This window comes from Nocardia thraciensis (genome assembly GCF_054782435.1).
In genome coordinates, this window is record NZ_BAAGSM010000030.1 from 57,672 (window position 1) to 115,342 (window position 57,671).

48 protein-coding genes and 1 pseudogene (2 of these 49 cut by a window edge) are annotated in these 57,671 nt (G+C 64.6%); 15 read left to right on the forward strand and 34 right to left on the reverse strand.

The genetic code is table 11. The annotated features are described in order from the left end of the window. A protein-coding gene (locus ACYVLQ_RS20320; protein WP_460699088.1) for a tryptophanase crosses the window boundary here: on the forward strand, positions 1-639 show its 3' end. 744 nt of this gene lie to the left of the window's left edge; the window shows 639 of its 1,383 coding nt (coding positions 745-1,383); its start codon lies off the left edge, out of view; the stop codon is at positions 637-639. Positions 640-790: 151 nt separating this feature from the next. Here ACYVLQ_RS20320 and ACYVLQ_RS20325 read toward each other — a convergent pair whose 3' ends face one another. Then, positions 791-1,423: a TetR/AcrR family transcriptional regulator gene (locus tag ACYVLQ_RS20325; protein WP_460699089.1), complete on the reverse strand. Its 633-nt coding sequence runs from the start codon at positions 1,421-1,423 to the stop codon at positions 791-793. Between the two features lie 75 nt (positions 1,424-1,498). Here ACYVLQ_RS20325 and ACYVLQ_RS20330 point away from each other — a divergent pair, with 75 nt between their 5' ends. Then, positions 1,499-1,879 carry a DUF1761 family protein gene (locus ACYVLQ_RS20330; RefSeq protein ID WP_460699090.1) on the forward strand — a complete coding sequence of 127 codons (381 nt, stop codon included), beginning with the start codon at positions 1,499-1,501 and terminating at the stop codon, positions 1,877-1,879. 25 nt (positions 1,880-1,904) lie between these two features. Further along, entirely contained in the window at positions 1,905-2,189 is a 285-nt protein-coding gene (locus tag ACYVLQ_RS20335; protein ID WP_460699091.1) for a DUF1905 domain-containing protein, read from the forward strand. A 61-nt stretch (positions 2,190-2,250) separates the two neighbouring features. Here the strand turns inward: ACYVLQ_RS20335 and ACYVLQ_RS20340 are convergent, their stop codons facing one another. Together ACYVLQ_RS20340 and ACYVLQ_RS20345 are read right to left on the reverse strand one after the other, a co-directional pair. Continuing rightward, positions 2,251-3,660: a cytochrome P450 gene (locus tag ACYVLQ_RS20340; protein ID WP_460699092.1), complete on the reverse strand. Its 1,410-nt coding sequence runs from the start codon at positions 3,658-3,660 to the stop codon at positions 2,251-2,253. After that, positions 3,657-4,730 (reverse strand): terpene synthase family protein, encoded by a 1,074-nt coding sequence (locus ACYVLQ_RS20345; protein ID WP_460699093.1) that lies wholly within the window; start codon positions 4,728-4,730, stop codon positions 3,657-3,659. The genes ACYVLQ_RS20340 and ACYVLQ_RS20345 overlap by 4 nt, the downstream gene beginning before the upstream one ends. Positions 4,731-5,130: 400 nt before the next feature. Here ACYVLQ_RS20345 and ACYVLQ_RS20350 point away from each other — a divergent pair, with 400 nt between their 5' ends. From ACYVLQ_RS20350 to ACYVLQ_RS20360, 3 genes are all read left to right on the forward strand, one after another. After that, entirely contained in the window at positions 5,131-6,531 is a 1,401-nt protein-coding gene (locus ACYVLQ_RS20350; protein ID WP_460699094.1) for a cytochrome P450, read from the forward strand. Next, on the forward strand, positions 6,506-7,570 hold the full coding sequence (locus tag ACYVLQ_RS20355) for a terpene synthase family protein (RefSeq protein WP_460699132.1): 1,065 nt from the start codon (positions 6,506-6,508) through the stop codon (positions 7,568-7,570). Before ACYVLQ_RS20350 ends, ACYVLQ_RS20355 begins: the two co-directional genes overlap by 26 nt. Before the next feature lie 385 nt (positions 7,571-7,955). After that, positions 7,956-8,408, forward strand: a complete 453-nt coding sequence (locus tag ACYVLQ_RS20360; protein ID WP_460699095.1) for an RlpA-like double-psi beta-barrel domain-containing protein — start codon at positions 7,956-7,958, stop codon at positions 8,406-8,408. A gap of 240 nt (positions 8,409-8,648) precedes the next feature. On the opposite strand, the gene ACYVLQ_RS20365 is transcribed toward ACYVLQ_RS20360, so the two are convergent. Together ACYVLQ_RS20365 and ACYVLQ_RS20370 are read right to left on the reverse strand one after the other, a co-directional pair. Beyond that, positions 8,649-9,905 carry a SufS family cysteine desulfurase gene (locus tag ACYVLQ_RS20365; RefSeq protein ID WP_460699096.1) on the reverse strand — a complete coding sequence of 419 codons (1,257 nt, stop codon included), beginning with the start codon at positions 9,903-9,905 and terminating at the stop codon, positions 8,649-8,651. After that, positions 9,902-11,305: a family 2B encapsulin nanocompartment shell protein gene (locus ACYVLQ_RS20370; RefSeq protein WP_460699097.1), complete on the reverse strand. Its 1,404-nt coding sequence runs from the start codon at positions 11,303-11,305 to the stop codon at positions 9,902-9,904. The genes ACYVLQ_RS20365 and ACYVLQ_RS20370 overlap by 4 nt, the downstream gene beginning before the upstream one ends. Before the next feature lie 655 nt (positions 11,306-11,960). Here ACYVLQ_RS20370 and ACYVLQ_RS20375 point away from each other — a divergent pair. Both ACYVLQ_RS20375 and ACYVLQ_RS20380 read left to right on the forward strand, forming a co-directional pair. Further along, a complete protein-coding gene (locus tag ACYVLQ_RS20375; RefSeq protein WP_460699098.1) occupies positions 11,961-12,341 on the forward strand; it encodes a tyrosine-type recombinase/integrase in 381 nt (126 codons plus the stop codon). Between the two features lie 191 nt (positions 12,342-12,532). Continuing rightward, complete coding sequence (locus tag ACYVLQ_RS20380) at positions 12,533-13,108, forward strand: terpene synthase family protein (protein ID WP_460699133.1); 576 nt, start codon at positions 12,533-12,535, stop codon at positions 13,106-13,108. A gap of 284 nt (positions 13,109-13,392) precedes the next feature. Here ACYVLQ_RS20380 and ACYVLQ_RS20385 read toward each other — a convergent pair whose 3' ends face one another. Together ACYVLQ_RS20385 and ACYVLQ_RS20390 are read right to left on the reverse strand one after the other, a co-directional pair. After that, positions 13,393-14,391, reverse strand: a complete 999-nt coding sequence (locus ACYVLQ_RS20385; protein ID WP_460699099.1) for a terpene synthase family protein — start codon at positions 14,389-14,391, stop codon at positions 13,393-13,395. A 73-nt stretch (positions 14,392-14,464) separates the two neighbouring features. Further along, positions 14,465-15,784, reverse strand: a complete 1,320-nt coding sequence (locus tag ACYVLQ_RS20390; protein WP_460699100.1) for a helix-turn-helix domain-containing protein — start codon at positions 15,782-15,784, stop codon at positions 14,465-14,467. Positions 15,785-16,159: 375 nt separating this feature from the next. On the opposite strand from ACYVLQ_RS20390, the gene ACYVLQ_RS20395 reads away from it, so the two are divergent. After that, a complete protein-coding gene (locus ACYVLQ_RS20395) occupies positions 16,160-16,867 on the forward strand; it encodes a creatininase family protein (RefSeq protein ID WP_460699134.1) in 708 nt (235 codons plus the stop codon). Positions 16,868-16,888: 21 nt separating this feature from the next. Here the strand turns inward: ACYVLQ_RS20395 and ribA are convergent, their stop codons facing one another. Then, a complete protein-coding gene (gene ribA, locus ACYVLQ_RS20400; RefSeq protein ID WP_460699101.1) occupies positions 16,889-17,479 on the reverse strand; it encodes a GTP cyclohydrolase II RibA in 591 nt (196 codons plus the stop codon). An 850-nt stretch (positions 17,480-18,329) separates the two neighbouring features. On the opposite strand from ribA, the gene ACYVLQ_RS20405 reads away from it, so the two are divergent. Then, complete coding sequence (locus ACYVLQ_RS20405; protein ID WP_460699102.1) at positions 18,330-20,240, forward strand: glycosyltransferase family 2 protein; 1,911 nt, start codon at positions 18,330-18,332, stop codon at positions 20,238-20,240. Positions 20,241-20,286: 46 nt separating this feature from the next. Here ACYVLQ_RS20405 and ACYVLQ_RS20410 read toward each other — a convergent pair whose 3' ends face one another. The 4 genes from ACYVLQ_RS20410 to ACYVLQ_RS20425 all read right to left on the reverse strand — a co-directional run bounded on the left by ACYVLQ_RS20410 (position 20,287) and on the right by ACYVLQ_RS20425 (position 25,657). Continuing rightward, positions 20,287-21,246, reverse strand: a complete 960-nt coding sequence (locus tag ACYVLQ_RS20410) for a UbiA family prenyltransferase (protein WP_460699103.1) — start codon at positions 21,244-21,246, stop codon at positions 20,287-20,289. Continuing rightward, a complete protein-coding gene (locus tag ACYVLQ_RS20415; protein ID WP_460699135.1) occupies positions 21,246-22,346 on the reverse strand; it encodes a Rieske 2Fe-2S domain-containing protein in 1,101 nt (366 codons plus the stop codon). Before ACYVLQ_RS20415 ends, ACYVLQ_RS20410 begins: the two co-directional genes overlap by 1 nt. A gap of 1,525 nt (positions 22,347-23,871) precedes the next feature. Beyond that, positions 23,872-24,228, reverse strand: coding sequence for a hypothetical protein (locus tag ACYVLQ_RS20420; RefSeq protein WP_460699104.1), 357 nt, complete (start codon positions 24,226-24,228; stop codon positions 23,872-23,874). A 415-nt stretch (positions 24,229-24,643) separates the two neighbouring features. Further along, positions 24,644-25,657 (reverse strand): DUF6615 family protein, encoded by a 1,014-nt coding sequence (locus ACYVLQ_RS20425; RefSeq protein ID WP_460699105.1) that lies wholly within the window; start codon positions 25,655-25,657, stop codon positions 24,644-24,646. A gap of 785 nt (positions 25,658-26,442) precedes the next feature. Here ACYVLQ_RS20425 and ACYVLQ_RS20430 point away from each other — a divergent pair. Next, positions 26,443-26,814, forward strand: a complete 372-nt coding sequence (locus tag ACYVLQ_RS20430; RefSeq protein ID WP_460699106.1) for a DUF6283 family protein — start codon at positions 26,443-26,445, stop codon at positions 26,812-26,814. 82 nt (positions 26,815-26,896) lie between these two features. Here the strand turns inward: ACYVLQ_RS20430 and ACYVLQ_RS20435 are convergent, their stop codons facing one another. After that, positions 26,897-27,556: a transposase gene (locus tag ACYVLQ_RS20435; RefSeq protein ID WP_460699107.1), complete on the reverse strand. Its 660-nt coding sequence runs from the start codon at positions 27,554-27,556 to the stop codon at positions 26,897-26,899. After that, entirely contained in the window at positions 27,553-28,002 is a 450-nt protein-coding gene (locus ACYVLQ_RS20440; RefSeq protein WP_460699108.1) for a transposase, read from the reverse strand. The genes ACYVLQ_RS20435 and ACYVLQ_RS20440 overlap by 4 nt, the downstream gene beginning before the upstream one ends. Before the next feature lie 587 nt (positions 28,003-28,589). Here ACYVLQ_RS20440 and ACYVLQ_RS20445 point away from each other — a divergent pair. After that, entirely contained in the window at positions 28,590-29,303 is a 714-nt protein-coding gene (locus ACYVLQ_RS20445) for a hypothetical protein (protein WP_460699109.1), read from the forward strand. A gap of 402 nt (positions 29,304-29,705) precedes the next feature. Here ACYVLQ_RS20445 and ACYVLQ_RS20450 read toward each other — a convergent pair whose 3' ends face one another. The 6 genes and pseudogenes from ACYVLQ_RS20450 to ACYVLQ_RS20475 form a co-directional block, all read right to left on the reverse strand. After that, positions 29,706-30,695 carry a terpene synthase family protein gene (locus ACYVLQ_RS20450; RefSeq protein ID WP_460699110.1) on the reverse strand — a complete coding sequence of 330 codons (990 nt, stop codon included), beginning with the start codon at positions 30,693-30,695 and terminating at the stop codon, positions 29,706-29,708. Between the two features lie 929 nt (positions 30,696-31,624). Continuing rightward, the gene (locus ACYVLQ_RS20455; RefSeq protein ID WP_460699111.1) at positions 31,625-31,765 is read right to left on the reverse strand and encodes a hypothetical protein; all 141 of its coding nucleotides are present in this window, start codon (positions 31,763-31,765) and stop codon (positions 31,625-31,627) included. Next, positions 31,762-32,112: a hypothetical protein gene (locus ACYVLQ_RS20460; protein WP_460699112.1), complete on the reverse strand. Its 351-nt coding sequence runs from the start codon at positions 32,110-32,112 to the stop codon at positions 31,762-31,764. The genes ACYVLQ_RS20455 and ACYVLQ_RS20460 overlap by 4 nt, the downstream gene beginning before the upstream one ends. Before the next feature lie 299 nt (positions 32,113-32,411). After that, a complete protein-coding gene (locus tag ACYVLQ_RS20465) occupies positions 32,412-33,491 on the reverse strand; it encodes a terpene synthase family protein (protein WP_460699113.1) in 1,080 nt (359 codons plus the stop codon). Between the two features lie 585 nt (positions 33,492-34,076). Continuing rightward, entirely contained in the window at positions 34,077-35,111 is a 1,035-nt protein-coding gene (locus ACYVLQ_RS20470) for a terpene synthase family protein (protein WP_460699114.1), read from the reverse strand. A gap of 5 nt (positions 35,112-35,116) precedes the next feature. Continuing rightward, a pseudogene (locus ACYVLQ_RS20475) lies at positions 35,117-36,486 on the reverse strand (cytochrome P450). A 923-nt stretch (positions 36,487-37,409) separates the two neighbouring features. Between ACYVLQ_RS20475 and ACYVLQ_RS20480 the strand changes: the two are divergent. Next, a complete protein-coding gene (locus ACYVLQ_RS20480) occupies positions 37,410-39,755 on the forward strand; it encodes a TOTE conflict system archaeo-eukaryotic primase domain-containing protein (protein ID WP_460699115.1) in 2,346 nt (781 codons plus the stop codon). Positions 39,756-40,006: 251 nt separating this feature from the next. Here ACYVLQ_RS20480 and ACYVLQ_RS20485 read toward each other — a convergent pair whose 3' ends face one another. The 14 genes from ACYVLQ_RS20485 to ACYVLQ_RS20550 all read right to left on the reverse strand — a co-directional run bounded on the left by ACYVLQ_RS20485 (position 40,007) and on the right by ACYVLQ_RS20550 (position 55,743). After that, positions 40,007-40,942 (reverse strand): terpene synthase family protein, encoded by a 936-nt coding sequence (locus tag ACYVLQ_RS20485; protein ID WP_460699116.1) that lies wholly within the window; start codon positions 40,940-40,942, stop codon positions 40,007-40,009. A 964-nt stretch (positions 40,943-41,906) separates the two neighbouring features. Continuing rightward, positions 41,907-43,328 carry a hypothetical protein gene (locus ACYVLQ_RS20490; RefSeq protein WP_460699117.1) on the reverse strand — a complete coding sequence of 474 codons (1,422 nt, stop codon included), beginning with the start codon at positions 43,326-43,328 and terminating at the stop codon, positions 41,907-41,909. A gap of 703 nt (positions 43,329-44,031) precedes the next feature. Continuing rightward, positions 44,032-44,844, reverse strand: a complete 813-nt coding sequence (locus tag ACYVLQ_RS20495; RefSeq protein WP_460699118.1) for a terpene synthase family protein — start codon at positions 44,842-44,844, stop codon at positions 44,032-44,034. A 2-nt stretch (positions 44,845-44,846) separates the two neighbouring features. After that, positions 44,847-45,170: a hypothetical protein gene (locus ACYVLQ_RS20500; RefSeq protein WP_460699119.1), complete on the reverse strand. Its 324-nt coding sequence runs from the start codon at positions 45,168-45,170 to the stop codon at positions 44,847-44,849. Between the two features lie 66 nt (positions 45,171-45,236). Then, positions 45,237-45,467 (reverse strand): acyl carrier protein, encoded by a 231-nt coding sequence (locus ACYVLQ_RS20505; RefSeq protein WP_460699120.1) that lies wholly within the window; start codon positions 45,465-45,467, stop codon positions 45,237-45,239. Beyond that, positions 45,464-46,447: a ketoacyl-ACP synthase III gene (locus ACYVLQ_RS20510; protein WP_460699121.1), complete on the reverse strand. Its 984-nt coding sequence runs from the start codon at positions 46,445-46,447 to the stop codon at positions 45,464-45,466. The genes ACYVLQ_RS20505 and ACYVLQ_RS20510 overlap by 4 nt, the downstream gene beginning before the upstream one ends. 66 nt (positions 46,448-46,513) lie before the next feature. Continuing rightward, positions 46,514-47,446, reverse strand: coding sequence for a hypothetical protein (locus ACYVLQ_RS20515; protein WP_460699122.1), 933 nt, complete (start codon positions 47,444-47,446; stop codon positions 46,514-46,516). Positions 47,447-47,448: 2 nt separating this feature from the next. Continuing rightward, positions 47,449-48,672: a hydroxymethylglutaryl-CoA synthase gene (locus ACYVLQ_RS20520; protein ID WP_460699123.1), complete on the reverse strand. Its 1,224-nt coding sequence runs from the start codon at positions 48,670-48,672 to the stop codon at positions 47,449-47,451. A 25-nt stretch (positions 48,673-48,697) separates the two neighbouring features. Beyond that, on the reverse strand, positions 48,698-49,738 hold the full coding sequence (locus ACYVLQ_RS20525; RefSeq protein WP_460699124.1) for a hydroxymethylglutaryl-CoA reductase: 1,041 nt from the start codon (positions 49,736-49,738) through the stop codon (positions 48,698-48,700). After that, the gene (fni, locus tag ACYVLQ_RS20530; protein WP_460699125.1) at positions 49,735-50,922 is read right to left on the reverse strand and encodes a type 2 isopentenyl-diphosphate Delta-isomerase; all 1,188 of its coding nucleotides are present in this window, start codon (positions 50,920-50,922) and stop codon (positions 49,735-49,737) included. Before fni ends, ACYVLQ_RS20525 begins: the two co-directional genes overlap by 4 nt. Continuing rightward, on the reverse strand, positions 50,919-52,016 hold the full coding sequence (locus ACYVLQ_RS20535) for a phosphomevalonate kinase (protein ID WP_460699126.1): 1,098 nt from the start codon (positions 52,014-52,016) through the stop codon (positions 50,919-50,921). Before ACYVLQ_RS20535 ends, fni begins: the two co-directional genes overlap by 4 nt. Continuing rightward, positions 52,016-53,053: a diphosphomevalonate decarboxylase gene (gene mvaD / locus ACYVLQ_RS20540; protein WP_460699136.1), complete on the reverse strand. Its 1,038-nt coding sequence runs from the start codon at positions 53,051-53,053 to the stop codon at positions 52,016-52,018. Before mvaD ends, ACYVLQ_RS20535 begins: the two co-directional genes overlap by 1 nt. Positions 53,054-53,055: 2 nt before the next feature. After that, on the reverse strand, positions 53,056-54,048 hold the full coding sequence (gene mvk / locus ACYVLQ_RS20545; RefSeq protein ID WP_460699127.1) for a mevalonate kinase: 993 nt from the start codon (positions 54,046-54,048) through the stop codon (positions 53,056-53,058). Positions 54,049-54,735: 687 nt separating this feature from the next. Continuing rightward, positions 54,736-55,743, reverse strand: coding sequence for a terpene synthase family protein (locus ACYVLQ_RS20550; protein ID WP_460699128.1), 1,008 nt, complete (start codon positions 55,741-55,743; stop codon positions 54,736-54,738). A 530-nt stretch (positions 55,744-56,273) separates the two neighbouring features. Between ACYVLQ_RS20550 and ACYVLQ_RS20555 the strand changes: the two genes are divergently transcribed. Together ACYVLQ_RS20555 and ACYVLQ_RS20560 are read left to right on the forward strand one after the other, a co-directional pair. Continuing rightward, a complete protein-coding gene (locus ACYVLQ_RS20555) occupies positions 56,274-57,290 on the forward strand; it encodes a terpene synthase family protein (protein WP_460699129.1) in 1,017 nt (338 codons plus the stop codon). A gap of 108 nt (positions 57,291-57,398) precedes the next feature. After that, positions 57,399-57,671 carry the 5' portion of an IS256 family transposase gene (locus ACYVLQ_RS20560; RefSeq protein ID WP_460699130.1) on the forward strand. The gene runs 999 nt beyond the window's last position, so 273 of the gene's 1,272 nt are visible here — the first part of the coding sequence; its start codon is at positions 57,399-57,401; its stop codon lies beyond the right edge, outside the window.

Consider the following 57,671-nt stretch of genomic DNA (forward strand, 5'->3'; position numbering starts at 1 on the left):
TACGCCGACGGGTGCATCGTTTCGGCGAAGAAGGACGGGCTGGCCAATATCGGTGGTTTTCTGGCTACCAACTCCGAAGCCGTAGCCGATACGAGCCGACGGCTCGGCATAATCACCGAAGGTTTCACCACCTACGGCGGCATGTCGGGACGTGATATGGACACGATAGCCGTCGGGCTGCGCGAGGGGTGCGACGCGCACTACCTGCGACACCGCATCGAATCGACCCGTTACCTCGCTTCGGCCTTGCGCGACAACGGCATTCCTGTGGTGTGGCCGCCCGGCGGGCACGCCGTCTACGTCGACGCCGGCGCCTTCCTCCCGCATATCCCATGGCATCAATATCCCGGTCAGACACTCTGCACGCAGTTGTACCTCGAAGGAGGCGTGCGCAGCGTGGAGCTGGGCACGGCAGCCTTCGGCTACGATGCGCTCACCGGCACCGAAACGGCAGCGCGCTGGGAACTGTGCCGCCTCGCGTTACCTCGCCGGGTATATACACGCAGCCACCTCGACTACGTCGTCGACTGTTTCGCCGCACTCGCTCACCGTCGCGACAGCCTGTCAGGACTGGCGATGACCAGCCCGAACGCCATCCTGCGGCATTTCACCGCACACTACCGTCCGATGACGGTCTGACCAGCAGCGCTTGATCGGGTGGACAGACTCGATCAAGCAGAACGGCGTTGCCGGCGCGTATCAGCTTTCGATACGCCCACGATATTCACCGGCTCTTACCGTTCTCGGTGTGCAGGTGTCGGCCGTCGAAGGTGGAGCCCGCCCGGCTGGCTCACGGGTGCGGTCGACCCCGGTCGTACGCGGCGAGGAACACATCGATCGCCGCGTCGACCGTGTCGCCGGGCGTCGCTGTGGCATCGAGCATCCGGGCGTTCAGTGGTGCGCCCACGACGAGCCAGGTGAGTTGTTCGGCGGCGGTTTCGGGGTCGGGGATGCGCAGCATGCCGCGGGCGTCGAGCGTCCGGAGCGTCGCCGCGAGGTCGCCGACGTTCCTGACCCAGCTCTGGCGCAGATAGGCCGCCCCGACCTCCGGCCGGCGAGCAGCCTCGGCGGTGACCAGTCGGCGCATCTCCACTACGGGTGGCGCGAGAACCCCCGCACGGAGGGCCCGTGCCCAGGCCAGCAGCCCCGCGCGGATGTCCTCTGCGACCTCCAGCTTCGCGAGTGCGGGACCCATGGCGTGGCGCCCGGCGCTCGTCCAGTGCTCCACTACCGCGGTGAACAGCTCGGTCTTCGACGGGTGTTCGCGATAGAGCGAGGCTTTGGAAATCCCTGCGCGCGAAGCGATCTCGTCCATCGTCGAGCCCGCGAACCCGCGCTCCAGAAACACCTCGCGGGCGACGGCCAGCAGTTCGTCACCGGACTTCCCGGGCGGTCGGCCGCGACGTCCACCTACAGAGTTCATGCCACCACTTTAGTACTTGACAGTACTCAGCCGGGTGCTAAATTAAGTACTACATCGTACTTAAGGAGTAAGGCCATGGTTGTTGCAGGTATCGCCGTCGCGGCGGTCGCATCGTTCGTCGTCAGCGCGGTGCTCTACGCCTCGCCCCCGGTCGCCGCGCTCGTGTCGCGGACCAGCACTCCGCGTCCCGGGATCGGGCTGCCGGTGCAGATGGTGTTCGTGCTGCTGCGCGGCCTGGCGGCGGCCGCGGTGCTGGCGATACTGCTGCTCGCCGGTGATCGGCACGGCGTCGGCGCCGGCGCGGCGCTGGGCGCGATCGTGGCGCTGCTTCCGGTCACCATCCTCGCCGGTGCCATCGTCCACGAAAACGTTCCGATCCCGACCGCCCTGGTGCACATGACCGACTGGGTCCTCAAGCTGGTCATCAGCGGCGTCGTGCTCGGACTGTTCATCTGACCCCAACCCCCGACAGGAGCCTCCCATGACCACCGCATCTGGACCTATCGACATCACCTTCACCGCCGTCCTCGGAAAAGTCAGGGAGGGCGACACGTGGACTTGTGTCCAACTCCCCGACTCGGCACGAATCTTCGGCACGCGGGGCCTGGTCAAGGTGAAAGGAACGGTGGACGGCATGCCGTTCACCTCCTCCTTCATGGCGCTCGGCGACGGCACCCACAAGCTCCCCGTCGCCGCCGCGATCCGTCGCCGCATCGGAAAGTCCGACGGCGACGAGGTCACCGTCCGACTGACCGAGCGGTTGTGACAGAGGAATCGGCCCCACGGGTCGCGGACGCAAGTCTATGCCTTGGGCAGGTTCGAGAAAACTATGAGGGACATGGCCGTTCACCTCTACGTGCGGACTCGCGGCGCATCCTGGGAGGTGTGGTCGGAGCCGATCGCGGATGTTGTGATGCGGTGCGCAGCAACGGTTTCGCGGGGTGCAGGGTGATGCCCATCCGCAGCGAGGGGTCGGTCTCCGCGACCGGTTGCAGTTCCCATCGGCCCATGATGGTGGCGGTGAACAGCGCGGCCTCGGTCAACGAGTACAGCTCGCCGGGGCATTTCCGGCTGCCGATCCCATGTGGAGCCATCGCGTATTTCGGTGCGGCCCGGGCGTTCTCGGGCAGCCACCGGTCCGGATCGAAAACATCCGGTGCAGGGAAGATCCGTGGGTCGTGCTGGATGGCGTAGGGGCTGAACACGATATCGGCCCCTTCGGGGAATGTGTACCCGCCGAGGGTGAATGCGCGGGTGGCCCTGCGGGTCATGATCCAGTGGGTGGGGCGTATCCGGATGGACTCGGTGACGACGTTGCGGGTCAGCGGCAGCCGTGGCAGGTCGTCGACCCGAACCGGCCGACCGGCGGTCACACGGTTGACCTCGGCGCGCAGGTGCGCCGCTGTGTCGGGGTGCTCGCACAATAGGTGCAGTGTGGACGCGACGGTTCCGGACACGTTGCCGGTTCCCGCGACGAAGAACGCCACAATGGTGTCGCGCACATCGGCATACGGGAGCGGCGCGCCGCCGTCCGCGGGATGCAGGAGCGAGCCCAAGAGGTCGTCGCGCCGTTCACCCGACGTCCGGCGTTCCTCGATCGCCGTATCGATGGCGGTGCGCCAGGTTCGCAGCGCCTGCCGGAACCGGCGATCCCGCCGGACCTGCAACCGATGCGCGATGTCGATAGGCACGATCATCCGGCGGAACAACTCACCGAAGATCTCCTGCAGAGCTGCGGCCAGGTCGTCGGCTTGGGCGACGACGCTGTCGGCTTGGATCAGGGAACGGCACATGATCCGTGTGATCGCCCGGAACACGGCCGCGTCGACATCGATGACCTGCCCCGGACGCCAGCTGTCGGCCATGGCGTGGGTTTCGGTTTCCATCACCTCCGCGTACGCGGTCAACCGTCGCGGGGTGAACGCGGGCTGGATGAGGCGCCGCTGCCGCTGATGCTTCACCCCGTTGCTGGTGGCCACACCGTCGCCCAGCAGCACCCGCAGTGTGTCCCACAGGCGTCCGCCCACGTCGAGGCAGTGCCCTCGGTGGATCAGCAACTCGCCCACCAGTTCCGGGGTGCACACCGCGTACAGGTGTTTCGGGCCGAGGCGAATCGTCAGCACGTCGCCGTTGTCGCGCAGGCCGCAGAGAAAGCCGAGCGGATCGCGGAGCAGGGGCGGGATGTGGCCTATGACCGGCAGCGCGCCACCGGCGCGTGGCGGAGTGCGAGGGCTCATCGGGCGCCTCCGGTGTCGATGTAGGGCGGCCACGCCGGATCCGCCCACTTCTGCATCCGGTACCGGCCGGATTCGTGGTGAAACCAGTAGGTCGACGAAATCCAATTACGCATATTGGATACGCACGACTCCACCGCGGCCAGCACTGTCAGCGGCCAGTCCGCGGGCCCCCACAGCGATCGGAGCTCCGTCTCCGCCGCCACGAACCTGTGGACACAGTCGATGACGTGATCGCGGACCGCGCGTTGCGCCGCGGCGACCGAGCGCCCGTCATGGTGCATCAGGCAGATCCCGAGATTGTGGATGTCCCCGGCGCTGAGTTCCTTGGGCAGCGAACACAAGTCGTTGTACGACGAAGCGAATTCCTGACTCGCGTGCGCCGCCCGCTGATACACCCGATGCGACCGGACCGCAGACGGCAGCTCACGCCCGGCCGTCAGCTCCAGCAGATCGATCCACACGTCGTGGCCGAACGTCCACCGGCGCAGCTGAAGATACTCGGTGACCGTGGGAACCACGCCACCGGCGAGGTTGCGGTATTCACGGTCGTAGGCGTCGAATACTCCGGCCATGTGGCCGGCGAACCGTGCGTCCCACCTTGGTCCGAGCCGCCCGTACAGACGTCCGACCGACTCCGCGAACGCCGCGGACAACGGCTCGGTATGAGATACATACCGTGCCGGCTGCTCCACCGCCCGCCGCAGCGTCGCGCTGAGCTCCCACCACGCGTCATCGGTGCGGTGCCGCGCATACACGCTGTGCCGGTCGTCCCAGCAGAAGAACCACACCGAGAAATCGGCGATTGCCTGCACCACGTCCGCGGATGCGCCGACGTAGTAGCCGGACACCAGATCGGTGTATCCAAGCAGATCGTCGGCGTAGGAGTCGGCGACGGACGCCGACAGCAGTCCCTGCTCGGCCATCCACTGCTTGCACGTCCGGCGCACATCCCACCGGCCCCGGTGCCACCGACGGACGAAACCGTCCTCGATCATCGGTATCCGCACCGCAGTCGGCACCCCCGGGGTAGCCGTGCTGTGCGCGCCCAGTTCGTCGTTGATGTTGGTCATCGCCGCCCATTCCCGGGCCGGTCGAAGTTCTTCCGCTACAGGAGATCGGAGACTTTCAGGCCCACGTTCGATCCCAGAGTGGATCGGCTGCACCCGCAATGGAAAGGCAGCGGACGCATCGCGTCGATGCGCCCGCCGCATACTTACTCGGCACCCTCCCTTGCGGTCGGTCGGAATATGGGGCGCTGCCCGCATATGCGATGGGACGCATTGCCGATATGCGGGGATGAGATTCCCGTTTGCGGGAACGGAAACCACACTGACACTGCACAGTTTTCGGTCAGGGAAAAGGACAACGTCATCACCTCGACGCTCGCGGAAGGCGGATTCTCTGGGTGGTCCTCGGTCGCCGCGACAGTTCCCTGCCGACCGCATGCGTCCTATCCGAGGTTGATTTGAGATGATAGACATCGACAGTGCCGCAACGGTTTCCGAACCGATTCCCACCGCGCCGGGAGCATGGCCGCTGCTTGGGCATCTGCCGTATCTGGTCCGTCGGCCCCTCGGGTTCTTCACTGCTCTGCCCACCTACGGAGACCTCGTGACCGTCCGGGTCGGCAGGGCCACCGTCATCGTGGTGTGCGAGCCGGCGCTGGTCCGCCACGTTCTGCGGCACGACGAGATCTTCGACAAGGGCGGCTTCTTCTTCGACAGGCTCCGAGAGGTCATGGGCGAGGGTTTGGCCTCGGTCACGCGCAGCAGCGGCCACCGGGCGCAGCGGCGCCTGTGCCAGCCCGCGTTCCACGCTGCCCGCATGCCCGGGTACGGACACGCGATGACGGCTTGTGCCGTCGCGGTAATCGACACCTGGCACGACGGACAGATTCTGAATGTATTCGACGAAACAGCGGCGATATCCTCGCGCATCCTCGCTGTCACGATGTTTTCCGACACCCTGACCTCGACCGTGCGGCGCCAGGCCATCGATGACGTGGCCGCCACCATCGCGGGGCTGTATCGGCGCATGCTGACACCACCGTCGCTGGACTGGTTACCGACGCCCGGCAATCACCGTTACCGCCGCGCCAACGCACGCCTGCACCGGACCATGTCGAACCTCATAGCCGATCGGCGCAATAGTGACGTCTATCGGGAGGATCTGTTGTCGGCACTGCTGGCGGCACGTGACACCGAAAACGATGGCCGTGGCCTGTCGGACACCGAGATCATCGATCTGGTCAGGACATTCTTCTTCGCGGGGACCGAAACCACCGCGAAAACGTTGGCGTGGGCGCTGGGTCTGCTCGCCCATCACCCGGAGGTCGAACAGCGTCTGCACGGCGAGGTCGACACCGTCCTCGCGGGCCGCCCGGCCGAGCACGCCGACCTACCTCGGCTGGAGTTGACTCGTCGGGTCGTCGCCGAAACTCTGCGGCTGTGGCCGCCGGGCTGGATACTGACTCGTCGCGTCACAGCCGATACGCGCCTGGGTGGATATCCGGTCGCCGAGGGCACCACCGTCGTCTACAGCCCCTATCTCATCCACCGCCGCCCCGACCTGTATGACAACCCGGAACGTTTCGACCCCGATCGCTGGCTACCCGGACGGACGACACCGAAGGACGGATACATTCCGTTCGGTGGCGGTGCCCGCACCTGCATCGGTGAACAGTTCGGGACCATCGAGGCCGTTCTCGCGTTGGCCACCATCGTTTCTCGCTGGCGGTTGCAAGCCCTTCCCGGTCACAGTCTGAAGCCCGCACCAGCCGGCACTCTGGGCCCGCGAGGGCTTCGGCTGTCCGCAACCCACCGCACGCCGAAGGCAGGTGATCGCCATGATCCCGACGTTCGCGACTCCTGATCCGCCGGCGGTCAGCCCCTACCTCGACGAGGTCGAGGCTCATCTCCACGCTTTCGGTCGGAGAATTGGACTCGGCAAGACCGAGGACGGCATTCGACGACTGCAGGCCGGGTACGGGGAGTTCGTTGCCTGGACGTATCCAGCGGCGTCGTACGAGGATCTGTGTCTGTGCGCCGAGTGGCTGTTCATCACGTTCCTGCTGGACGATCTGCACACGCTGAGCAGATATGACTCGCCTGGGGCCTGGAAGCCGGTACACCGGCGGTTGCGACAGCTCATCGTGTCAGGACAGGACACGGACTCGGATACCGCGTTCACCCGCGCCATCGCCGAGGTGGCATACCGCACCCGGCAGCGAGTGTCGGCGGACTTCTACCGTCGATTCACCCGCCATCTGGACCTGTTCTTCACCGGGTTCGAACGCGAATCTCAGGATCGATCCCACGGTGACATCCCTGCGGTAGATGATTTCACGCAAACCCGTCGACTGTCGGTGGGGATGGAATTCGGATTCGATCTGGTCGAATTGAGTCACCGCATCGAGATTTCGGACCTCGTCTACTCATTACCCGCCTATCAAGCCCTGGTTGCCAGTGCCAGCGATATCGTGGCCTGGCAAAACGATATGCACTCGGTCCACCTGGACATCCAACGCGGCGACGTTCACAATCTGGTGCTGGTCCTGCGCGCGGACCGAAATATCGACCTCGACCGTGCCCGAACTCTGACCGCCGACAAGATCGCCCAGCGGATCGCAGACTTCGGTGCCGGTGAAACTGCCCTGCGAGACGTCTTGCGGCAGTTGGACATTGGGGCCGACGAGTGCGACGAGATCCTGGGGGCCGTTGCCGGGATGCGGCAATGGACCAACGGCTGCTTGCGGTGGTATCGGAGCACAACCCGGTACACCATGCCCGATCCCGCCGAGCACCCCGACAGCCAGCATTCGTACCTGCAGGAGTTGATCTGGTCTCCGAACAAGCCAGGATCATTCCGCCCGCGTGACCCGAACAGCGCAGCTGTTGGCGGCACTCAGTGAGGTCAGATTCACGCCATTCGTCTGGCCTGGGCAAAGGCGGCCGACCGGCAGCGAAACACGAGGCGCTGATGTGAAAGGTCATGACGGTGACGGAGGTTTGATCTGGTAGGCCGGTTACATTGGTACCACCGTACCGACACGCTGACGACCGGCGCTTCCGTCATCGACCCCCTGGCGCAGGTTTGAATTGGATCATCCGTTGTTAGTCTTCCCGGATCGCAGTACGTGATCACCGTCGTAGATGTGTTGCAAGACAACAGATCATGCCGAATTGCCTGGATAGTCGCGAAATGATCACCGGTCCCGGATCTGGATGCTCCGGCCTCGCGGCTTCGGCAACTCGGCGAAGTCGCGTGTTCCCGATGGTCGCAAGGAGGAACGTAATATGCACAGCACCTCTCGCATGCTGGTGGCGCTTTGCGCTGTCGGGTCCCTCATAATGCTCACACCTGCCTCGGCGCATGCACAACAGGCCAGCAATGTGCGTGCCACCTACCATCTCTACAATCCGGCGGAGAATGGCTGGGATCTGCACAGGGTCTCCGCGTCGTGCGCCGACACTATCGGATCCATGCCGTTCTCATGGCGTTCCAGGTACGGGTGGACAGGCTTCGGCGGCCCTGTAGGCCCCCGCGGCTCCGAAGCCTGCGGCAAGGTGCTCAAAGTGACGAATAGGGCTACAGGGGCTCAAGTCGTCGTACGAATCGTCGACATTGTCAGCAACGGCGGTCTCGATCTCGACTTTGACACTGCATTCAAGCGACTCGATACCGACGGGCAGGGATATCAATCCGGTCATCTCAATGTCGATTACGAATTTGTTCCCGAAACCGCCTGACGGGAGCAGTCCGTCAGCCACACCAGGTTCTGCTGCGCGGGTGGATTACGGAACACTTTGCGCCCACGGCGACGCAGCATCTATGGCACTGTCGAGGTAAATGCCTCGGTGCCGGCCACGACCCTCGCAGCGGGACGCCGTCGTGCAGGCGTGCCTTTCGTCGGCGGTCGGTGCATTCGCGGATACCGGCCAGTCGAGCGAATTTCGATAAACGGGCGCACATGTGTGCAGCTGGGATGCTTATCTTGCTGTCGCCAGTGTGTCGAGGAGGCGGTCGATGTCGGTGTGGGTGTTGTAGAGGGCGAGGGAGGGGCGCACGGCGGAGGTCAGCCCGAAGTGGGCGAGGGCGGGTTGGGCGCAGTGGTGGCCGGCGCGGACCATGATGCCGGCGGTGTCGAGTGTGGCGGCGATGTGTTCGGGCGGGACGCCGTCGATGGTGAAGGTGAGGACGCCGATTTGTGGGTCGGGGTTGCCGAGCATCCGGAGTCCGGGGAGGCGGGTCATGGCCCGGCGGGCGGCGGTGTGGAGGCGGGCTTCGTGGGCCCAGGCGGCGGTGGGGTTGAGGGCGGTGAGGTAGTCGATGGCGGCGGCCAGTCCGATCGCGCCGGCTATGGGTGGGGTGCCCGCTTCGAATCGTGCGGGGATCGGTGCGTAGGTGGTGTGGCCGAAGGTCACTGTGTCGATCATGCCGCCGCCGCTCTGCCATGGCGGCATGGTCTCGAGCAGGTCGCGGCGGGCATACAGTGCGCCGATTCCGGTGGGGCCGAACAGTTTATGACTGGAGAAGGCGTAGAAGTCGGCGCCGAGGGCGCGCACGTCGACCGGTATGTGCGCCACGGCTTGCGCGCCGTCGACGACGACCACCGCGCCGTGGGCGTGGGCGAGGTCGGCCATCCGCCGCACCGGTGGGGCGGTGCCGAGCAGGTTGGACACCTGGGAGACGGCGACGATGGAGGTGCGCGGGCCGAGCAGGCGGGTGAACGCCGCCATGTCGACCTGGCCGGTGTGGTCGAGCGGCGCCGCGTGCAGGGTGGCTCCCCGTTCGGCGCACAACAGCTGCCAGGGCACGATGTTGGAGTGGTGCTCGAGGCCGGTGACCACGATCTCGTCGCCGGGCCGCAGGTGGGCGCGGCCGAAGCTGTAGGCTACCAGGTTGATTGCCTCGGTGGTGCCGCGGGTGAACAGGATCTCCTCGGCGTGGGCGGCACCGAGAAGCTGGGCGACCCGTTCGCGGGCTCGCTCGTAGCACGCGGTGGCATGCCGGGCCGCGGCGTGGGCGCCGCGGTGGATGTTGGAGTTCTCCCGGCGGTAGAACCGATCGATGGCTTCCAGGACCGGTCGCGGTTTGTGGGTGGTGGCCGCGTTGTCCAGCCACACCATGGGCCTGTCGTGGAAGCTGGGGTGCAGGGCGGGAAAGTCCCGTCTCACCTCCTCGACCGGGAAATCAGGGGAGGCCGGTAGCCAATACCGTTGTGGCGCATCAAGTCCGATGCTCATGAGTAGTCGTGGTAGTGGGCGATCTGGACGTGTTCGAGCATCGCGACCGCGTCGTCGGCCAGCGGCGCGACCGAGTAGTAGGCACTGATCAGATAATTCGTGACGGCCCTGTTATCGATGGCCATCGGCCGCACCGATACGCCCGGGCAATATTCGTCACGCAACTGCTCAGGCCGTAGCCCCACGACGCCGCGGTTGTGCTCGCCGACCCGCAGCAACAGGATGGTCGAGGTGGTGTCGATCGGGTTGATCGGGATCTTGTCGGTGGGAATCAGCGGGATGCCCCGCCAGGTCAGCAGCGCGTTTCCGGACAGTTCGAAGATCGCTGGTGGCACCCCGCGGCGGGTGCATTCGCGGCCGAACGCGGCGATCGTGCGCGGATGGGCCAGGAAGAACGCCGGTTCCTTCCACACCATGGCCAGCAGTTCGTCCAGATCGTCCGGCGTCGGTGGCCCGGTGCGGGGCTTGATCCGCCGCGCGGGCCGCACCACATGCAGCAACCCGAAGGCGGGATTGGTGAGCAGTTCCCGCTCCTGGCGTTCCAGGACCGCTTCCACGACCAGCCGCAGCTGTTCGCCGGTCTGGTCCAGCGGCTCGTTGAACAGGTCGGCGACGCGGGTGTGCATCCGCAGCACCGTCTGCGCGACCGCCAGCTCGTACTCGCTGGGCCGGGCGGTGTAGTCGACGAACGTGGTCGGCAATTCGGGTTCCCCATCGTGTCCCGCCGCCACCCCGACAGTGTCCGTCCCGTCCGCGGATCCTGCTGCCCGCCAGGCGGTCAGCGCCCGCTCGGTGTGCGGGTGTCGTTCGGCGAGGCCGGTCAGCTGGTCGCGGTCCGCGCAGAGCACCACCGCATCGGTGACCGCCTCGACCGTGTAGGGCCATGACCGTCCGCGTAGCACCGCGTCCTCGTCGAAGAACTGCTCCTCGGTCACCAGACCCAGCCGTGTCGGCTCACCGTAGCGGCCCACGCCGATCTTCTCGAGCTTCCCGTACGCCACGATGATCAGACGATCGGCCGGCTGTCCGGCTTCAGCGAGCCGCTCGCCGGCCGTCACTCGCTGTACCATGAACAGGCCGGCGAAATCCTCGAGTATTGCGAGATCGTCGATGGTGCGCAGGAATCCGAGCTCTTGCAGGTCGCCGGTCAGGATCGACGGCGCATCCGAATCGCCGCTCAACGCGATCAGGCCGTCGCCGACATTGTGCGAATGACACCGGTTGACCCGGTAGACACCCGCTTCCACACCCACCCAGGGCAGTAGGCGTAGCAGCCAGCGCGGGCTGATCGCCTCCATCTGCACCGGCGTCTTCGTTGTGGTGGCGATCGTGCGCGCCGCACGAGTCCCCAGACTGCTCGAGGACGCCGCGTTGGCCTCGACCATCGACGCCGACTCCACAGCTCGTCTCCTCTCGATTCGTACGAGAAACACGACGGATCCGGTGGACACTAACAGCGCCAGACTGATCGGCACAGCATCGACACCGTTTCACAATCGACCCACGTCGTCTCGCGCTCAGCAGACCAACCAGACTTTGAATCTACTGTGCTGGAACAACATTGGGAGATTCAGGCCATCGTCGATGCCGGAATGAAGTCGAAGGCTCGTTTGCATAAGGTGATCCTGACCGGGATCATGGGCGTTGCCGTCCGGCACGGTGCCCTCCCTGAGAACCCGGTACGCGATACCTCCCGTATGCGTAGGCGCAAGACCAAACCCCAGATCATCGACCGGGAACGGCTGGACCGGCTCCGTGCTCAACTACGGGAATGGCTTGCGGGTAATGAGATTCCAGGAACTCCCGCATATACGCACGGTCCGAAGCGCGACCGGGTTGTGGTAGATGTTGCGGACCTGATCCTCGGTTCGGGAATTCGTCCGGGAGAAGCGCTGGCCGCTTCGTGGGACCAGTTTCGACTTCGAGTCGAAACCAGCGACGTTCACTGTGTCGGCCACTGTGGTCAGGCTCACAGACAAGGGGCTATTCCGGCAAGAGTGGGCGAAGTCCGATGCTGGGTACCGCGTCGTCGCGCTTCCCGGATTCACCACCAGTATGGTGAAGCGGCTCCGGGCAGACCCGGCGCACGGGCGGATGTGCGAAGTGAAGGCGCTCCGCGAAGTAGCCGGCAGCGTGGAGGAGGTTGAGGACAAAGTCCCTCTCGTGTTCCCGGGACGAGGGGGAGTGCTGCGCGATCCGCACAACTTCAACCGCACATGGCGGGATGCCCGAGGCACCGCCTACAAGGACGTGACTCAGTACACGTTCCGGAAGACCGTCGCTACGCTGATCGCGGAAGCATCGGATTCGAAGACCGCCGCGAAACAGTTGGGTCACTCGCAAGAGGGCATCACAGAACGCCACTACATCGCCTCGCCGGAGCAGGCGCCGGATTCATCTGCGGTGCTGGAGAAGGGCCTTGGCCGGGCCAGCTGACGAACGGTCGGCCCCGGAATTCTTGGCCTATTTTTGGTGACGGCCGACTTCTTCGACGGACCATTCGGCAAGGACCCGGCTCTGGCCAGGGATGCAGTCGACCAACTCACCGCAGCCATCACCATGCCTCCCACCCCAGCACCGCCGTCGGCCCCACCCCTGGCCGCAGCGGCGGCGGATGTTTGGGCCGCTTGGCGGCTGGGGCTCCGACAGCCTGGACCCACTACGCCGCGGTGAACCTGCGCAGGTGGCTCAACGCCTTCGTGGCCGAGGCCCGCATGCGGCAACAAGCCACCGCCCCCGATCCTGCCACCTACCTTCCCATCCGCCGGATCTCGATCGGCATGTTTATGTTCGCTGACATGACCGAACGAGTCTGCGGTTTCGACCTCCCAGAGTACCTACACACCAGCAGCGTGTTCCGCGACCTGCACGAATCCATGGCCGACATCATCGCCTTCACCAACGATATCTACAGCCTCGAATTCGAAACCGCACTCGGCGACACCGTCAACCTCGTCCCCGTCCTCACCACCCACGAAGGTTGCTCCGTCGACCAAGCCGTCGACAAGATCTCCACACTCGTGCACCCAGCCTGCGATAAATTCACCAGCCTGGCAGCCCAACTACCTGAACTCGCCTGCGACACCGCCGATCGGCACATCGCCTACCAATACACCACCATGGTCCGCGACCAGGCACAGGGCACCGAAGCCTGGGTCCGACGAACCAAACGCTATCCACAAACACCCGCCTACACCGGCTGACCGGGCACCACACGCGAAGCCGAAGATACGCATTCCTCAAGGGCGTGACGGGCGCGCCGGCGAGGGTCGGGTTTGATTAGTGGACTGGTGGAGCGCGGTGGTGCTGGCCGCATTCCCCCAGTAGGTTCTTGACGAACTGATCTTGCGGCGCGCCGAGCCGCCGCCGGGGATCCAGCGCATGCCGGTTTCCCGTGGTCCCGCGGTGATGGGTGCCCGAACCCGTGATAACCACCCACTCAGTGACAGGTGGGATAGCGGCTGAACTGTCATAGCGGGCGAGAATTCTATTCGGCGTTGCTACGGAGCAGGTCTTCCACCGCATCTCGGTCGACGCTTGTCGTCGGATGCGTCGAATATCGTGGGTTGTGTTGTGCCCATACGGCATTGCCGATCATCCAGTGCCGCAGGGACCGGCGGCAGAAGTCTGCGGTAATGCGTGTCTTTTCCGACAGGTGCATGGCGTCGAGTGCCCGGACCAGGTCGCGGTCGGCGCGCCGGAATTCATCGATCCGCTGCAGCACGCGTTCTTCGACCGACCGGATCGCGCGTCGACGTGATAACCCGTGGGCGTGTTGCATGACGAGGACGAAATTGTCGACCTCGCCGGCGGCCAGTTCCTTGTCCAGTGAGGTGATGTCGTTCGTCCAGGCCATTACGTCGGTTGTCGCGGAAGCGAGTTCGCGATAAGCCGGGTGGTCGCGGAGCTCGAGCGGCAGTTCGCTGCCTGCGGAATACTCGAATAGATCGATCAACGGGAATCCGGCGCTTCCGACCCGGCGGTTTGTTACATAGGTCTCGACCGGCGGTATGCGCCGTTGCTGCCGACGTCGGCTCTCCGGTTCGATCGCCGCGAACAGTTGCTCACAATGTTCGGCGAACCGCGCTATCCACGCGGCCGACATGCACGGATAGACGATCGCGACGATGTTCGCGAGCGCCTGGACAGCGGGCGCCGACAACCGGCTTGGGTCTGCGTGGCCGGTCCGGACGACCGTCAGAAGGGGATGGACGGCCTGATGCCAGGCGGCGGGTGAGGAGTAGACATTCTCGCCGTGCTGGTCGTTGACGAGGAATAACCAGGCCAGGAACTTCGCATAGGTGACCAGCTTCTCCTGCGGAGCGTCGGCCTGCATGTAGCTGGCGTAGATACCGAATTGCGAGGCGGCAAAACGAGATTTGGCGGCTGGCGTCGTGGTCAGGCCGGATTCGGTTGCCCACCTCTCGAGCCGGGCCTGCACCGATTCGGCGAATGGGCTGACGCACAGAGGAAATGGCAGCGCCATCATTCGTCTGCTGAGATCTGGTATGGCCCCTCCTTGGTTGGTGAGTCTGTGCGTTGTCGCTCTCTTGCGGTGGTCAGTGCAGTGTGTGGTGGAGTGCGGTGCGGAGTTCGGTGGCGTGGTCGGGTGCCTTTGCGGTGTGGAGTTCGCGGACTACGCGGTGGAGTTGTTGTTCGGTGCGGTGGGAGTGGGTGTCGGCGGTGATGGCGAGGGCGTGCGCGGCGACGGTGAGGGCTTGGTCGGGCTGGTGGGTGCGGGCGAAGGCGATGGCGAGGATCGCGAGGCCGCGGCCGAGGTCGCGGCGGTTTCCGGGTCGCCAGCGCGGCAGCCGGGGTTCGAGTGTGGTGATGGCTTGTTCGGGGCGGCCGAGTGCGACCATGCAGTGGGCGGCTTCCATGGCGATGTATTCGGGTGTGCAGTAGTCGGCGAGGTTGTCGCCGGCGCCGTCCGGGTGGGTGGCGTTGGTCCATGCGAGGTCGAGGGTGCGGGCGCAGTTGTCGGCCTGGCCGAGTTGGGCTTGGCCGTGGGCGAGTTGCCGTAGTGCCATTGCCTGCAGGCGCGGGGTCAGTGTGGTGGCGGTGTGCAGGGCTGTCTGGGCGAAGTCGATGGTGGTTTGGGGGTTTCGGGTGTCGGCGGCGAGGTTGGACAGCCGCATCTGGATGTAGGACAGGAGGCGACCGTCGTCGGCGTCGCGGGCGATGGATTCGGCGCGGGTGGTCCATTCGATGGCGGCGGGAAGGTTGCCGGCGTCTTGGTGGAGCCAGCCGAGGAACTCGGCGTAGCGCGCGTGCACGGCGCGCAGCCGAAGGCGGGTGCGGCCGCGGCTGCCGTGCTCGAGGTCGTCGACGAACTCGACCTGTCCGGTGACAATCGGCAGCAGTGCGTGCGGGCCTTTGAGGTTGTCGGTGAGCACGTATTCGTCGAGAGTCGTCAGCAGCGAGTCGGCGAGCACCGGTTGCGCTGCATGGGTGGCGGCGGGCACTGCGCCGCTGCGCAGTCGTAGCGTGCCGGTGACCGGAGGGGGCGGCGGTTCGGGATCGTCGATGTCGAACCACAGCAGTTCGGCGGGGATGCCGAGCGCGCGGGCGTAACGGGTGAGTTTGTCGAGATCGCGAACGCGGTTGCGGCCGTTCTCGATTCGGCTCAGTTGCCCCTGGGTGATACTGAGCCAGCCGGCGAGTGCCGCCTGCGGAATCGGGTGCGTGCCGTGGACAGGGTGATGGCGCCAGCAGCGGATGACTACGCCGATGTCCTTGCTGCGCAACGCGTTACGCATCTCGTCGGTGCGCCAATCGGCGGGCGACAGCCGTGGCGGATGGGCGTGTGCACGGCCGCAGGCGGCGCAGACCAGTGTGGTGTTGTCCCGGGCGAGTCTGGTGCCGCATCGGGCACACATACGGATTCCGACGTTCACAATGTCCCCGATCCGAGCGCGCAGCAGCGTGCCGGGCTACAGTTGACGCGTGTGCTCTAGGTCGGCTCGAAAGTGTCGGACCAGGCGTGCTGGCCCTTCGCCCTTCGCCCCTCGCGGCGAGTTCCGAGCAACCTGTAGACGCACTGTTGAGCTTTCAGTCGTGCATCCAGTGGATTGCTCAATAGTAGGTGAAATACCCACGTCGAGGCGTGCATACGTCGGGTGTGCATGGAAGATATTCCGCTACCGCATAATTCGTCTCGGCAACTGTCCCGGTGGTTACGATGCGCTGAGCGATCATCGCGCTGGGGAGCGCTACGGTGGTGATCGCGCTCCGAGGGTTGAGGAGTCGCATTGTTGTCCTGGTACACCACTGAAACCGCAGCGGATGTGCTTGCGCGGCAGGCGCATACGGCTGTCTTGCCGGTGGGCAGTTTCGAACAGCACGGTGACCACCTGCCGCTGACAACCGATACGGTGATCGCGGGCCTGATCGCGGAGCGGGTCGCAGCCTGCTACGAGCTGTTCCTGCTGCCGCCGATCACGATCGCCTGCTCCCATGAGCATGCGGCCTTCGCCGGGACGGTATCGATCCGAGCGACGACCCTGGCAGCCGTGGTCGGTGACATCGTGGACTCGCTGTCGCGATCGGGTATCGACAGCCTGGTCATCGTCAACGGACACGGCGGCAACCATGTGCTGGTGAACGTGGTGTGCGAGCACAATATCGCCGGACCGACCACGACGCTGTTCCCGACCAAGGAGGAGTGGAACACCGCCCGCACCGCCGCGGGCATGGTGACCACCTGCCATGACGACATGCACGGCGGTGAGCTGGAAACCTCGATCCTGCTGCACGCCCGGCCCGAACTCGTCGGCAGCACATACACACTCGCCGACCACGACGCCAGCGACCGCCCGCACCTGCTGATCACCGGGATGGCCGGCTATACCCGCAGCGGCATCATCGGCCGACCCTCGCTGGCTACCGCCGCCAAGGGCAAGGCCGCGCTCGACAGCCTGACCGCATCGTTCGCCGACCACCTCAAAGCACTCATCGCTTGAGCGGTCCGGGACGGCCCCGACCTACACCGGCATGGCCACGGGCACCGCCCGGGAGGGGACCACTGTGACGACGTCGATTCTGTGGGAGCGCAGTTGCCGCACCTTGTCGGTGTTGTTGGTGAGCAGTTCGATCCGCGGCATCCCCAGTGCGAACAGCATCTGCGCGGCGACCCGATAATCGCGTTCGTCGTCGCCGCGTCCCAACAGCCGGTTGGCTTCATAGGTGTCATACCCGGTGTCCTGCAGAACATAGGCGTCGAGCTTGTTGTACAGGCCGATGCCGCGGCCCTCCTGCCGCAGATACAGTACGGCCCCGCCCCGTGCGGCGATCAGCGTCAACGCTTCATCGAGCTGCGGGCCGCAGTCGCAGCGATCGCATCCGAACACGTCACCGGTGAGGCACTCGCTGTGGACCCGGACCAACGGAGGGCAGGTCATCAGGTCGCCTCTCGGTGGTCGCAACACCAATGCGAGATGCTCGCGGCGGTCGACCAGGTGATCGAAGGTGACCAGCTCCGCGGCGCACCGCACAGTGCGCGAAAGACCCACTGCGACCCGGTTGCGCACGGCCGCGCGAGGGAGCTGGGCGGCAGTCCACCACGGAGATGTCATGTCTGGCAGCCGTAGCCGTGTTCGAGGTGGAAACGCGGCAGAGTGGTGTCCACAAGATCAAAGGTAGAGCAGCCACGCACCGTACAGGGCGCGACGAGATCACGACGTGATTGCAGCCGGACCAGACCGCGTGGAGTCCTGTGAGTGACTACGCTGTCGCCGCCGCATGGCCGTGGACTCGCGGTTCCGTCGTGCTGCCATCGCGTGGCTCCGCAGTCGCGTGGCAGCTGCCTACCACCTGATCGTGGTGTTGACGTCGTTGGACGGCTGCCGGTATCGCTCGCACTCGCGGCTCCATCACGGTAGATCGGAGACGATATCCGCATCCAGAAATCCACCCCGGCATCGGTGAGCGGGAATCGGAAGTACTGTTCGAGCGACGTCTTCCCGAGCCGCTGGTGGACGAACTCTTCGAAACGCGGGTGACACCGCGACGGCGATGCCGGGCACCGACGGTTGAACCTCCGATTCCGGCCATTTCGGGCAGCGGAGTCAGGTGGCGGGAACGAGACGGGCCGTGGTCGGCTTCCGCAACTCTCGTAGTCCTTGCCGCAGCGCTGATCTCGGAGCGCGTTGTCACGTGATTTTCCGGCGAGTTCACGGTTTGCCGGCCCTGAATAGCGCGACTGCTCGGTCCGATGCAGGATTCGTCGACGGGCAATCCGCCGATCCCAGCGTGCGGCCAGCTAATATTGGCCGGTCCTTACGATCCACTCCAAGAGTCACCGAACCGCTGGTGAGGAACCTTCGCGTGGACAAAGTCCTCCAGAAAAATTCGCTGCGAACGCGCAATGGCAACCGGTCAGCCGACGCTACCCGTTCCGCGGCGCCGCATCGGTGGCATCACCTGGTGGTGGTCGCAGCCGGCGTGATCGCCCTATGGCTGGCTGGTGGAGCCGCACCCGCTGCGATCGGTGTCTCGCGGCAGGACGCCGCCATGGCGGTGGGGACGACGCTCGAGTCGATGTTCCGGGGGTACGCGGTCGCTCTGTTGATCTGCTCCACGATGGTGATCGCGCGGCAGTTCCGTACGGCGCTACGCGGTTTCGATCAGTATGTGCCGGTGGTGTCGGCGACGGTATCGGTCGCGGTGTGCTGGCACAGTCAGGCAGCGGTCGCCGCAATGCTCGGTGGGTACGGCGTAGTGATCGCGCTGCGGTGCCGGTGTCGGTACCTGCATCCGGCCGGTGCCGCTGTCGTGACGTACGGGGCACTGGTTTTCGTGGTGTCGACCCTGTGGCTGATCGGCCGTGCTTTCGACTCCGGGTTCAGCTCGGTCAGCCGAGCGCTGCTGCTGTCGTTCGCGCTGATCCTCGTGTCGTCCGGACCGACAACACTGCTGCGCGGCTTCCTGGGCCTCGAGGCGCTGTATCGCGACCGATGGCACACCCCGGATCATGCTCGCCGCCCGGCCCCGGGTGTCGCGGCGCCCCGGGTTTCCATACATGTGCCCTGCCACCGCGAACCGCCTGATGTTGTCACCGCCACCCTCGACAGCCTCGCGGCGTTGGCCTACGACAACTTCGAGGTGCTCGTCATCGACAACAACACCAGCGAGCCCGCGCTGTGGCGACCGGTCGAAGCCCACTGTCGCGCACTCGGATCACGATTTCGCTTCTTCCACGTCGAAGGCCTCGTCGGCGCCAAGGCGGGCGCCCTCAATTACGCCCTCGAACGAACCTGCCCGGATGCCGAGTTCATCGGGCTGGTCGACGCAGACTATCTCGTGTCCCCGGACTTCCTCACCGACCTGGTCGGACACTTCGTCGACACGCGGACCGGATATGTCCAGTCGCGCTACGACTTTCGCGACTGGACGCACCGGCAATTCCTGGCGATGTGCTTCTGGGAGTATCGGTTCGCCTTCCCCACGGTGATGCGTAGCCTGTATGAACGTCAAGCCGGATTTCCGATGGGCACCATGGGAATCCTGCGCAGGTCTGCACTCCACGAGGTCGGTGGCTGGGCGCCCTGGTCGCTCACCGAGGATTCCGAGCTGGGGCTGCGATTGCACGCGGCCGGCTATCGCGCGCTACTTGTGCAACAGTCCTACGGATACGGGCTCATACCCGAGCGGTTCGCCGACTACACCAAACAACGATTCCGGTGGACCTACGGCCCGATGCAAACCTTCAAACATCATTGGCGACTGGTCGTCCCCCACCGGAGCAGCCGCCACTCGTCGCTGTCGTGTACCCAGCGGGTCCTGCAATTGTATTGGGCCACAGCTCATGTGCCTACTGCGGTCGGTGTCGCGATAGGCGGTCCGCTGTTGGTCGCTGTGACCGTCTCGATGATCGCACACCGCGAAACATGGGCGGTCGGCACGAACACGGTGCTCGCGGCCTGCCTCGCGGTCGCGATTCAGCCGATACTCCGTTGGACCGTGCTGTACAAGGCTACCGATGCGAAGCCGTCCCAAGTCCTGGCGGGCACGCTCGCCTCGGCGTCGCTCACCTACACGATCGTGGCTGCCAACCTGAGCGCTGTGTTCACCAGCAATACGGCTTGGCGACGCACGGACAAGTTCCGCGCCCACAGTCACGGCGCCAGCTGGCGCGCAATACGATGTGCCGCAACCGAACTGGCACTGGGAGCGTGCCTCGTTTCCGCGGCGGCACTGACCTATCTCGCCGACCACACCGGCGTACTCGTCGTCCTGGAAGTCGCGGTCGCCCTCCGCGGATGTCAACTGTTGGCGGCACCCGTGGCCGCCGTTCTCGCCGACGCGGGGATCAACCGAACCTACCGCACAGAGTGAGTGCCGGACGAGAATCCGAACGACTGAGGCACTGTGAATCACTGGCTCATAGGGTGAATGCGCCCAGTTCCAGTGCGATGGATCCCGCTGCATACAATTGATAGGAGATATTATCCGACCCTCGTGTTCTTCTGGCGAGGAAGCGCCATCCGAGATATAGGCACATCATAGTTACGGTGCCGGCCCAGATGGCCATCGGTGGGTGGCGGAATGACTGGAGTTGTGGGAGTGCCCACGCCGAGAGCGCTACGAATGTCAACCCGATTGCGCCTGCCCACCGCACGGGTGCTTGTCCATATTTTATTGCGAGAGTGCCGCGCCTTATCAGCTCGTCGCCTGCGACGTCTCGCAGGTCTTGCAGAAATACCAGAAGCCAATACGCCACCCCGAACCAGATCCAAAACCATGCTAGATGACCCGTGTATCCACCCAGATGCCATGCGGCAACTGACTGCACGAGATACCCGACGGGAGGATACAGGTTCTTCACACACCAAAGCCGGTCCAGGCTCCCAAAGTTATAAGCAAGAACGGCACCGATCCACACCAGGGTCCATACCGTAAGGCCCAGGCTGATTCCAGCTGCCAGATAAAATAATACGACGAGCCAGAAGCGGACAATGGTCTCATCTTTCGTCGCGAGCCCTCGGGGAATCGGTCTGAAAGGCTTGTTCTCCCTATCTTCATCGGCGCCGGCTATCTGATTCGCCAATGAATGTATGTAGCAGTATAGAACCAGATAGACGGTACTCTGGGGAAGGATGTGCAACAGGGCAACCGAGGATTGTCGGCTCATGTGCCATGATGCCACAGTGTATACGGTGGCTGCGACTACCGTCGGCGGTAGGTCTATCTGCATATGACCCCACGCCAGTGTGAGTTCTCGGCGCACTTTGGCCGATATCGCGGTAGCGCCGGAAATATCTATTCCGGATTTCATCTCAGTGTTCCGTTTGAAAAGGCGATGAGTTCCCTGTTTCGGGGTCTGATCGTGGAAGTGCTCCATCAGATATCCGGTTGTTTCTTTGCGTCTGCGGAACGCTGAGCGTCGAGGGTGGTTGGATTCTCGCAGTAGAATGCATTGGCCCACCGGCGGAATCGCATGATAGGCCCGTCGCCCTTGACGAGGGCCGGTTTCGTCATGTAGGTCTTGTTTTGCCAGATCGGGAAATCTCGCGCAACGTCCTGGTGAAACAGCAGCAGCGCTATCCGGTCCAGCAGGTTGCCGATTATTCGAGGAGGACGGTAACCGACCACGCGTTCCACGTGTGCTCCGAGCCGGAGCTCGATATGGACGGGATCCACGGGGGTCGGAAGTATCCAGAATCGGACGCGTGTGTCTGATCTTATTGTTTTCACGCGGGCGGTCATAAACCCTAGCCCATGCATCGTGACCACGATGTGCATTCGAGTTCCAGTAAGCACCCCGATTCCCCCCGATACTGGGGAGCTGTTCAGCGAGACTTCCATCCTGCTGCCGGTCGGTGTGGCAGTGAATTCGCCAATCTCATTGTGGTGCACAGGTCGGAAATGCCCGATATCTACAGCGTTTTCGAATACTTCTTGCGGGTGATCGACGAGAGTGGCTACCCGTAGGTATCTTGGTCCAAGCGGTGGTGGCGCTGTGTCCGGTACCTCCCAATCAGGTCCCGCACCCTCGGCGTGATGCCATACGAGAACAAGCCCATCGACTTCGCGTGACTCGAGGACCTGGAGGCGCAGCGCCGGTGGGGGCTTCGACCCGTACCCTGTCCGCACGCATGCCCCTGACGGTGCGTAGGCGAAATGATGAAACGGGCAAACCAATTCTTCGCCTTCGACGGTGCCACCGAACCCCAAGTGGGCACCTAGATGTGGACAGTACGGCCGGACAACCCGTAGGAGACCGGACGTCGTCCGATACAAGACAATGTCTTCGCCCGCAAGTCGGCGCCGCAGGACCGTTCCTGGAGGCAGATCTGCCGCCAGGCACAGGGCAAACCAGCTATTGGGATACGGCCGCCGCGGTGCGGGCGCGCCCGCGTTCGATGCAGAATAGGGTGGTCGTGACGTCCGTCTGCGGAAACTATCGCCCGCCGATGATTTGGCTTCTGAGTTCACGGCCATTCGGATACTCCAAATTTTAGGTCCGTAACGGAAGGCGGTGTCGTGACCGCCGGTTAGCGGATGGAGGAGACCGGTCTCTCCTTCATTCACATCACCCGAGGCGATCCACAACGCCAGCTCGAACTCAGGTTGACTGCCGTTGGGCCAGGAAGGAACCACCCGTCACGCATGATCCCCATACGGGCTACGAATACGTTGTCTGGCGCGTTGAGGTTCCCCCGCTTACACGGAGGGTCCCTGATCATCCGGTATCAGCGGGCCCACGTCGTTCGGTGCGGCTCCGGCCGATCCGATGCTGACCGAGGATCTCGGATCTGCGGCTGTCCGGATTTCGGCACAACCACCGTCGCCTCCACCACGCGCTTTCCGGCTCACTGCGCACGCCCGGCACCGGTAGATCGAGCACCGTCTGCAATTCCGGCCCGACCGACGGTTCGGTGATTACTGGCGGAGGCTCCATGCCGCGCGCGGTGGCACGCTCCCGGCACGTGCCCACCGGGGCACGATATTCCCGGCTCGAATCAGGCAGCTGTGCGCGCTCGCTTTGCGTGGGCACGCGTCGGCGCGACAACCGATGTGCTGACGCATGATTCGGTGCGCCTCCGGCACAGTGAGAGGGCCGTCGGGGTGCGCGTGGTCCAGTCCAGTGATGGCAGGAAGCGATGCGGCCCACGTGTTCGGCAAGCTGACCGTTTCCAGGTCGAACATCTCGCATACGCGCACTGGTCGGTTGTCGACCGTATCCAGGTCGTAGACCTCGACGGCTTTGGCGTTGAGGATTGAGACCCGGAGGACGAGTCCCCGATCGTCCCGCCTCGTACCGGCGGCTGGAGCGGTCCCGCGAACTTCCGGCGGACATGGCGTGACGCGCGAGGTGACACGTTCGCGTGGATGACTCCGAAGACTTCCGCAAGACGGTAGCCACGGTGATCACTCTCGAATACGGCATCGGGCGGGCGGGTTTTGCAACTCGGTCACCGTGTCGGCTCGAAGGTCACCGAGCAGCACAGCAGCACTATGTGGAGCGGGACGTGCTGGTTCCGGACTCGAGCGCGGCACTGGAACGGTTCGCCGGGGAACGGTCAACCGTGGGAAATGACCGAGACTGAAAGCGCATCGGGGGCAATGCTGAACCCTGGAATGACAAAAGCCCTGGCAGCGTGGGTGCCAGGGCTTCGTGAGCGTGCGCCATCAGGGACTCGAACCCCGAACCCGCTGTTACGGGTTCGGGGTTTTCCCGTGTTCACCTCTGATCACAGGCAACCCTGTTCGGCAGCTTACCTGCGGTTATGTTCAAGATCGCTGCACGCTTGGTCACGCAGGATCACGCATAGTCACCCGGAAAGTTTGGGGTAATTTTGGGGTGGGTTGAATCTGTCCCCACTGTTGCCCCGGACGCAATCCCAGACTGTGTTCCGTTCCATCAGACGGTCCGGCGTCGTCACCGAACCAGACATTCGTCGCACGGATGGTACCTGTGGCTCGCTCGTCAGGCCCGACTGTGCTGTGGTTGTCAGCTCGGCCATTACCCTTCGGGCGCATAGAACTCCGCGAAATAGGCTGCGCCGGTTAGGCCTTGGACGGGGAATGTTTCGCGAGCCTCGACCGGATTGCCGAACAGGTAGCCATGTCTGGCCAGTGGGTTCCCGCTCATCTGTTCAACAACGGCGGTGGCTGCTTCGGCAACGCGCCGGTGGTATTCGTCGAGCTGCTGTCGCCGGAGCTGATGGCGCCTTGTCCGCTCATTCTCGTCAATGCCGGCTTCATTGGGGTCGGGGGCGGTGACGACTTCGGCGAAGCTGAAGTCGGTCTCGAACGGTACCGCCAAGAGGTGCCGCTGGTGTCCGTGCGGAGTCGGCGGAATCTCATCGAGCGCAGTCATCCATTAACCCTAGTTCGGCATGGGAAGGAAGCGTAGCCGCCAGCGGTGCGCGCGGAGGAAGGGGAGGAAGTCGCCTCTGGTGCGGGCCGCGCCGCGACGGCTGTCGCAGGTTCGTGCCCCCGGCGGGGCACTATAAGGATGGGACCGGCCGCGAACAGCGGTTTTCTTGGGGGACGTTGACGATAGAGACGCGGTTCGGCTATCCGAAGGCGGATGGAACGCGTTGATAGGGCCAAGAACCCGAATCTGCTGTTTTTCAGCTGTGCCCGTTCTGCTGTGACCGGTGGTCGGGGCGGCGCTCGTCGTGGAGGTGGTGGACGGCGTCGTCCACCGGGTCCGGAATTCGGCGCGGCCACCGCCGCCTCGGCGAACGTGGGACACCGGAGTCAACCATCCCGGTGGTGGGTGGGCGGCGTTAGTATTCGCCGCTGAACCTGCCGGTGTCGGTGACAAGGGCGTAGGTCGCCGGTGCCTGGTAGCCCGTGAATTCCTCCTCGATCGGGTTTCGATTCTGGTGCAGAGCAAGGGTCGCCGCGGCATAGGACGGAAGCTGCGCTCGTCGAATCGCGCGGCCTTCACCGATATCGACAGCATGCACGAGGGCTTGCAGTTCTTGTGTCCACTGGACATGTCGAGATCCGTACCGGCCTTGTGCCACCTGCGCCGAGTCGACGGTGTCGGCGAGCAGGTTCCGGTGGATCCGATCGAGGAGGCGGGGTGCTCGCGGGAGGCCGGCTGGCTCGCGCCTCTTGCCGAGCCCGAACAAACATGACCACGGCATGGCGTGGCTGAGGTAGCGCGGGGCGTATACCCGTTTGGTTTTGTCACGGCCCAGGGAGTGGAGCGTGGCTACGTGGTGGGTGGGCAAGGCTGCGCATCCCCACCAGTTGGGTAGGCGCGGGTCGGTACTGAGGCGGGAGCGGGGGTCGTCGTCTCTGCTGCGTAGTCCGTCGAAGTGCGGGTAGTGCGGGTTGTTTCGCAGGGCGCGCAGGTCTGCGCGATTGTTTCGGAGTTCGCCGAATCGGGTTGCCTCCCAGCCGTTGTAGAAGACGTGATAGGGCAGGGTGTACGTGTCTTGGCAGCCCTCGATGAGGGTGTTGTACTGGTAGTCGCCGTCCTTGTCTCCGAGGTGATCGAGCGCGCGGTAGCCGACGTCGTAGATGCGTTTGGCTTGGATACGCAGGCACAACCACCCGTCGGTGGGGGAGCCGATCCACCACTCCCAGTCCGCGCCGCCGCGTTTCTCGTTTGCTGGGGTGAGTCGTCGTACCGCGATCTGAGGGAAGCGACGGTGTAGTTCGAGCAGCAGCGCATCGGTCACCGATGTCTCGCCGGGTGCCAATCCGCACGGATAGCCGTCCTCGTAATCCTTCCAGGTCCGCAGCGCGAGCGTGTCCATCGTTAGTTGCAGATCCGACAAGCTGGCCATCTTCCCCCCGGCGCGGTTGGCTCTCGTGAATGTCTCGACGACGCTTAACTGTCGAATCCGGAGATGGTCCCTGTCAAGATCTTCCGTGCAAGGGACAGCATGTGATCGAGGTCAGTGCCCGCGCCGCACGGATCGGCACTAGGCAGTAGCGTGGCTGACGATCTGAGCCAATAATGGCGGATCACGTTGCTGCTCTACGTGATTCTGCCCAGATATGGTCTGAGTCGGCCGCCGCGACTTATCGGCACATACTGCCAACTTCGGATATTGCGGGTGCGGTGGCAGACATAGACGTTGCCGTGGACGATCCGTAGCGTTCGTGGCTGTTGTGCGGCGCTCCGCGGGGTTCAGGCACCTTTGGTGACCAGCGCGGAACCGAAGATGGTGCCCCATTCGCCGGTCGAGGTGAACCGATAGTTCAATGTGCCGTACCCTATGAAAATCCACTCGCTGCCCTCGACATGGTCAGCACTGTCACCCTAGTGGAGGACGAGCCGCGTCTCGTAGCAACCGCCACCGGTGCAGACAGCGCGAGAACGGATGTCATCCAGTGTGTAGTGCGTCACGAGCTGACCCTATGCGAACTGGCACGGCCACGGTCTGGATCCTTCGAACTCGGTGCCGGGTCCCGTTCGTGTTCGTAGGATATCGGCGTGGACGGTGATGATCAGGAACAGCAGGTGCGAGCTGGCGTTGCGGGCCAGGACTGCGGCGGTCGTGGTTCTGCCGCCGAGGCGTGTGGGAGCGAGGTCATCGCGGTCACCGAAGGCGCCAACGGGTGGGGCGTGGTCACGGTCCAGGGAGGCGACCGGGACGATTACCGTCAGACACCGTGTGCGACGTGCCCGTGGCTGCGGGATTCACCGATCGGCATGTTCCCGCCCGAGGTATTCCGACACAGCGCACGCACGGCCTACGACTTATCGCAACATCGATTCGGTTGCCACACAAGCGGTTCCGATGACCCTGCAACGTGTGCGGGGTTGTTGCTGCGGGGTGCGCAGCACAACCTCGCCGTGCGTATGCACGGCCCCGACACCGACGGTATCTCCTGTGACAGGCCGTTGTACGACAGCTACCGGGAGATGGCGATCGCGAACGGCGTGGATCCGGACGACCCGATGCTGGCGCCGTGCCGTGACGGAGTCTATCCGTGACCCGACGATGTTGTCCGTTGAATACCATGCGGGTCAAACTTCAGGATCTGGCACTAGTTTCGTGATTCGGCGATCGACTTGCTCAGTTGCTCAACAGGATTCGCTTGCCAAGCAGGTCGGTCTTCGCACGTCCGAACACCTGGCGTTTCAGCATTTTGATGCGGTCGACATGCCCTTCTCCGGCGGCAACTGTATCGAAGTCTCGGCGCAGGCCCCGAACGAACGAGTGCAGGGCCGGTAGGTCGTCGGCCTCAATGGCTGCCATCCATCGCTCGATTTCACGGCCTCGGAACTCCTTCATCATCGTACCGAACGCACGGACATGTCCGGCCAGACAGGCGAGTTCGGGTCCTGCGGCCAGGATTGCATCCAGTTGCCGACGATCGTCGGGATCGAGGCCAGCAGGGTCGCTCATGATCCAGCTGGCGACGCGGCGGACAGAGGGTGGCTTGCGGACCGGGCGTGGAGCATGGCCGGTGGTGCGGAATGCGTGCAAGTAGTGGAGCACGATCGTCGCGCCGCCGCGGTAGCCTAGGTCCTGGATCTCGTGGAACAGCTGAGTTGCTTTGGTGCAGCCCTCATTCCATCGCTTGTGCAGGTGCGGCTTGAATTCATCCAGCAGACTCGGGCGGCGGCCGGTGCCGGTGTTGGCCAGAAGCTCGTCGACCGTGTCGGCGCGGGCGTAGCGCCAGACAGTGTCGTGAGCGAGGCCGAGTCGAGCGCCGATTTCGCGGATGCTCACGCCGTCACGGCGCGGTCCCGGCATACAATCTCGACGCCGGGATGCGTCCGCAGCCAGGCGGACAAGGTGTCGGCGGTACGGTCGTCGAGGACATCGACCGGCCGCCGGGTCTCGATGTCGATCGGATCGTTCCGTAGTGATGCCCGCGCCGAAGTGCGAAGTCGTCGACCCCAAGTACCCGTGGAGTCGCCTGATCGGGATCCGGCAGCGCGAATCTGACGCAATAGTGTCATCCGCGCCACCGACGCCGCCAGATGCGCGGTCAGCCGGGAACCGGCCCGGCCACCGAGAGCCAGGCATACCCGGTACAGCAGCCGCTGCAGCATTGTCGTGCGCCGAGCGTGCCGGACCGCCACACTGGGCACCTGTTCCGCGAAAGTCCTTCTCGCACACTCGGTGTTGTCGCAGAACAACCGGCGTACCCGTAGCTGGATCAGCACCCTCACGGCCGGCAACGGCGGCGTCGGACAGCCGCCGTTCATACCGGCTGTGCGCCCGCTGCGACATCGCTCCGCACACGGGACAGGCAACCGGCTCGCCGAGAGCGCTGGCCTGAATGGATAACACCCGGTCGGATGCATGAACGCGCTCGGTCGACAACTGGGCGAGATGCGGGAACGGGACCGCCACCAGTCCAAGATCAGAGCACTCGCGACATCTTCAACTATCAAGCGCCCGAGCGCATTTCTAACGGGTCAATCACGCAAACCGTGCCAGATCCACGGTTGACCGGAGTTGACAGTCGCTGGGCGGCGCCGTCCCGGTACGCCTTCGGCATGCCCCGGTACACCAGCACCTGCAGCTAGCTAACAGTGGGTGTCACGGTGCAGCAGCCCCGCATGTCAGCCGCGTTCTAAGTGTCTGTGAACAAACTGCTCATTTTCGGGTGCGGGCGAGGCGGCGGGACATGAGGATGATCATCGACCAGGTGACGATGGCTTCGTGGTGTTCGGGGAGGCGTTCGTAGTCGCGGACGCATCGTCGGCGTCGGGTGATCCAGCCGGATGGGTCGGCCGAGCGGCGAGGTGCCAGCGTGCTGGCCCTTTTCCGCTCGGCCTCCCGCCGAACCGGACTTGACAGTTTCCCGATCATCCGGCTCTCCGGTGAACTACCGCGTGAGTGGTGCGACAGGGTGCCCGGTGTGGATGTGGCTGTGGCAGGCGGCGCAGACCACGAGGGTTTTGCGCCGCCGGTTGGCCATTGCTGTATTCCATTGGGGCTGAAGCGGTCCGGGTATTCCTCGGTCTGCGAGTTTGCGGATGTGGTGGACTTCGACGCGGCCCACTATGCCGCAGAGTTCGCAGGTGTCCGCCAGGAGCCGAGTGAGGATCTCCTTGTGCGGGTAGTCGACCCGGATCGGCGCAGAATCGGTGACTCTCGCCGTTTTCTGCCGGTGCAACGGAATGTCACCGAACCGTGCGACCAGTGGTTTCCTGCCGTCGCGTTCGATGCGTGCTTCGAAGCAGGTGCGCGGGCGAATGCAGTTCCGGTCCGTGTGGAGCCACTGATCTTCGATCCGTCCGGCGAGGCAGCGGTGATTTTTGTGGTGTGGAACTCAGCTTCGACAGCTACCAGCGGTTCGCCGATTGAGCCCAGCGTGCTGAGTCTTACGTCAGTAAGGCTCAGTCTGATGTCTTGTATACTCTCGCTGCGCTGGCTGGCGGGCACAATGTCGAGGCCAGTATGTCTCGTACGCGCCCCCGAAGGCCGGGTGGCTCCCTGGTTCGGCTCTGTCCTGCTGGGCTGATCCAGGTGTCGGCTACCGACGATGAACCGAACTGGACCGCAAGCCGCGAGAGCAGCACTGGTCATCGTCTGCCCTCTGCGTCCACCAGCTGGTGCCGTCGCGTCATGGATGTGAAAGCGATTGATATCAACTCGATCGACGCTGGCGGCGCCGACGACCGGGTCGTACTGTCCGGCGGGGCCAGCGTCGAGATGGCATGTCCCTGTGTGGATGTGGCCAGCCTGCCAGGGCTGGTGCGTGGGGTGTAGGACCGACCCCGGCAGGCTGGTGTCCTGAACGGTCGGGCGCTTTGGTACCGGCCGACTGATATTCGGAACAGCGACGTCGTCGACCGATTCGGCTCGTGCGCCAATCCAATCGTCGAGCTGCATATGAATAATCGTGCAGCCGTCCTACACCGGGTCAGCGAAGAGACGTCCACCACCAGTGGATCGATGGGAGTGTGAGAGGTTGGGTGAGATCGTGGCGGTGCACGGTCGTGGCGGGTTCCTCGTGGAGGGTCAGTGGGATTCGCTCTCGGCCGGTGTCGTAGCGGCTGGTTCCGTGGCGGGCCCAATCCAGGTGGCCGCGAATCAGGTCGTCGAGGCCACGCACGTAACGATGCAGCAGGGTCCCTTCGGGAGGCTGGAGTCGGGCGCGGCGCTGCGTGTAACACCACATGGCCTGGTTGCGCATGTGGATGGCGTCGATCACGGCCTGGTGTGTGCTTGGGGCGCTGTGGTGGGCGAGGGCTGTGACGAGGTTGATCTGGTCGATCCCGTGTTCGACTTCGATGGGGTGCGAGTAGATGTCGTTATCCCAGGCCAGGAGGACGGAGACGATATCGGCGAGGGCCCGGACATCCGGGCGGGTCAGGTCGGCGGCGGCGAGTTCGAATCCGCCGGCGAGTTCGATCAGGCTGATGGCGGAATCGTAGGAGGCGGCGTCGAGCCGCCGGATCAGCGTGACGGTATCGGGAGTGGGCACGGTGCCGGCTCGGCGATGAACGCCCGCCCAGACGGCGCCGGCGGCGAATTCACGGTGGTGATCGACCCACCGTTCGTACACTGCCGGGGTCGCAAGTTCCTGGAAATCTGCGGCGATCTCGAGGAGCGCGGTGGTGTAGGGGTCGGTGGCGGAGGTGGATTCCGGCGCGTCCAGCACCCGCATGATGCGGTAATGCCAGTCGGTCGCCGCCGGCAGGTCATGGGTTGCCAGCTGTTCGATCTGGTCGTCGAAGGCGAAGCCCCACAGGTGCAGCTTGGCGATTGCTTCCAACGCTGCGGTGCTGCTGTGGGGGAATAGCCGGCCAACGAAATCGCCGACTCCGGTGTCCTCGAGCTTGCGTTCGGCCGTACCTGTCGCGCACAGTCCTCGGGCTCGTATCCATTCGACCGCACGGTGGTCGACCACGGCGGACTGCGGATGGGCGGCGGGACGCAGCGGGCAGTAGAACGGCGGTATCTCGGTTGGCTCCCTCCGGAGTCCTCGAATGCTGTCGGTGTGCGATGCGGTGCTGACCATTGGATATCTGCTGTCCTGACCTATTGCGACCGGCGACAGATGTCGCACATCAATTCGACCGTCCCAGGCGGCGCCCACGAGACGCTATGGCCGCGGTTACGCGGGCCGCTCCCGGCCAGTGTCGAAGACTTCCGGATCGACCCGACCATCGGTACCGGTGCGTTTCAGAATCACACGCCAGCCCACCGGAACAGAACGGCGTCGTACGCATGGGGGCAATGCACGAGACGCATTCGCAGCGGATGTCGCCCTTGTGGCGCAATCCCTTTGACCCGCCGCCGATGGCGTGCATCGGCAGAGAGCGGTGGGTCCCGGCGATGGGCTCACCACGGCCGGGACCCATACACCGTGTCGTCGACTCCGAATATCCGATGGTGCACAGAGACCGTCAGCGGCTGCCGCGCACTGTCTCGGATACGGCCGGGCGCTGGTGGCGGACGCAATGAGCCGCTGACGACCACCAGCGACCGGTCACCACAGCCCTGCCGCGCGTCACCCGACCTTGCGCTGTCGGCGGAGTTGATTATCGTAGCGGGCAGCGGGTCTGGTGACTGCTGTCGGTGGCCGTCGTTGACTCGTTGTCCGACAAGGCATTCGACCTGTTGTGCGCCCGCGGTTCTCGATGACGACGAGTGGGAGGATCTGCTGGTTGCCGAGGGGTTCGGTACGGCCGATGATATGTGGGAAATGATCGAAGAATTCGACTATCCCTGGCTGGGGATCCTGCCGGGCGGCCCGCAATTTCGGCTTTGGCGCCCTGCGGGACGGGCGGGTGTGTTCGAATCGACTGACCGCCGCGGAGATCGAGGCCGGGCTGATCACTCACCGCGGACCCCGACCTGGGCGCACTGCTGCGCGACGACATGATCATCGACGGCTTGGGCGGGCCTCGTGCCGGGTCTACCGATCTCGATCTGGAAATGTTCGCCGGTCGCCGCCTCGACGACTGTCTCGGTCACACACTGCTGCGGCGCAGTTCCCTGTGGTGTTCCCCGTGTCCTGGAGGCTCGGGCGAACCCGGCCATGCCGTCATGGGCGCGTTGCTGGCGATCATGGCGTCGGCGATGGCCACGTAGCCGAGTCCGGGCGGCCCAGCTCCCGGTGGGCGGAGGAAGTCGAGGGTGAGCATGTGGTGAATGCCTTTCGGCATCGGTTCCGAGGCATACAGCTCCTCGATGGCTTCGAGCCGAGCTACGCCGGTCGGTGAAAAGTTTCCCACACTCGCGATGAAGGTTGTGGACGAGAACGCCTGCGGTTTGATTAACCGGGCGGACAACAACCTGGGACAGCCCACCTTGCCGGACAAGCTCTTATGAGTTGCCGTCCGATTGCGTGCGGCGGGACACGTGTTGGTATTTGACCGACAATTGCCTGCCATGGAGAACCTGGCGGATCGAACCACGCATAGCGGCAATACGCTCGGCGCATACGCATAATCGGACCGTCCGCATGCGGATCTACCATCGGAACCCCCACACTCTTGTGTGCTTCCGGTGTCCTCCGGAGCCAGACACGACCGGACTATCACTAACGGCGGCAAGCCGTAATGTCCGATGACGGGGCCGGACAGGCTGGAAATTGATTCCGTAGATCTGGCGTCGTTGGTCAATGGACTGTTCGGTGCCGGTAAAGAGTCATTTGTTCGGGTTCTGTGTTACCTGCGGTGGAGTCGGTGAGATTGCGAGGGTGGTCGTGGTATCGGCTGCTCCACCGGTGGAAGCGCAGGTTGGCGGGGATCATGTGGCCGAGTTCGTGGAGGTAGATTTCGATGTCCGGGTGGATTCGGCCGGTAGTGGTGACAATCTTGTCTGCCAGGTCTGTGAAGGCATGCTCGATGGCTACAGCTCGGGCGGCCAGATGGTCAAGACTCTGCTGGAGTGTCATGCGCTCGTTGTCCATGAGCTGCCAGACGCTGCTGACCTTCTCGTGGGCGGCTATCTCCTTGGGGAAGGAGTAGATGTCGTTGACGTAGATCCAGTGGTCGATGACCAGATCTCGGGCTGCTCGCAGGTCGGGGTTTTCGGTTAGTTCGTTGCCTACATCGATGCCGAGGCCGAACTCTGCCAGTGTGAGTAGCCAGTAACCGTAGACGTTTGTCCGGCGGTGTTTCAGATATCCCGGTATATCGTCGAAGCGTTGGTGGTTCAGGGTTGTCTCTTCTTCGGCGCTGTTGGTGACGGTTTGCTTGGCGACCGTGGCGAGGCGCTCGTTGAACGCGGGGTTGGAGGGCAGGTGGAACAGGCGATGCCCGTCGAAGGTCATGCGTGCGATGGGGCTGTAGTCGTCCCGGTTCACGCCGTCGAGGGCTTGACAGATCTCCGTGCAGGCCCGTCGGCGAGCCGTCGGGTCTGCCTGGAGGTCTGGACTGGAGAAAGAATCGTCCACCAGTGCGAGCCACAGGCCAAGGACCAGAAGCGGAAAAATGCGGTCTGCTCGCGCATGTGGGTAGCACATCGCCATCCACAGGTCGTCGCGGTGGGCCAGCTTGCGATCGGTGCGTGGTGTGCCACTCTCGTCTGGTTCTCGGAAGTACTGCTGGAAGTAGGGCCGTAACCAATGCAGCACTTGCGGGGCGAGTGCCTCATAGTCCCCGTGCGTCGCCAGGGGGAGTTGAACCGGAATCGGAGGCACGCTGTACTCGGTGCCGTATTCGAGTCGCTGGTAGGCAGGGTTGAAATCGGACATTTCTCAACTGTCCTTCCGCAGGATCAGATCTTTCCTATGGCGACACAAGGGTTCGCAGTTGTTGTTCACGGGATTCGCCGATCTCGCCATGCGACGTGACCGGCCAGTGTGGTCAATACGTCGGCTCGTCTGCAGTCAGGAAAAGACATGATGCCTGCAGACAAGACGCTGTCGAATTTCTGACAGCTGTGTTGTGCTCCGCCCCCGGCCGTGACCACCGCGGCAATGCGGCCGATGTCGAACTGGGTAGTTTCGGTAATTTCCACCATCCCCGGTTATGCGAGAAACGGGTGACAGCTACAGATTCACCCTCGACCCGAGAGCAATGAACGGCAGCTCACGCATAACGACTATGCGGCGACCGCATCGCACCGATCCAACCGTCGTCCCAGTGTCCGCCGAACACGGCTGACGAGGGTTTACCCCCAATTGTTTTGTCGAGACTGACGTGCCTCACTGCGAGCGACCACGCTACCGTGGGTTGTGGCCTACCCGTTGCCGAACGGTGGGCTCCAAGGAAACGGCGAGGCCGATCCACCGCCCCTCGGACTGGCCCCGATCCACCCCGCGCAGCGGCGAAGGCGATCAGGCCTTCGGAACTGAATTGGGTTGTTCCGCCGGCCAGATCAGGTCCTGCAGGTAGGAATGCTGGCTGTCGGGATGGGCTGTGGCGTCGGGGATGGTGTAGCGCGTTGTCCGCCGATACCAGTGCAGGCAGCCGTTGGTCCATTGCCGCATCCCGGCGGCGGTTCGCAGGATCTGTTGGTGTTCGTCCGCCACGATACCCAGCTGTCTGAGGGTGTTGGGCAGGGCGCGTTCTGCGGCGTGGAAGTCGGCGATTCGCTGGGTGATCTTGCTAGCGGTCACGGCGAGGGCGCTGTCCAGGTCGATGTTGTGGGCTGCGCGCAGTACCAGCACCAGGTTGTGAATGTCGCCGCGTTGGATGTCCAGATGGACCGAGTGCATGTCGTTCTGCCACGCCACCACATCGCTGGCGGCAGTGACCAGGGCTTGGTAGACCGGTGAGGCGTACACGTGGTCGCAGATCTCGACGCTCTGGCTCAATTCCACGAGGTCGAATCCGAACTCCATGCCCACCGACAGCCGCCGGGTTTGCGTGAAATCGGCGACCGCGGGGATGTTGCCGTGCAGCCGATCGCGGGACTCGCGTTCGAATCCGGTGAAGAACAGGTCTAGGTGGTGGGTGAATCGCCGGTAGAAGCCCGGCGACACGCGCTCCCGGGTGCGGCGTGCCACCTCAGCGATCGAGTGGGTGAACTCGGTACCGTCCGTGCTGGTGTCCTGTCCTGACTCGATGAGCTGGCGCAGCCGCCGGTGTACCGGCGCCCATGCCTGAGGCGAGTCGTACCTGCTCAACGTATGTAGGTCGTCGAGCAGAAAGGTGACAAACAACCACTCTGCACAGAGGCACAGGTCCTCATACGAGGCCTCCGGATAGGTCAAGGCGACGAACTCGCCGTATCCGGCCCGCAGCCGTCGAGTGCCGTCATCGGTTTCGTCGAGGCCGACCCGTCCACCAAAGGCCTGCACATGGCCCTCGACCTCGTCGATGTAGGGGCTGACCTCCGGAGGAGTAGGAGCGGTGAACGTCGGGATCATGGTGATCACCACCCTTCGGGTGTGTGGCGGGTGGCGGTCAGGCGCAGCCCCCGCGGACCCAGGGTGCCGGCTGGTTCGGGGTTCAGGCGGTGGCCAGGTAGGGCTTGCAGCCGCCAGCGGGAGACGATGGTGGTCAACGCGAGAACGGCCTCGATGGTCCCGAATTGTTCACCGATGCATTTGCGGGCGCCGGCGCCGAATGGAATGAACCCGTCCTTCGGTATCGCACGCCCGGGCAGCCAGCGATCGGGGTCGAAACGATCCGGGTTGTCATACAGGTCGGGGCGACGGTGGATGAGGTAGGGGCTGTAGACCAGGGTGGTCCCCTCGGGGACCGAGTATCGCCCCAGCCGGGTGTGGCAGTGACACGACGGGTCAATATCCACCGCGGCGGCCACAGCCGCAGGGTTTCGGTGATCACCCGGCCGGCCAGTACCAGTCGAGGGAGGTCGGCATGCTCGGCCGGACGGCCCGCCAGGACGGCCTCGGCCTCGGCTTGCAGACGCTGTTCGATCTCCGGGTGCTGCGCAAGCAGACCGAGCGCCCACGCCAAGGTTTTCGCGGTGGTCTCCGTCCCCGCGAAGAAGAATGTCCTGACCAGATCGATGATCTCGGTGTCGGACAAGCCACGGTCACTGTCGTCGGTGTCGTGTGCGCTCAGCAATGCCGACAACAGATCCCCATGGTCGATGGCACTGCTACGTCGATCCGCAATGAGGTCCGCCATGGTCTGATGCAGGCGAGCGTTGGCGCGGTTGTAGCGGCGATTTCCGGGAATTGGCAACCAGTCCAGCGACGGCGGCGTCAGCATACGCCGATAGAGTCCTGCTATAACGGCGGCAACATCATCAATTGCCTGACGCCGCACGGTAGGAGCCAGGGTGTCGGAAAACATCGTGTCGGCCAAAATGCTCGATGATATCGCCGTCGTTTCGTCGAATACATCCAAGACCTGTCCGTCGTGCCATTCGTCGATCACCGAAACGACACAAGCGGTCACAGCCCGGCCATACCCAGGCATGCGGGCCGCGTGGAACGCCGGCTGGCACAGACGACGCTGCGACCGGTGACCTCTGCTGCGAGTTACCGTGGCCAATCCCTCGCCCATGGCCTCCTGGAGCCTGTCGAAAAAGAAGCCCCCCTTGTCGAATATCTCGTCATGCCGCAAGACCTGGCCGACCAGGGCGGGCTCGCAAACCACGACCGCCTTGGCCGTGCCGACCCGGACGACTACCAGGTCCCCGTAGGCGGGCAGGGAAGTGAAGAACTCGAGGGGCCGTCGGAACAGATGCGGCAGGTGCCCGAGTAGCGGCAGCGCCCCCGGCGCGGTCGGGATCGGGCATGGAACAGTTGCGGCACCGGTGATGTCGATCATTTCCGAGCCCTCTCCTATTCCGGCTCCCAGTAGAGTTGCGGCAGAACAGCTTTCATACTCAAGTATCGGGCTCAACCGCCGATGCTGAATGACATCCCCTGCATAACAGCGATGCGTCCACTACATACCGCGACGGTGAGGAGGTCATCAGGTACCCGTGGTCACGAAGCGATCCTGAACATCGGCTCGTCGGCTACTTTCATCACGTGCCCGAGGCCCAGTTGGCCGTGGGCGACCAGCATCGACCGTTGGTCTCGGTCGACTCGGCGGCCCGCAATTGCGCGGGATGCTCGCGCAAACGGGCGTTGTTTCGGGAGTGCCAACGGTGGGAGCCGACCGCCCGATCGACAATCGCAGCTGCACAGTGGCGAAATCGTTGGCGGCTGTGACGTGCACAGTCGAGTGTCCAGCCATCGCGTTCACTGACGGTGGGGGCCCGCAGGTCGGTGACCCGCACCCCGCATCCACCGGATCCGTCCATCGCAACCCCCACCAGCGGGACTGGAAAAGCTATGTCGCGCAGGGTGACCCACGGCCGTTCCCGTCGCGCACGCCCACGCCACACCGTCTCGACGGTCGGTGAACGGTCCGCGGGCACCCCGCCGGCCGGTCGGACGGGCACCGCGTACAGCGGTAACTCTGGCGGCACGTGGATACTTCTACCCGACACAAACGCCTGGTCCGCGTACCCGCCGGTGGGAGGAAACCCGACGGCCCCGTGATCGTCACGCGAGAGCCGGTGCGGTCGTCGTGCGGCGCGACCGGGGAAACCACTCACACCGGTCTTCACCACAGCGCGCGGACGCGGCGCGGTATCGGGCAACCGCCCGCGCCGCCGGGAGCCACCGGGTGCGCCGCCGGGCGTTTCATGACCGCAGCCCACCATTCCGGGGCCGGGTGCCGGCGGTGCACACTGGGTGCCCGTGGAGGTATTTCCCGGCGAACTCGACGCCCTGCGGGCAGAGAACACCCGGCTGCGGAATCTGTTGCGGCTCACCGAGGAACATGCCCGTGCCGCGGTACCGGACCAGACTGCGGCGGGCACACCGGTCGACAGAGAGACGTCACCGCAGGCGAAGGTCGCGTTCTACCTCGATCTGTTCCGGTGCCGGTCCGATACCTACGCGGTGCGGTGGGAGAACCCTCGCAGTGGGCGATCAGGGTGGGTGCCCGCGATCGAGGGATACTGGCGCAAGGGCATGTCAGCGGCGGATGCGACGTACCTGCCGCTCACCGCCGACGTCGTCGACCGGCATCTGCGCGGCAACCACCACATCGGCCTGTATCCGCTGGCCGACGACGACACCTGCCGGTGGATCGCTGCCGACTTCGACAAAGACACCGCCATGCTGGATGCGCTGGCGTACCTGAAAGCCGCGCGCGCCACCGATATTCCGGCCGCGCTGGAGGTGTCGCAGTCCGGGCGGGGCGCGCACGTGTGGATCTTCTTCGCTCAGGCCACACCGGCGGCGTCGGCCCGGCGGATCGCGACCGGGCTGCTCGCCGAGGCGATCGGGTTGCGCGGCCGAATGAGCTTGGCCAGCTACGACCGGCTGTTCCCGTCGCAGGACACCCACACCGGACGCGGGGTCGGCAACCTCATCGCCGCACCCCTCAACGGTGCCCGTCGCCGGCACGGCACCACGCTGTTCCTCGACCCCGCAACCCTCGAACCGTTCGACGACCAGTGGGCATACCTGTCGAGCATCCCCCGCCTGTCCGCGAAACAGGTTGCCGCGCTGGTCAACTCGCTGCCGCAGCCCACGGTCGGCCACGACGTGCGGCGGCTGCGACTGCCGACGGCGTCGAAGATCGTGCCGAGGCCCGCCGCGGTGGTGCGAGCGTCGTTCGCCGCCCGGATCCAGGTAACGGCCACCGATCTCGGGCCCGCGATGATCTCCGCGGTCAAACACGCTGCGTCGATCCCGAATCCGGAGTTCTACGCGCGCCAGCGCGCCCGCCGCAGCACCTGGGACACACCACGATTCCTGCGCAGCTACGACGAAACACTCGACGGAGACCTGATCCTGCCCCGCGGCCTGCTACCCCTGCTGACCACGCTCATCGAATCCGCCGGTAGCACCCTGCACATCGACGACACCCGCGGCCACGGCACCGCCCACCCCTTCACCTGCACTGCCGAGCTCCGGCCCGAGCAGCACCGCGCGCTGCGAGACATCGGCACAGCGGACGCGACCCTGGTCGTGGCGCCACCGGGGACGGGGAAGACCGTGATCGCCTGCGCCGCCATCGCCGCACGCGGCTCCTCGACGCTGATCATCGTCGACCGCAAAGCCCTCGCCGACCAGTGGCGCGCCCGCATCAGCGAACACCTCGGCATCAAGTGCGGGCAGATCGGCGGCGGCCGATCCAAAACCACCGGCGTCGTCGACGTCGCGCTGCTGCCCACCCTCGCCCGCAGAGCCAATATCGCCGAGCTCACCGGCGGTTACGGGTTCGTGGTGGTCGACGAATGCCACCACGTGGCGGCGACGGCGTTCACCGATGTCCTCAACAACATCCCCGCACGGTATTGGCTCGGCCTGACCGCCACGCCGTATCGCCGCGACCAGCTCAACGACCTCATCTACCATCAGCTCGGCACCCACACCCACACCGTCGACGCCCCCAAAGCAGGCGAACTGCCGGCAGGCGGTGCAGCACCCGGCCCACATCCGGTGCTGCACGTCCACCCCACCCGTTTCGCCTACACCGGCGACGCCGACCCGGCACAGCCCGGCGGGATCGCGAAGATCTACCGCGCTCTGGCCACCAACGCCGACCGCCTCGACCAGATCGTCACCGATGTCGTCGCAGCGCACCGCGACGGCGCGAACATCCTCGTCCTGACCAGCTGGGTCCATCACCTCACCGCGCTGGCCGACCGGCTCCGCGCCGCCGGCCTCGGCGAGATCATCGTCCTGCGCGGCGGAATGAACGCCCGCGAACGCCGAGCAGCCACCGACACCATCACCACCCATCAGCAACGCGGGCTACGGCTGCTGATCGTCGGCACCGGCCCGTATATCGGTGAAGGCTTCGACTGCCCCGCACTGGACACGCTGTTCCTCGCCGCCCCGGTGAAGTTCAAAGGCCGCCTCGTCCAGTACGTCGGCCGCATCACCAGACCACACCCCGCCAAAACCACCGCCACTGTCCACGACTACCACGACGCACTCACACCCGTCATCGCCAAAACTCTCTACGAACGCGCACCTGGATACACCGAACTCGGTTTCCCCGACCCACGCAAACACCTCCACAGCTGACCCGCAAAGACGACGCTATCCGAGTTCCGAACGCAACGGCGCAGCCGATGTCGTGCACACGGACCACGGAAACCGTTAATTACCAACCTGTTCTGCCGCACGACAAATCATCAACCCAGGGCATGACACCTAGAACCCGGCAGCCACGCCGAACTCCTTGCCCGTAGCGGCCGTTATGGCGAGTTGTTCCGTACTCATTCCGCCGGGCCTGCAGCGAAGCACCATGACTGGCAACCGCCTTTTCATGCACTTCAGCAACGTCGACGGCCGTCAGATCTGGATCGGGCGTTGGCTGGCTCCTGATCCTCTGCGAAGGTGTAGTTATCGGCAAGTCCGTAACGTGAGGTGGATAGTGACCATACGCCGTTGCCGACCAGCCACGCGCTCAATCCATCGAAATAGCGGCGCAACGGCTCACTCGTGTGCGGCTGGAGGTCCGACAGTAGCCGCTGATAGGAGGCCAGTTCGGCGTCGTGCATCCGGACCGCCTCGTTCACGGCGTCCTGAACGCTTCGTCCGGTGTGCTCGGAAAGCACACCCACCAGGTTCGCGATTCCGGGCCCCTGGGTCGCTGATTCGCGTACCCACGAATAGATGTCATTGGCGAAACACACGATATTGATCATCGTGGCAGTCACGCGGAGGGCGAGCGGATCGTAGAAGTCGGCGTCACTCAATTGATAACCGCATAGAGCGTCTCCGATAGCAACAATCGTCCACATCGATGAGGAGTGAGACCGCATAGTGCAATAGTCCGCTAATGTGGCACATCGGCCGAGTTCCCGATGTGCAGCCTCCCAGGTCAGCCCCAGCATGTAGGCTCGGAAGGCGGAGGCGAATCGTGCCCATTGCACCGCCGAACCGAACGTGGTGAATCGGTCGCGCAAATCGGCAAACGCTGTCGCCCACGGGTCCCCGGGGTCTGGAACGTACGTGGGGTCGTCGATGATATTGACCAGCCGAGCCACGGACCGGGCCTGCGCCGCGGCGTGATAGCCCAGCGCCGCCTCGTCGCAGTAGTGATCGTCGAAGGTGAAAAGCCATGAACCCCAGTCGGCGATCCACCACAAACCCTCGACTGTGGCCTGTGGATAGATCAGCGCGGCGAACTGTCCTGGTGCGATCGCGCGGTACCGGTCGACCAGTGGTGCCCCGACCGCCAAACAGTGATGCTGCACCCACTGCATGGTGTGTTGCTGTGCTGCGTGTGCCAGCGGGTGTACTTGCAGCGGAAATGGATACGAGAGGCGAGGCACCACCAGCCGGGTGGTGTCCGGGAATGATGTCGTCCTGCTCCGGTGGAAAGCCGGCGAAGCTTCGTCAGGCCGAGCTTCCATCTCAGTCCGTTCCTGATATCGGCCACACAAGTCCGCCCATGATCGTGTAGGTGGTCCCGGACCGGACCTCTCCAGGGCTCGGGAACCTTCCTTCGTCGAACCGGTTAGCTGTTAGCCGGAATCCTGGCAACAGTTTTCCTGCCACTCGGCAGCGCGCGCCACAGATCATCGAGACTGTTGATCCTGCCCGGCACCCGAGGCCCTGCCCCCGCAGCCGCCACAACGTGCGCGCCGGACACCGATCGATAATCCGGCACTTCGTTCATTCGGCGCGCATCGGGGCATCGGTGAGGGTGCACCAGCCGATGTGGCGGAGCATCGTCTGTCACAGTGGGCCCGGCGCCGACTTCACCGGCCTGCAGCGCGCGGTGGTGTGCGGTTGTGGTCAGCGTGTCTGTCATCGCGCCTACATCCCTGTTCTGTATCCGGCGCGACCGGGTCTACGGTCGGTACAGAAATCATCAACCCGACCGTGCCCAGGACTGTGCACGCGACGCGCATAGTTCAGATGCAATACACGCATAACCGGTGTCTCGCCGGGCACGCCTGAGGTTCCCTGTCGTCGAGCGGCACGAGGCCGCAGCCGTGTCCGATCAGGCAGGCGGAGGCAGGCCTATCTTGCCCTGCTCCCGACGCGGGACTGTTTAATTAACGGCTCCTCTCTGTGTCAAGCCGTCGCGAACAGACAGGTACCAAACTCGGTCGAGAAAGCCCATGAGCAAGGCGGCATCGCGTTTCATAGAAATGTCAACGCTCACCCCGTTGGAGCAGTCATTCGATCGGCTAGCGATCGAGTCGAGCAATCAGCCCGCATTCATACGAGATAGGGATCCCACACACCGGTCGGGCCGGTATAGCGGGCGGTGGGATCGGCAGCCCACCACACACGCTCGAGCAGTGCGAGGACGGTGTAGACGGCCATCCGGTTGACACATGTGCAGTCCCCGGCGGCCTTGCGGAGGTATCCCGCGTCCAGATGTACGGTGCGCTGTTGCCAGCTTGCTTGCTCGTAGCCGAGGCATCCGGCACAGCCGGCGAAGTGCGCGAGGCACGTGTCGACAATCCGGTCGTAGTTGGATCTGTCCCGGCAGGTGCGGCGTATCGAGAAATCGCCGGGATGTTCGGCGCGCGGCGCCGGATTCATTCGGTTCAGCACGGGGTCGGCATATGGGTCGGTGGTAGCGCCGTTCGGTGGGGCGAGATTGTCCAGCAGTGTCGCGGTCTGATACCGCGTGACGTAGACGTTCCAGATCAGCACTCGGCCCGCCAGTAAGATCGGCCATAGTAGATCGTGGTCGATGGCCCAGGCCCACAGGTCCACGCAGAACCGCCGCACGAGGGCCCCGCTGTCCTCCAGATTGTGGGCGGCCAGCAGCGTGAAGAAGTTGTGGCTTTCGTTCGCGGCGTTGTCATGGCGCCGATCGCAGGCGTCGTGCATCACCATGCCCGCGAATCCGGTCGCTTCGACCAGTTGATCGCTGATCCCGTCGTCCGGCCATTCCAGGGCGGAGAGCAGGGCGAGAGCGCGGCCTGCCGAGTTTACGATGCGGTAGCGAATGCTGCGTCGTTCATTGTTCCCTGCCGTGATGCCAGCGGCTTTCGGGTGTAGCACGTCCAGGTAGAGCGCCTGCAGGCAGGTCAGCCAGGAATCCATGACTGCGCATTCCCGCGAGCCGGGGCCGTGGTCCTGTTGTGCGTGGTCGATGTAGGCCGCCAGGGCGCGGCAACTGTCCTCGGCCACGTCGGACAGTTGCTCGGCGAAGTGGTGATAGTCGAATGATGCCCCGAAGACGCAGGAGACAGCGCCGCCGTGGACACACTGCGGGCATATGCGGGTCTGGTCGGCTATGCACCACGCGAAGCCGTACAGTTGCTCGGCCGCGCCACGCCAGAAGTCGGTGGCGGGCACCGGGAAGGACCGATTGAATACCGACAGAACTGGCTCGTGAACGCTGCCGATCCCGAGTCGCTGTGGTGCGTCGGTGGCAAGCTGAACCGTGTCACCCAGGCAAATACGGTGGGCATGTGCCTCTGCGGAGTTCTCCGCCCACACGAGTCCACCGATCGGCACGTCGAGGCTCCCGACCTGGCATCCGGGGTCGAAGAGACGGTCGGGCAGGTCTGGACGCCATTGCCGACGCAACTCGCTGAGCCGCGATATATCGGCGCTGAGCAGATCGGGGAGGCCTCTATTGCCGGTGTACAGCTGCGCCCCGAACAATGCTGTGTTCGCCATGCCGGCCTCTCGAAATGTATGGACTGCCGGGCTGCTGGCGTCATCCGCGTTACCGGACCGATCTGTAACCGTCCGCTCGTCGCGGCAGACTCGACGATCAGCGACCTCGCCCTCCGACACCACACAGTGAGAGCGGGTGGGCAAGCGGCGGTGGGTGCCGATGCCGACGCCCGATGCGCTGTTCGTCCACTGACCGGACCGAAGCATCTCCCAGGATTACTGCCGTACCACCGATAGAGCACAGCGCCGAACGCATAGCGACTATGCGCCCGTGACATCTGGAGTGAATGCCCTGTGCCGCCACGGCGCTATGGTGCGGCTTCGATCAGTGCTGTCGAGATGGTGCGGTGGAGTACGAAGCGAGTGGTGACTGTCGCCGTCGACGCGGGGCATTGCTGGGTCCTCCACAGCGGCGGCGCCTTCGTCCATCACGCCGTCATCGACGACCACAACAGGGGTGCCCCCGCCGACCGCATGGTCGAAATAGACTGGCACACAACCGGAAACAGGTCCGCGGCAATTACGCCCGCCTGGCCGAACTGTCCCGGTGCGGCGACCCCGACCTCCTGATCGTCAACGCCCACGACCCGCGGGCAGCATCCCTTTACCGACGGCCCACTGTCGGGTGCGGCAACGGGTGACATCCTCGTGGGGGCTGCGGCGCAGCGGGAAGGCAGCTCCACTTCGGGCCAGGCATCCTCGGTCAATCCGGGACTGGACACGGGCCTCCGTACGAGTCGAGTGCGGTTGTATCAGTCCCACCACCAGTCAATCGCAGCGAGGTCGGGTTTTCCCGTCGTCGCCGGAGCATCCGAGACGGAGCCGGTGGTGAGGACCGCGTTGGGGTGGGAGCCATCCGGGTTGGTGTATCGAGCAGCTTCGAGACCCCATTCGAAATTTCCCCGCAGGAGGATCCCAGGTTGTTGAGGTAGCGAGTCAGCGGCGCGGAGGCCGCCTCGGCGGTGTGGGCGCGAAGGTCGTGGAAGCGTGCCACTATCCGGTCGCGCAGTCTGACACACTCCGCCAGAGCCTGGTCGCGCGAGATGCCCTGTTCCGACATGAACACCTCGATCATGCTGTTGTAGCGGGGGCTGCGTCGCCACACGTTTCGTGCGAACCACAGGTCCTTTCCGTATGAGTACAAATCGTCGTCCAGTGCCGCGACGGCGCTTGCCATCTCGGTCAGTGCCCTCACCGGGGGCGAGGTGATTTCCGCCTCGGGTATCAGCTCGCCCTCAGCGATCTGAAGCCAACAGAGTGTCGGCGCGCCGGCCGCGTACATCATCCGCGTGAACAGGTAGTCGTTCACCGGCCGACGCACGTCGCGGTAGGTCGCCGGGATCTCCCACCCCACACACATCAGCCACGTCGTGTGCGCGTCTGCGAGCCGGCGTACCTGCTCTGGGTAGGCGGCGCGATGCAGCCGCCGGGCAAGGTCCTGCACAGCCCCTGCGAACGGATGCTCCGAGTCCAGGACGCCGGCGGTCGGGACCTCGAGAATCCGGATGATCCGCACCGCTAGGTCCAGGAAAGCAAAGTTGTCCCCGTCGAGGTCCCATCACAGTGGACGTCGTCGAAGACGAACATCAGGTAGCCCCAGTCGACGGCAAGTTGCAGCAGCTCGGCATCCGATCGCGGGCACAGATACGCAAAGAAGTGCGCGGTACGGCTATCCGTCACCCTCGTGCGGACCTCTGGATCAGAGAGGAATCCATGGCGCTGCATCCAGGAAAGTCCGCGTTCCTGCAGAAGCCCGACCTGCGGATGGCAGCACAAGGGATCGGGCAGGTATACGGGCGGCAGTGTGACGCTGATTTCGGGTGTTGCCATCTCGGCGGACACCGTTGCTCCTCGCTGGACCCGACGCGCACGGCCATGACACGCGATACGTAACCGCGGTAGTGCCCACTACGGGGCTTTGGCCGAATTCACGTAGTGGGTGAGTTGGTCGAGGGTGTGGAGGCTGTCGGCGATGTGGGTGGGGATGGTGATGTTGTAGGTGGTTTCGGTGCGGGCGAGCAGGGTGGTCATGTCCATGGAGTCGATGCCTTGGTCTTCGAGGGGGAGGTCGGGTTGCAGTGTGGCGGTGTCGATGTCGAGTCCGGTCATGAGCTCGGTGATGTCGTGGGTGGTGATCATGGTGTGCTGCTTCCTGTCGGATGGTTGTGTTCGGTGTATCGGATGAGGCAGGTTCCCCAGGAGAAGCCGACGCCGAAACCGGCGAGCAGCACGGTGCGGGGCGGGTGGGTGTGCAGGCGTGGGGCGAGCATGAGGGGCAGGGAGGAGGAGACGGTGTTGCCGTAGTCGGTGATGTCGAACGGCAGCCGGCTTTCGTCGACGCCGAGTTGTTTGCGGAGGACGTCGATGATTCGCAGGGAGCCGGGATGGGCGAGGATGAGGTCGATGTCGGGCAGGTCGAGGTGGTTGCGGTCGAGGAGGCGCTGGATGCTGGCGGGGACGGCGCGGGTGGCGTTGAGGAAGACGTCGCGGCCGTTCATCGCGAGATATCCTGTGTCGCAGCGTAATACGGAGGTGGTGGCGGGTGCGGTGCCGAAGTCGGCGTCGATGATGCGGTAGCCGGGTGCGCCGGTTGTGAGGTAGGTGGCGGTGGCGGCGTCGGCGAACAGCAGGGCGGTGTTGCGGTCGTGGGGGTCGACGATGGTGGTGTAGGGGTCGCAGGTGACCAGTAGGGCGTGCTGGAAGCCGAACCGGTTGGCGAGGGTGGTGGTGACCGCGAGGCCGTGGGTGTATCCGGCGCAGCCCTGGGAGAGGTCGAAGGTCATGCACTGCGCGGGCAGGCCGAGCTTGTCGTGCACGATGGCGGCGGTGTGGGGGATGCGCTGGTCGGGGTTCTGGGTGACCACGCACAGCAGCCCGATCGCGTCGAGGTCGATGGGAGTGTGCTGGTGCAGGTCGTGGACGGCTTCCACGCACAGGTCACTGGTGCGCTGCCCGGGCTCCTTGACCGCGCGGCTGCGGATGCCGATCTTGGCGTCCAGGAAATCCTGGGTGACGTCCAGTCCGGCCGCGATCGCCGGGTTCGACACCCGCCGGGGGGGAATGTAGGTGCCGATCGCGGTCAGTGCAGCCGTTGCGGTATCGCGGTCGGGTCTGCTCATCGCATGGTCACCTCTCATGGCGGGTCCGGTGTGAGATGCGGTGCTGGACAAGCGTTTCCATGTCGGTCACCGGATCCGGCTGTTCACGTCGTTGTGCGGTTGCCGATAGCGCGCGCTGTCCCGGGTCCAGATGAAGTTGCCGTAGATGAGGTCGAGTAGGACATCGCGGGTGATGGGGTCGAAGGATTTGATACAGGCGATGTCTTCGGCGATGCCGTCCAGGAGGGTGTCGAAGAAGGCGCCGAGTCCGTCGCCGTCGAGCGGGCACAGGTAGAAGCAGTTGTTGAGCTGTCCCCATGACTGTTCGCGGCGGAAGGAGTACGCGTCGTTGACGACGGTCAGGCCGCGGGTGACCATGCGGGCGGCGAGGCCGGATTTGCAGTGCTCGGTGAATTCGCGGTCGCGGTAGATCGGATACGACCATCGCATCCAGCAGTCCGCTCCGACGTCGGTCACTCGGAACCGGAAGTATTGTTCGAGGGATGTGGTGCACAGCGTGCGCATGATCGGCGAGTCCCGGTACATGTGATCACTGGTGATGAAAACCCTGGCGGCTTCGTAAGCCTGGGGCGAATCCGCGGCGGGGTAGTAGCGGTCGCAGATGGCATGGAGTTCAGGCAGAAATGCGTCGAAATTGTGCAGCGCCGAATCCATGTCTTCCCAGACGAATGTCGTATTGCTCAGCGCGCAAACGGCTTTGAGGCCCTGTCGGTCGGTCAGGTGCCGGGAGCTCTGCGCTGCGAGGGTGACGCCGGTGTAGACGCGCCACCGCTGGTCGGGGATCGTCCTGCCGAGCGGTGCGACAGCGGTATTGCAGGTGTCGATCACCTCGCGCCATTCGGCGTCGGTCAGTGTGCACGGCTGCGGTGGGTCACCGATGTGCTGGGTGAGGGTTTCCTCGAACCTGCGGGTGATGTAGCCGCGGTGGAGGTCCAGGTCGGGACCGAGGGGTGCGGCGGGTGGCAGTCGGTTCGTGGAGGCGGGCGATGCGGCGGTCATAGTCAGCTCCGTGCCGGAGTGTGGTCGTAGTCCGGGCAGTCGTTGTCCGGTCTCGCGGCTTCATAGGTGCGGATGTTGTTGGTGATGGCGGTGAGTCGGTACGGGCCGGAGGTTTCCTCGGTGACGGTGCGCTCGGGGTCGGGGAGATGGTGGAGTTCGCGGTAATGGGTGTAGGTGATGGGCTTGCGGGCGGTGACGGCGTCGCGGTTGGCGCCGGTACGCAGGTGCTGCCGGTAGCCGAGAACTGTTGTGGCGGTGAAGAATTCGGCGACGCAGCCGGATCCGTAGCTGAGCAGGCCGATGGGCTTTGCGGTGAGGTCGTCGCTGTGGTCGAGCAGCGAGGCGAGCGCGAGGTAGAGCGAGGCGGTGTAGCTGTTGCCGATGACTCGGTTGTAGTGGGTGGTGGCAGTGATCGCGGTGTCGATGTCGCGGCTGGTGGGGGTGAGTCCTCGGCTTTCGAGCAGGTGCCGATGGGCTTTGTAAGCCATTTTGGTGAACGGCTGGTGGTAGCAGAACGCGGCGAACTCGCGCAGGTCGCGGCCGCCGCGGTGGCGGTAGTCGGTGTAGGCGTGCTGGGTGGCGTGCAGGTAGGCGGTGATGGACAGTTTGCCGTCGACGACGGGCGTGGTGCGGTGGTTGGGCCGCCAGAAGTCCATGACGTCGGTCGAGTGGACGCCGGTGATAGGGCCGAGTTCGGCGATGGCGGGGTCGGCGGAGACGAGAATTGCTGCGGCAGCGGCACCCTGGGTGGCTTCGGCGGGCGTGTCGAGGTCGTACTGCGCGATATCGGTAGCGATGACCAGGACCTGTTGAGCGGGGTCGCGAGCGATGAGGCCGAGCGCGAACTGTAGTCCGGCGGTGGCGCCGTAGCAGGCCTGTTTGAGTTCGACGACGCGCGTCGTGGCGGGGAGTTGCAGCAGTGGGTGCAGATAGAGTCCGGCGGCCTTGGATTGGTCGACGCCGGATTCGGTGGCCACGATCAGGGTGCGCAGCCGGTCTGTGCCGTGGCGGTCGAGGATGGGAGCGGCGGCGGTGGCGGCGAGGGTGACGATGTCCTCGTCGCCGGCGGCGACGCTCATGGCTTCCTGGCCGAGGCCGTGATGGTATTTGTCGACCGGGACGCCGTGGTGGCGGGCGAGGGTGGCGTGGTCGAGCTGGTAGTGGGTGGTGGCGATCGACAGGTCGTGAATTCCCGGGTTGCGGATCCGGTTGCGTGTGACGGTCATCGGTGTTCTCGCTTCCGTGTGGTGCTCAGCGGGTGGCGCGTTCGAGTCGGGTGTGGGCGCGCATCAGCTCGCCCGGGTTGGTTTGCGCGGCCAGCAGGGACAGTTCGCCGCACAGCACGGTCGCGGCGGCGAGAGCGGCCAGGCGCCGGGCATTGGTGCCAGGGGGGCGTTCGCGGTGACAGTCGAGGCGGGCCAGGGCGGATTCGACGTGCGGGTGGTGTTTGCCGTTGCCGACGGTGCCGACGATGAGGTTCGGGAGCGTGCAGGAGAAGAAGAGGTCGCCGTCGCGGTCTTCGGCGTAGGTGAGGCCCTGGGAGCCTTCGACGATGTTGGCGGCGTCCTGGCCGGTGGCCAGATAGAACGCGAGCAGCATATTGGCGTAATGCGCGTTGGCGGAACGGGTTCCGCCCGCGAGGGTGGTGCCGACGAGGTTCTTGCGGGTGTTCAGTGTGGCGATCCGGTCGGCGGTGGTGTGCAGCCGTTGCTCGACGACCTCGCGGGGCACGGTGATCTCGGTGACGACGTTCTTGCCGCGTCCGAGGATTCCGTTGACGGCGCTGGCTTTCTTGTCGGTGCAGTAGTTGCCGGAGACCGATCCGTAGCGCAGTCCCGGGATCCGGGTGAGGATCCAGGCGGTGAGCTGGTCGGCGGCCTGGGTGGTCATGTTGTGGCCGGCCGCGTCGCCGGTGGTGAACTCGAACCGCAGGAACAGCAGGTTTCCGGCGATCTGGTGATGCATGTCGATCAGCCGCGCGTACCGGCTGCCGGTAGCGACGATGTCGCGGAGGGCGTCGAAGTCGTCGAGGAGCCGGTCGACAGCGGTGTGTGCGGTGGCGGCGTTGTCGGCTTCGAGCAGGATCGACCGGCACATGCGGTCGTCGACGATCGTGGCGAGGACGCCGTGCTCGGTCAGCGTCGAGATGCGGGCCCCGCGTCGGACCGACGGCCACAGCGGTGTCTCGAATGTCGCGAGGGGAACATCGAATTCGCCGGTGACCGTGGTGCCGGAGAGGCGGACCGGCCCGATCCAAGCTAGAGGGATGGTGGCGCTGTCGTGGTCGATCATGCGGGCTTCCACCACTTTCTGGTTGCGGGTCCGAGCGGCACCGACGGGTTCTTCGCTCGCGAGGGCCGCGGTGTCCGATACCCGTTCGCCGGTGCTGATCGACTGCGATGTGCGTAGGTCGCAGGGTCGATACCGTCACTGCGGCAGAAGGTTTCGATGTTTCCGCCGAGTATCAGATCGCAGCCGGTGAGCGCTGGGGGAGTGGCTGCTCCGACGACGGTCATGATGAGTGTCAGCTGGTCGAGCCAGGCTCGGATCGTCGTGATCAAGGCGTCGGTGCCGTGGTCGACGAGGATGGTCAGGAAGCGCCCGGCGACCCCGGTGGCGCGGGCGCCCAGCGCGAGAGCGCGGGCGGTGTCGAGCGGCGAGCGGATGCCACCGGAGGCCACGATCGCGATACCGGGGATATCGGCGGCGGCGAGGAGGCAGCACACGGTCGATTGACCCCACTCCTGGACGAAGGAGAAGTCGCTGCCGGTTCTGCGGTGGTTCTCGATCCGCGCGAAGTTGGTGCCCCCACGACCACCGACATCGGCGACCGCGACACCCAGATCCCGCAACAGCACAACGGTGTCGGCGCTGAGTCCGAACCCGACCTCCTTCACGATCACCGGCACCCCGACCCCGGCGGCGATCGCCTCGATCCGCTGCGGCCAGCGTGAGAAATCGCGATCGCCCTCGGGCATGACGATCTCCTGAACCGCATTGACGTGGACCTGCAGCGCGTCGGCTTCCAGGAGATCCACCGCGCGCCGGGCTTGGTCGACGGTGGCGTTGGCGTTGACGTTGGCCATGACGAATCCGTGCGGGTTCTCGGTGCGCAGCACCCGATAGGTGTCGGCGACCTCGGGATTGAGCAGGAATGCGCTCATCGAGCCCGACGCGATCGGTAGCCCGGTCTCGGCTGCGGCGATCGCCAGTTGCCGGTTGATCTCACCGGTACGCGGACTACCACCTGTCATCCCGTTGATGTACAGCGGTGTGGCCCAGAGCTTTCCGGCGACGTCGACAGCCAGGTCGATCTGCGAGTGATCGATACCTGCCAAGGCGTGGTGGACGAATGCGACGGAGTCGAAATCATTGCTCGCGGCGTTGTGGTGGTGCTGGTCGACCGCGTACCGCACATGATCGTCCTTACGGTCGCCGATAGCATTCGACGTAGCGGCCGGTGTCCTTGCAGTCATGTGGGTTCGCCTTCGTGCGGGTGAATCGTGAGGTCGAGAGGCCGGATATCCGCGTCGATCCATCGCCGGGTCAGCTCGGCGGCCTGATCGGGGCGGTCGCGGTCGACGATCGCGATACCGCAGTCACCGCCGCCGGCGCCCGAGGGCTTGGCAGCGGCTCCGGCGAGTTCGGCGGCAGCGCACAGTGCCCTTAGCTGCGGTGTTGCGATACCGAGCGCTGCCGCCTGGTCGAGGGTTTCGAGAATCTTCGCTGCTCTGCGTATTTCATGCTGGACGGCGGCGACGTTGTCGGCGGCCAGGGCAGCAGTGAGGTGGGTGACGCAAGTGTCGCTCTCGGCGAGGAAACCGGCGTGGTCGTGGCTGGTCCGGCGCCGATGGCTGATGCGCGCGATCCGAGTGGGGGTGGAGGCGGGCGTACCGGTCCAGCCGACCAGCAGCCGCACCTGCTGGGGTGTCGGCAGTGTCTGTATCGACAGTCCCGGCCACTGTGCGCGGAGGGCGGCGGCGATGCCGTGGTCGGCTGCGAGTGCGGAGATGTGGTCGCGGTCGGGGGAGCGGTAGGTGAGCCATCCGCCCCATGTCGCAGCGGCTACGTCGCCGCCGGAGCCGCGCGGGTGGACAGCGAGGGTGGCCAGCATCGCCAGCCGGTACCGGTCGGCGGTGGTCAGCCGCAGCCGATAGAACCGGCCGAGCGCAGCCACCGTGGCGACCGTGACGGCGGCACTGGATCCCAGACCCAGCTTGCGGCCGGCGCCGTCGGTGAGATCGGCGGTGGCAGTGGCTAATTCGAAGTTCCTGGGTGAGCGGCCGGATTCGATCAGCAACCGCTCCACCACCGTGACCGCCGCCAGGACGTACCGGAAATCCGCGGATGCACCTTCGGGAACCGGTGGCAGCAGCTGATCCTCGCCCCGCTCAGATCGGATGCGCCGCCCGCCACCGAGATCCGTGGCGAGGGTGGTGGATCCGCCGGTCTCGGTGACCGTGGCGGTAGCGTAGCGGTCGACGGCGACGAGCATCGCGGGGTGGCCGGGTTCGACGACGGCGTACTCACCGGCGACGAACAACTTGCCCGGGGCGCGACAAGTGATCATCAGCAGGCCCCGCGTTCGACAGTCACGCCCGGGCCGGGATGTGCGATGCGGATCGACACCAGACTGTCGAGTTCCCGCAATGCCACGACCACCCGTGCCGCGTCTGCTCGGGCGCAGAGCACTGCGACGTTGGGACCGGCGTCGACGGTGGCGTAGGCGGGTACACCGTCCGCCCGCAACTGTTCGACTCGGTCCAATACCTGCAGTGACTGTGGTGTGAGGTAGCGGATCGACGGTTGTGCCGCGAGCAGGACGGCGTGCATGCCGAGGGCATTGTGCTCGGCGATGCGCCCGGCCAGCGGCAGGTCTCCGGAGGCGACCGCGGCGCGCAGGCGTGCGAGATCGGTGCGGGAGGCTGCGGCCCATGGCAGGTAGAACGGGGAGCTCGCGATCGATTGCCGCATCGCGGCACGGCTCGACAGCGGCTTCGGCTCGGCATCGGCCACGGCGATCACCAGCGCCGGATCCAACTCGGCCGCAACCGGTTCTGCGTAACTGGACTCGTCACCGGCGGCCCCGAACCCGGTTCCGGCATGCCAGATCACGAATCCGCCGAAGATCGATCGGGCTGCCGACCCCGAGCCCCGCCGCGCCAACCGCGACAACGACCGCTGGTCGAGCCGCAACCCGTACGCGGCAGCTGCGGCGGCGGCCAGCGCGGCGAAACCACTGGCCGACGACGCCAATCCGGCCCCGGTCGGCACCGTGTTGCTGGTCTCCACCCGCGCCGGCTCCGTCCGTCCCGCCAGCTTGCGCACCAGGTCGAGGAACCGTTCGACTCGCGCGTGTGTACCTGGTTGTGCGCGACGGCCGTTGAGCACCACCACATCCGTCGCAGCACCCTGCCGCAGCGTCACTCGCGTGGTGGTCGGGAAGATATCGAGGGTCATCGACAGGCTGCTGGTCACCGGGAGGATGAGCGACTCGTCGCGTTTGCCCCAGTACTTCACCAGCGCCATGTTCGGGTACGCCACCGCGACCGCACTGTTCTCGACATGGAAGCGATCGTTCTCGACTGTGCGCGTGGATGTTTCGATGCTCACTGTGACCACCCCCGCATCGGCACCGCCCATGTTCGACACGCCCCCGCGGCCTGCAAAGCGGAGCGGACCGTCGAGGCGGCATCGGGGTCGGTCAGCGCCACCACGCATCCGCCCAGCCCGCCGCCGGTGAGTTTCGCCCCGTGTGCTCCGGCCCGCAGAGCGGCCGCCACCAACCGGTCGAGTGCCGGGGTGCTGACGCCCAATTCTCGCAGTAGTGCCTGGAATTCGATCAACCGCAGCCCCACCGCCGCCGTGCTTCCGGCGGCCAGTTCTGCGGATGCGGCGTCGATGACTTCCGCGGCGCGCGCCAGCAGCCGCTGCGCGTTGGCGCGGTCTCGATGCAGCGACTCCCACACCGTGTCGACCGCCTGCCGTGTGCTGCCCGGCACCCCGGAATCGGCGATGACCAACACGGCGTCCAAGCCGCTGTCCTGCGGTCGCGCGACTCCTGCGCGGAAGTGGATCGGGCCCGGCGCTGTGACTGCCGCGGCATCGATGCCGCTGGCTCGTCCGTGCGCCACCCGCTCGCCGCACTGGACCAACTCGTACAGCTCCCGACCCTCGGGCGATTTGCCGTACAGGTCGGCCACCGCGCGCACCGCCGCCACCGCGCCCGCGGCGCTGGATCCCAGGCCCCGGGCCGGTGGAATCGCGCTCCGCACAGACACTCCCACACTGCCGGACTCGATTTCCCAGTGCCGCAATGCCGCAGCGACTGCCGCTGCGGCGCCGCTGTCGGTTGTTGTGCCCGGCGCGCAGACGAACCGCGCTTCGACGGCATCACGGCCCGTGTCGCCCCAGCGGGCCGGGTGGTCGAACGAAACCGGGGAGGTCGACGCACATACCGCCGCTTCGGCCGACAGCCCCGGCACCGGAAGCGCAACGGCCGGCAACCCGTAGACGACGGTGTGCTCACCGATCAGAATGGCCTTACCACAGGCGCGGCCGGTCCCGACCGCCGCTCCAGGCACCGCCTCGGTGAAAGCCATAGCTGCACAGTCCTTCTCGTAAATCGTGTGCATCGAGAGTCGGCGATCCGGCCCGATCGAAGTCCCGGCAGCCGCCGCTGATCACAGCTTCCCGCTGCCGATCAACCGAATGAAGGCAGCGCCACGCATCACCTCCATGCGTTCCGCGCATAATCTCGCACCGTGCGGTTGAGTCTGAATCCCGCAGATGACGATCAATGATCGAATGCGCGACAGGCCGCGCATCGCCCAACCAGGACAACGCTGCGCACCACCGCGCCCTCCGCATTCGCGAACGACCTGTCCGGGGCGGCACCCGATCGCGGTCAGTAGTTAGGTGCAGGCCCTTGCTCACGCGATGGGTGGCTGCGTGCATTGTCAACGAGTATCCTTGCGCTGCCATGGCCGAGCCTATGGCGGGCAACCGGTCAGCAATGGCACCGTAGTCATCACGGCCAACGGCATAACCTTCGCACCCGCTCCCGAACAGCCTGTATGACAGCACGCAAAGCACTGCTGAGCGCCGCTGTCGCAGCTCCATTCCACGGCTGCCCTGATATGCCAGCTATGTGGCGGCCGACGTGCTCCACCGCTCATGCGGCCCGCACGACCGGTCGGAATCGTCGACAGCGGCACGACCGTGAGCGTACCGGCACCGACGCTCAGCGGATGGATTCAACACCGGAGCAGCGCGGGCTGCGGTGGAATTCATATTCTGATCGCCTTCTCATATCGAGGAGCTCGAGAGTGCCACCAATCAACTCCGGCCAGGAATTCCTGCATACTCTTCACGGTGGCCAAGGTGATTTCCCGTTCACGGGGGTCGGTATTCTCCGACTCGAGATGGTCCGGCAGGTCCCTGTTGGCCAGTCTTTCGAACTGATCCAGGCGATCGTTCATGAGTCGCCCGACAGTTTCGACCGCTCTGTGTAGCGGCGCATTAAGGGCGTGTTGTACCACGCTGATCGCGTTGTCGACTACGCCGCAGTCGTGCACCTCGCGGTTATACGACACCATATCGTTGCGCAGTCCTTGCCAGTCGGTGAAGGCATCGATGAGAATCCGCATCGGTAGCGACCGTATAATATTCTCTGGAATTTCGCGGGCTGTACGTTCGATCATGCAGACTCCGGTGTCGCCCGAGTATGTATTTCGACGTAGGTGAATGTACTCGAGCAGATCGGGAACTCTTCCCTCGGCCAGATGCGCCAGTTCGTATCGATGTCCGTCCATGAAAAGTATCGTGATTCTCCTGAATCGCTGCCTCCAGTGGGCTGACATCGGGCGGATTATCTGCGGCCATAGATCGGCCAGGCCGCGTTCAACGGAGTTCTCCTCTTTCGGGGCCTCGCCGGTCGGGATCAGCGGCATCAGGTGCACAAGTCTCCTGACGAATTTTTCGGCGGCTGCGGTATCGCGAGATTGCATGAAAGCTCGCATAAAATGATCGTCGAAGGCGAACATCCATGAGTACCAGTCGGTGATCAGGTTGAGATCGGACTCGGAGGCGTCTGGATGTAGGTGCGCGGTCAACGACGGAAGGGAAATGGCATCGAATTCGGATTCACTCCACAGTACGTCGCCATTCTGTGGCGACTGGTCGCCGATCATTCGCATCCGGCGCGCCCAGTCTTTGGCGTGAATTTCAGCGCAGCGCAGATGGCAATTCCTTCGTACCTGATAGGGCATGCGAGTTGCGGGGTATTCAATATTCACGGTCGATCACCATATCGTCGATATCGTAAACTGCCTGTGCTGGAGACAAGTAGTGGCGGATGGCTGTTGGCCCAGGTTCCGCCTTCCGGTGCCCCGTTTCGCTCGCGATGGCAGCTCTCGGCCCACACGGTCGTAATCGGCCAGGCCAGGCCAGCAGCGTGGCGGGAGGGCGAAGTGGAATCATGCGCATTCACGGCAACCAGGAGGGCATCGGCTGATAGGCGAATTTCGGCAGTCGATCCGCGAAGGCAGCCAATTTGTTTGCGTCCCAGGGAACAGCCGGTTCCAGACTCGCATGCCGGTCGGCCGAGCCTTACGGCATCAGGCGCATGAAGGCCATGCGCCGACCGAATACATGTAACCTCAGGTCCATCGGCACACTCGATCTCTACCCGCGGCAGGATCAGCATCACGAAGAGCGAGCTGATCGCTTCACATATTCTTGCGGCACATGGAAGTTATGCGTGTTATCGGCTTACGTCGACGCCCTCTCCGATAGAGGCTGAAATGACGCGTACAGGAGTTTGGAAGTGCCACGAGACGTAGAACTCATCATGCCTTTCCCTGTTCATGTCAACCCGGACCGGATCGGCGCACGAGACCGGAGCGTGCAGTGGTGCCGCATGCACGGCCTACTGCGCAACGACGAGGAGATCGACAGGTACTTGTTTTCCCAAGTACCCGAACTGGCGGCCTACGGCTACCCCGAGGCCACCGGTGACGATTTGGATCTGGCTTTCGATCTGATGGCCTGGTTCTTCATCTTCGACGACAGGTTCGAGATACCCCCGGGCACGTACAGCACCCAATTGGTGCAGTCCTGCGAGGAGTTGATCGAGCTTCTGTACTGCCCTCCGGGCTCGGTCCTCGGCGACGTCACGCCAATTGTCGGAGCCTTCGATGACATATGGAGACGTTTGCGCGAGGGAATGTCCGTGCCATGGTGTCGAAGGGTCATCCACAACTGGGCGGACTATTTCGAGGGCAATCTCACCGAAGCCGTTGATCGCGCTGTCCTCATCGACCCCGACACGCAGACATATCACGCCTTGCGTCGACAGACCGTCGGCGTGTGGTCCTCACTAGACTTGGCGGAACGTGTCGGCCACTTCGAGGTGCCGCCTGCTGCATGGTTCAGCAGTCTTCTCAAGGCCATGCGTGCGGTGGCGAACGATCACATCGCCATGGTCAACGAGATCTATGGGCTGGAGAAGGATGAAGCCCACGATGACCCCAACCTGGTCCGATACCTCGCACGGGACCGGAGGCTTTCCCGCGAGGACGCCGTCGTCGAAGCCTGCAACGCGGCCGATACGCTGATTGAGCGCTTCATCAGTCTGCGGCAGCGTGTACCGCATCTATCCGAGCGACTCAATCTTTCCAGTACCGAACGCCGCGCGGTCGACAGGCACGTCGCGGTGATGTGCGAGTGGATCGCGGGCAACCACGAGTGGCACACCACCGCAGGCCGCTACTCCGCCGAAGCCATCCGTTCGGCTGCACCCGACAGCACCGGTTTCCTCAACTCCTCTCAATGCGCCTTTTGACCATTGAGCCCTTTGGCACAGCCACTTCGGCGGGGACTGTCTGAGATCTTGTGGGCGGGACGGTGATCGGAGAGGCTGAGGCGGCCTATCTCAGCGGAAGGGATCATCGTGTCGGAGGAGTCGGTGCCGGCGGCCGGGCAGCGGTCGGCGGCGGACGGGTTGGATGTGCGGATAGCCCAGGAGTTGGTGGACAAGGCCCGGAAAGACGGGGTCTCGCTGGCTGGGCCGGGTGGTTTGCTGTCCCAGATCACGAAAACCGTATTGGAAACGGCGTTGAACGCCGAGATGGACGAGCACCTCGGATATTCCAAAGGCGATCAGCCGGTTCACGGGGATGGGAATCACCGTAACGGGCGGTCGCGGAAGACGGTGCATACCGAT

Excerpts from the sequence above, each read along its gene's own strand:
- ACYVLQ_RS20420 (WP_460699104.1), bottom strand. The coding sequence starts at position 24,228 with ATGACTGCGCTCGATGAGATTCCGCCGACTCCGCACGGACACCAGCGG.
- ACYVLQ_RS20390 (WP_460699100.1), bottom strand. The coding sequence starts at position 15,784 with ATGTGTGCCCGATGCGGCACCAGACTCGCCCGGGACAACACCACACTG.
- ACYVLQ_RS20415 (WP_460699135.1), bottom strand. The coding sequence starts at position 22,346 with ATGGCCGTGAACTCAGAAGCCAAATCATCGGCGGGCGATAGTTTCCGC.
- ACYVLQ_RS20365 (WP_460699096.1), bottom strand. The coding sequence starts at position 9,905 with ATGAGCATCGGACTTGATGCGCCACAACGGTATTGGCTACCGGCCTCC.
- ACYVLQ_RS20345 (WP_460699093.1), bottom strand. The coding sequence starts at position 4,730 with ATGACCAACATCAACGACGAACTGGGCGCGCACAGCACGGCTACCCCG.
- mvk (WP_460699127.1), bottom strand. The coding sequence starts at position 54,048 with ATGGCTTTCACCGAGGCGGTGCCTGGAGCGGCGGTCGGGACCGGCCGC.
- ACYVLQ_RS20355 (WP_460699132.1), top strand. The coding sequence starts at position 6,506 with ATGATCCCGACGTTCGCGACTCCTGATCCGCCGGCGGTCAGCCCCTAC.
- ACYVLQ_RS20485 (WP_460699116.1), bottom strand. The coding sequence starts at position 40,942 with ATGCAGTGGGTGCAGCATCACTGTTTGGCGGTCGGGGCACCACTGGTC.
- ACYVLQ_RS20350 (WP_460699094.1), top strand. The coding sequence starts at position 5,131 with ATGATAGACATCGACAGTGCCGCAACGGTTTCCGAACCGATTCCCACC.
- ACYVLQ_RS20535 (WP_460699126.1), bottom strand. The coding sequence starts at position 52,016 with ATGATCACTTGTCGCGCCCCGGGCAAGTTGTTCGTCGCCGGTGAGTAC.
- ACYVLQ_RS20510 (WP_460699121.1), bottom strand. The coding sequence starts at position 46,447 with ATGAGCAGACCCGACCGCGATACCGCAACGGCTGCACTGACCGCGATC.
- ACYVLQ_RS20325 (WP_460699089.1), bottom strand. The coding sequence starts at position 1,423 with ATGAACTCTGTAGGTGGACGTCGCGGCCGACCGCCCGGGAAGTCCGGT.
- ACYVLQ_RS20425 (WP_460699105.1), bottom strand. The coding sequence starts at position 25,657 with ATGGCCAGCTTGTCGGATCTGCAACTAACGATGGACACGCTCGCGCTG.
- ACYVLQ_RS20375 (WP_460699098.1), top strand. The coding sequence starts at position 11,961 with ATGGTGAAGCGGCTCCGGGCAGACCCGGCGCACGGGCGGATGTGCGAA.
- ACYVLQ_RS20525 (WP_460699124.1), bottom strand. The coding sequence starts at position 49,738 with ATGATCGACCACGACAGCGCCACCATCCCTCTAGCTTGGATCGGGCCG.
- ACYVLQ_RS20505 (WP_460699120.1), bottom strand. The coding sequence starts at position 45,467 with ATGATCACCACCCACGACATCACCGAGCTCATGACCGGACTCGACATC.
- ACYVLQ_RS20520 (WP_460699123.1), bottom strand. The coding sequence starts at position 48,672 with ATGACCGTCACACGCAACCGGATCCGCAACCCGGGAATTCACGACCTG.
- ACYVLQ_RS20340 (WP_460699092.1), bottom strand. The coding sequence starts at position 3,660 with ATGAGCCCTCGCACTCCGCCACGCGCCGGTGGCGCGCTGCCGGTCATA.
- ACYVLQ_RS20360 (WP_460699095.1), top strand. The coding sequence starts at position 7,956 with ATGCACAGCACCTCTCGCATGCTGGTGGCGCTTTGCGCTGTCGGGTCC.
- ACYVLQ_RS20515 (WP_460699122.1), bottom strand. The coding sequence starts at position 47,446 with ATGACCGCCGCATCGCCCGCCTCCACGAACCGACTGCCACCCGCCGCA.
- ACYVLQ_RS20385 (WP_460699099.1), bottom strand. The coding sequence starts at position 14,391 with ATGGCGCTGCCATTTCCTCTGTGCGTCAGCCCATTCGCCGAATCGGTG.
- ACYVLQ_RS20490 (WP_460699117.1), bottom strand. The coding sequence starts at position 43,328 with ATGGCGAACACAGCATTGTTCGGGGCGCAGCTGTACACCGGCAATAGA.
- fni (WP_460699125.1), bottom strand. The coding sequence starts at position 50,922 with ATGACTGCAAGGACACCGGCCGCTACGTCGAATGCTATCGGCGACCGT.
- ACYVLQ_RS20470 (WP_460699114.1), bottom strand. The coding sequence starts at position 35,111 with ATGATCCCGACGTTCACCGCTCCTACTCCTCCGGAGGTCAGCCCCTAC.
- ACYVLQ_RS20335 (WP_460699091.1), top strand. The coding sequence starts at position 1,905 with ATGACCACCGCATCTGGACCTATCGACATCACCTTCACCGCCGTCCTC.
- ACYVLQ_RS20330 (WP_460699090.1), top strand. The coding sequence starts at position 1,499 with ATGGTTGTTGCAGGTATCGCCGTCGCGGCGGTCGCATCGTTCGTCGTC.
- ribA (WP_460699101.1), bottom strand. The coding sequence starts at position 17,479 with ATGACATCTCCGTGGTGGACTGCCGCCCAGCTCCCTCGCGCGGCCGTG.
- ACYVLQ_RS20410 (WP_460699103.1), bottom strand. The coding sequence starts at position 21,246 with ATGGAGCACTTCCACGATCAGACCCCGAAACAGGGAACTCATCGCCTT.
- ACYVLQ_RS20465 (WP_460699113.1), bottom strand. The coding sequence starts at position 33,491 with ATGTCCGATTTCAACCCTGCCTACCAGCGACTCGAATACGGCACCGAG.